54 protein-coding genes (1 of these 54 running past the window's edge) are annotated in these 54,947 nt (G+C 72.8%); 10 read left to right on the forward strand and 44 right to left on the reverse strand.

Annotated features, from left to right (window positions below):
* Positions 1–673: 673 nt before the first annotated feature.
* From AB0O09_RS06015 to AB0O09_RS06030, 4 genes are all read right to left on the reverse strand, one after another.
* Positions 674–2,458 (reverse strand): GMC family oxidoreductase, encoded by a 1,785-nt coding sequence (locus AB0O09_RS06015; RefSeq protein WP_363540422.1) that lies wholly within the window; start codon positions 2,456–2,458, stop codon positions 674–676.
* Between the two features lie 55 nt (positions 2,459–2,513).
* Entirely contained in the window at positions 2,514–4,148 is a 1,635-nt protein-coding gene (locus tag AB0O09_RS06020; RefSeq protein ID WP_363540423.1) for a succinic semialdehyde dehydrogenase, read from the reverse strand.
* Between the two features lie 87 nt (positions 4,149–4,235).
* Positions 4,236–5,981 carry a serine/threonine-protein kinase gene (locus tag AB0O09_RS06025; protein WP_363540424.1) on the reverse strand — a complete coding sequence of 582 codons (1,746 nt, stop codon included), beginning with the start codon at positions 5,979–5,981 and terminating at the stop codon, positions 4,236–4,238.
* Between the two features lie 143 nt (positions 5,982–6,124).
* Positions 6,125–7,207, reverse strand: coding sequence for a hypothetical protein (locus tag AB0O09_RS06030; protein ID WP_363540425.1), 1,083 nt, complete (start codon positions 7,205–7,207; stop codon positions 6,125–6,127).
* A 56-nt stretch (positions 7,208–7,263) separates the two neighbouring features.
* Here AB0O09_RS06030 and AB0O09_RS06035 point away from each other — a divergent pair, with 56 nt between their 5' ends.
* Positions 7,264–7,794 carry an SHOCT domain-containing protein gene (locus tag AB0O09_RS06035; RefSeq protein ID WP_363540426.1) on the forward strand — a complete coding sequence of 177 codons (531 nt, stop codon included), beginning with the start codon at positions 7,264–7,266 and terminating at the stop codon, positions 7,792–7,794.
* 33 nt (positions 7,795–7,827) lie between these two features.
* Here the strand turns inward: AB0O09_RS06035 and AB0O09_RS06040 are convergent, their stop codons facing one another.
* The 5 genes from AB0O09_RS06040 to AB0O09_RS06060 all read right to left on the reverse strand — a co-directional run bounded on the left by AB0O09_RS06040 (position 7,828) and on the right by AB0O09_RS06060 (position 14,793).
* A complete protein-coding gene (locus tag AB0O09_RS06040; protein WP_363540427.1) occupies positions 7,828–9,786 on the reverse strand; it encodes a protein kinase in 1,959 nt (652 codons plus the stop codon).
* Positions 9,787–10,163: 377 nt separating this feature from the next.
* A complete protein-coding gene (locus tag AB0O09_RS06045; RefSeq protein WP_363540428.1) occupies positions 10,164–11,288 on the reverse strand; it encodes a GuaB3 family IMP dehydrogenase-related protein in 1,125 nt (374 codons plus the stop codon).
* 168 nt (positions 11,289–11,456) lie between these two features.
* Positions 11,457–12,959, reverse strand: coding sequence for an IMP dehydrogenase (gene guaB / locus AB0O09_RS06050; RefSeq protein ID WP_363540429.1), 1,503 nt, complete (start codon positions 12,957–12,959; stop codon positions 11,457–11,459).
* A gap of 280 nt (positions 12,960–13,239) precedes the next feature.
* Positions 13,240–13,932, reverse strand: coding sequence for an RNA polymerase sigma factor ShbA (shbA, locus tag AB0O09_RS06055; RefSeq protein ID WP_363540430.1), 693 nt, complete (start codon positions 13,930–13,932; stop codon positions 13,240–13,242).
* 249 nt (positions 13,933–14,181) lie between these two features.
* A complete protein-coding gene (locus AB0O09_RS06060; protein ID WP_014136228.1) occupies positions 14,182–14,793 on the reverse strand; it encodes a response regulator transcription factor in 612 nt (203 codons plus the stop codon).
* A gap of 578 nt (positions 14,794–15,371) precedes the next feature.
* Between AB0O09_RS06060 and AB0O09_RS06065 the strand changes: the two genes are divergently transcribed.
* Positions 15,372–15,701 carry a WhiB family transcriptional regulator gene (locus AB0O09_RS06065; protein WP_030263366.1) on the forward strand — a complete coding sequence of 110 codons (330 nt, stop codon included), beginning with the start codon at positions 15,372–15,374 and terminating at the stop codon, positions 15,699–15,701.
* Positions 15,702–15,792: 91 nt separating this feature from the next.
* Here AB0O09_RS06065 and AB0O09_RS06070 read toward each other — a convergent pair whose 3' ends face one another.
* The 3 genes from AB0O09_RS06070 to groES all read right to left on the reverse strand — a co-directional run bounded on the left by AB0O09_RS06070 (position 15,793) and on the right by groES (position 19,145).
* The gene (locus AB0O09_RS06070) at positions 15,793–16,794 is read right to left on the reverse strand and encodes a LysR family transcriptional regulator (RefSeq protein ID WP_363540431.1); all 1,002 of its coding nucleotides are present in this window, start codon (positions 16,792–16,794) and stop codon (positions 15,793–15,795) included.
* 321 nt (positions 16,795–17,115) lie between these two features.
* Positions 17,116–18,747 (reverse strand): chaperonin GroEL, encoded by a 1,632-nt coding sequence (groL, locus tag AB0O09_RS06075; RefSeq protein WP_263104981.1) that lies wholly within the window; start codon positions 18,745–18,747, stop codon positions 17,116–17,118.
* A 92-nt stretch (positions 18,748–18,839) separates the two neighbouring features.
* A complete protein-coding gene (gene groES, locus AB0O09_RS06080) occupies positions 18,840–19,145 on the reverse strand; it encodes a co-chaperone GroES (RefSeq protein ID WP_014136232.1) in 306 nt (101 codons plus the stop codon).
* A gap of 248 nt (positions 19,146–19,393) precedes the next feature.
* Here groES and AB0O09_RS06085 point away from each other — a divergent pair, with 248 nt between their 5' ends.
* Together AB0O09_RS06085 and AB0O09_RS06090 are read left to right on the forward strand one after the other, a co-directional pair.
* A complete protein-coding gene (locus AB0O09_RS06085; RefSeq protein ID WP_363540432.1) occupies positions 19,394–19,696 on the forward strand; it encodes a hypothetical protein in 303 nt (100 codons plus the stop codon).
* A 78-nt stretch (positions 19,697–19,774) separates the two neighbouring features.
* Entirely contained in the window at positions 19,775–20,944 is a 1,170-nt protein-coding gene (locus AB0O09_RS06090) for a class I SAM-dependent methyltransferase (RefSeq protein ID WP_363540433.1), read from the forward strand.
* On the opposite strand, the gene AB0O09_RS06095 is transcribed toward AB0O09_RS06090, so the two are convergent.
* The 5 genes from AB0O09_RS06095 to tsaB form a co-directional block, all read right to left on the reverse strand.
* On the reverse strand, positions 20,926–21,774 hold the full coding sequence (locus tag AB0O09_RS06095; protein ID WP_363540434.1) for a polysaccharide deacetylase family protein: 849 nt from the start codon (positions 21,772–21,774) through the stop codon (positions 20,926–20,928). The two genes, AB0O09_RS06090 and AB0O09_RS06095, sit on opposite strands and share 19 nt — an antisense overlap.
* Positions 21,775–21,856: 82 nt before the next feature.
* Complete coding sequence (locus AB0O09_RS06100) at positions 21,857–22,114, reverse strand: hypothetical protein (protein ID WP_363540435.1); 258 nt, start codon at positions 22,112–22,114, stop codon at positions 21,857–21,859.
* Entirely contained in the window at positions 22,111–23,190 is a 1,080-nt protein-coding gene (tsaD, locus tag AB0O09_RS06105) for a tRNA (adenosine(37)-N6)-threonylcarbamoyltransferase complex transferase subunit TsaD (protein WP_363540436.1), read from the reverse strand. The genes AB0O09_RS06100 and tsaD overlap by 4 nt, the downstream gene beginning before the upstream one ends.
* Positions 23,183–23,674: a ribosomal protein S18-alanine N-acetyltransferase gene (gene rimI, locus AB0O09_RS06110; protein ID WP_344621502.1), complete on the reverse strand. Its 492-nt coding sequence runs from the start codon at positions 23,672–23,674 to the stop codon at positions 23,183–23,185. Before rimI ends, tsaD begins: the two co-directional genes overlap by 8 nt.
* Before the next feature lie 31 nt (positions 23,675–23,705).
* The gene (gene tsaB / locus AB0O09_RS06115; protein ID WP_363540437.1) at positions 23,706–24,359 is read right to left on the reverse strand and encodes a tRNA (adenosine(37)-N6)-threonylcarbamoyltransferase complex dimerization subunit type 1 TsaB; all 654 of its coding nucleotides are present in this window, start codon (positions 24,357–24,359) and stop codon (positions 23,706–23,708) included.
* Positions 24,360–24,534: 175 nt separating this feature from the next.
* Here tsaB and AB0O09_RS06120 point away from each other — a divergent pair, with 175 nt between their 5' ends.
* Entirely contained in the window at positions 24,535–25,098 is a 564-nt protein-coding gene (locus tag AB0O09_RS06120; RefSeq protein WP_363540438.1) for a hypothetical protein, read from the forward strand.
* A 140-nt stretch (positions 25,099–25,238) separates the two neighbouring features.
* Here the strand turns inward: AB0O09_RS06120 and AB0O09_RS06125 are convergent, their stop codons facing one another.
* The 6 genes from AB0O09_RS06125 to AB0O09_RS06150 form a co-directional block, all read right to left on the reverse strand.
* Positions 25,239–25,436: a hypothetical protein gene (locus AB0O09_RS06125; RefSeq protein ID WP_363540439.1), complete on the reverse strand. Its 198-nt coding sequence runs from the start codon at positions 25,434–25,436 to the stop codon at positions 25,239–25,241.
* A gap of 143 nt (positions 25,437–25,579) precedes the next feature.
* On the reverse strand, positions 25,580–26,086 hold the full coding sequence (tsaE, locus tag AB0O09_RS06130) for a tRNA (adenosine(37)-N6)-threonylcarbamoyltransferase complex ATPase subunit type 1 TsaE (protein WP_344621498.1): 507 nt from the start codon (positions 26,084–26,086) through the stop codon (positions 25,580–25,582).
* A gap of 40 nt (positions 26,087–26,126) precedes the next feature.
* Entirely contained in the window at positions 26,127–27,485 is a 1,359-nt protein-coding gene (locus AB0O09_RS06135) for an alpha/beta hydrolase (protein WP_363540440.1), read from the reverse strand.
* Positions 27,485–28,675: an alanine racemase gene (alr, locus tag AB0O09_RS06140; protein ID WP_344621496.1), complete on the reverse strand. Its 1,191-nt coding sequence runs from the start codon at positions 28,673–28,675 to the stop codon at positions 27,485–27,487. Before alr ends, AB0O09_RS06135 begins: the two co-directional genes overlap by 1 nt.
* A gap of 143 nt (positions 28,676–28,818) precedes the next feature.
* On the reverse strand, positions 28,819–30,276 hold the full coding sequence (locus tag AB0O09_RS06145; protein WP_363540441.1) for an NAD(P)H-hydrate dehydratase: 1,458 nt from the start codon (positions 30,274–30,276) through the stop codon (positions 28,819–28,821).
* A gap of 43 nt (positions 30,277–30,319) precedes the next feature.
* The gene (locus AB0O09_RS06150) at positions 30,320–30,688 is read right to left on the reverse strand and encodes a holo-ACP synthase (RefSeq protein ID WP_363540442.1); all 369 of its coding nucleotides are present in this window, start codon (positions 30,686–30,688) and stop codon (positions 30,320–30,322) included.
* Between the two features lie 142 nt (positions 30,689–30,830).
* Here AB0O09_RS06150 and AB0O09_RS06155 point away from each other — a divergent pair, with 142 nt between their 5' ends.
* Positions 30,831–31,388, forward strand: a complete 558-nt coding sequence (locus tag AB0O09_RS06155; RefSeq protein ID WP_363540443.1) for a Uma2 family endonuclease — start codon at positions 30,831–30,833, stop codon at positions 31,386–31,388.
* Positions 31,389–31,427: 39 nt separating this feature from the next.
* Here the strand turns inward: AB0O09_RS06155 and glmS are convergent, their stop codons facing one another.
* Positions 31,428–33,284, reverse strand: coding sequence for a glutamine--fructose-6-phosphate transaminase (isomerizing) (glmS, locus tag AB0O09_RS06160; RefSeq protein ID WP_359980063.1), 1,857 nt, complete (start codon positions 33,282–33,284; stop codon positions 31,428–31,430).
* A 130-nt stretch (positions 33,285–33,414) separates the two neighbouring features.
* Here glmS and coaA point away from each other — a divergent pair, with 130 nt between their 5' ends.
* The 4 genes from coaA (at position 33,415) to AB0O09_RS06180 (ending at position 38,665) form a co-directional block, all read left to right on the forward strand.
* Positions 33,415–34,398 carry a type I pantothenate kinase gene (gene coaA, locus AB0O09_RS06165; protein ID WP_363540444.1) on the forward strand — a complete coding sequence of 328 codons (984 nt, stop codon included), beginning with the start codon at positions 33,415–33,417 and terminating at the stop codon, positions 34,396–34,398.
* Between the two features lie 178 nt (positions 34,399–34,576).
* The gene (locus AB0O09_RS06170; protein ID WP_344621490.1) at positions 34,577–35,896 is read left to right on the forward strand and encodes a glycosyltransferase family 2 protein; all 1,320 of its coding nucleotides are present in this window, start codon (positions 34,577–34,579) and stop codon (positions 35,894–35,896) included.
* Positions 35,889–37,022: a glycosyl hydrolase gene (locus tag AB0O09_RS06175; protein ID WP_363540445.1), complete on the forward strand. Its 1,134-nt coding sequence runs from the start codon at positions 35,889–35,891 to the stop codon at positions 37,020–37,022. Before AB0O09_RS06170 ends, AB0O09_RS06175 begins: the two co-directional genes overlap by 8 nt.
* A 35-nt stretch (positions 37,023–37,057) precedes the next feature.
* The gene (locus AB0O09_RS06180; RefSeq protein ID WP_363540446.1) at positions 37,058–38,665 is read left to right on the forward strand and encodes a glycosyltransferase family 39 protein; all 1,608 of its coding nucleotides are present in this window, start codon (positions 37,058–37,060) and stop codon (positions 38,663–38,665) included.
* A gap of 35 nt (positions 38,666–38,700) precedes the next feature.
* Here the strand turns inward: AB0O09_RS06180 and AB0O09_RS06185 are convergent, their stop codons facing one another.
* From AB0O09_RS06185 to rpsE, 20 genes are all read right to left on the reverse strand, one after another.
* Positions 38,701–39,822, reverse strand: a complete 1,122-nt coding sequence (locus tag AB0O09_RS06185; RefSeq protein ID WP_363540447.1) for a glycosyl hydrolase — start codon at positions 39,820–39,822, stop codon at positions 38,701–38,703.
* Positions 39,823–39,845: 23 nt separating this feature from the next.
* On the reverse strand, positions 39,846–40,907 hold the full coding sequence (locus AB0O09_RS06190) for a hypothetical protein (protein WP_363540448.1): 1,062 nt from the start codon (positions 40,905–40,907) through the stop codon (positions 39,846–39,848).
* Between the two features lie 144 nt (positions 40,908–41,051).
* On the reverse strand, positions 41,052–42,419 hold the full coding sequence (glmM, locus tag AB0O09_RS06195; protein ID WP_344621485.1) for a phosphoglucosamine mutase: 1,368 nt from the start codon (positions 42,417–42,419) through the stop codon (positions 41,052–41,054).
* Positions 42,420–42,576: 157 nt separating this feature from the next.
* Complete coding sequence (rpsI, locus tag AB0O09_RS06200; RefSeq protein ID WP_263104963.1) at positions 42,577–43,080, reverse strand: 30S ribosomal protein S9; 504 nt, start codon at positions 43,078–43,080, stop codon at positions 42,577–42,579.
* A 48-nt stretch (positions 43,081–43,128) separates the two neighbouring features.
* On the reverse strand, positions 43,129–43,572 hold the full coding sequence (rplM, locus tag AB0O09_RS06205) for a 50S ribosomal protein L13 (RefSeq protein WP_030263432.1): 444 nt from the start codon (positions 43,570–43,572) through the stop codon (positions 43,129–43,131).
* Positions 43,573–43,781: 209 nt separating this feature from the next.
* Positions 43,782–45,440 carry an ATP-binding cassette domain-containing protein gene (locus AB0O09_RS06210; protein WP_363540449.1) on the reverse strand — a complete coding sequence of 553 codons (1,659 nt, stop codon included), beginning with the start codon at positions 45,438–45,440 and terminating at the stop codon, positions 43,782–43,784.
* 83 nt (positions 45,441–45,523) lie between these two features.
* On the reverse strand, positions 45,524–46,423 hold the full coding sequence (truA, locus tag AB0O09_RS06215) for a tRNA pseudouridine(38-40) synthase TruA (RefSeq protein WP_363540450.1): 900 nt from the start codon (positions 46,421–46,423) through the stop codon (positions 45,524–45,526).
* 92 nt (positions 46,424–46,515) lie between these two features.
* Positions 46,516–47,001: a 50S ribosomal protein L17 gene (rplQ, locus tag AB0O09_RS06220; protein WP_263104959.1), complete on the reverse strand. Its 486-nt coding sequence runs from the start codon at positions 46,999–47,001 to the stop codon at positions 46,516–46,518.
* Between the two features lie 129 nt (positions 47,002–47,130).
* Entirely contained in the window at positions 47,131–48,153 is a 1,023-nt protein-coding gene (locus tag AB0O09_RS06225) for a DNA-directed RNA polymerase subunit alpha (protein WP_030263446.1), read from the reverse strand.
* Positions 48,154–48,296: 143 nt separating this feature from the next.
* Positions 48,297–48,704 (reverse strand): 30S ribosomal protein S11, encoded by a 408-nt coding sequence (rpsK, locus tag AB0O09_RS06230; RefSeq protein WP_014136257.1) that lies wholly within the window; start codon positions 48,702–48,704, stop codon positions 48,297–48,299.
* 72 nt (positions 48,705–48,776) lie between these two features.
* The gene (gene rpsM / locus AB0O09_RS06235) at positions 48,777–49,157 is read right to left on the reverse strand and encodes a 30S ribosomal protein S13 (protein ID WP_030263448.1); all 381 of its coding nucleotides are present in this window, start codon (positions 49,155–49,157) and stop codon (positions 48,777–48,779) included.
* A 177-nt stretch (positions 49,158–49,334) separates the two neighbouring features.
* Positions 49,335–49,448 carry a 50S ribosomal protein L36 gene (rpmJ, locus tag AB0O09_RS06240; RefSeq protein WP_003956441.1) on the reverse strand — a complete coding sequence of 38 codons (114 nt, stop codon included), beginning with the start codon at positions 49,446–49,448 and terminating at the stop codon, positions 49,335–49,337.
* A gap of 35 nt (positions 49,449–49,483) precedes the next feature.
* Positions 49,484–49,705: a translation initiation factor IF-1 gene (gene infA, locus AB0O09_RS06245; RefSeq protein WP_003956442.1), complete on the reverse strand. Its 222-nt coding sequence runs from the start codon at positions 49,703–49,705 to the stop codon at positions 49,484–49,486.
* Between the two features lie 197 nt (positions 49,706–49,902).
* On the reverse strand, positions 49,903–50,337 hold the full coding sequence (gene mscL / locus AB0O09_RS06250; RefSeq protein WP_363540451.1) for a large conductance mechanosensitive channel protein MscL: 435 nt from the start codon (positions 50,335–50,337) through the stop codon (positions 49,903–49,905).
* Between the two features lie 97 nt (positions 50,338–50,434).
* Positions 50,435–51,271, reverse strand: coding sequence for a type I methionyl aminopeptidase (gene map / locus AB0O09_RS06255; protein ID WP_344621481.1), 837 nt, complete (start codon positions 51,269–51,271; stop codon positions 50,435–50,437).
* 128 nt (positions 51,272–51,399) lie between these two features.
* Complete coding sequence (locus AB0O09_RS06260; protein ID WP_363540452.1) at positions 51,400–52,059, reverse strand: adenylate kinase; 660 nt, start codon at positions 52,057–52,059, stop codon at positions 51,400–51,402.
* Positions 52,059–53,369, reverse strand: a complete 1,311-nt coding sequence (gene secY, locus AB0O09_RS06265) for a preprotein translocase subunit SecY (RefSeq protein WP_030263457.1) — start codon at positions 53,367–53,369, stop codon at positions 52,059–52,061. Before secY ends, AB0O09_RS06260 begins: the two co-directional genes overlap by 1 nt.
* Before the next feature lie 325 nt (positions 53,370–53,694).
* A complete protein-coding gene (gene rplO, locus AB0O09_RS06270) occupies positions 53,695–54,147 on the reverse strand; it encodes a 50S ribosomal protein L15 (protein WP_095874457.1) in 453 nt (150 codons plus the stop codon).
* A 1-nt stretch (position 54,148) separates the two neighbouring features.
* Positions 54,149–54,331 (reverse strand): 50S ribosomal protein L30, encoded by a 183-nt coding sequence (gene rpmD, locus AB0O09_RS06275; RefSeq protein WP_014136270.1) that lies wholly within the window; start codon positions 54,329–54,331, stop codon positions 54,149–54,151.
* Positions 54,331–54,947, reverse strand: the 3' portion of a protein-coding gene (gene rpsE / locus AB0O09_RS06280; RefSeq protein ID WP_263104954.1) for a 30S ribosomal protein S5. 4 nt of this gene lie beyond the right edge of the window; only the last 617 of its 621 coding nucleotides appear in the window; its start codon lies beyond the right edge, outside the window; its stop codon occupies positions 54,331–54,333. Before rpsE ends, rpmD begins: the two co-directional genes overlap by 1 nt.

The raw sequence follows: 54,947 nt of genomic DNA on the forward strand, positions 1-54,947 counted from the left end.
GCACCGCGCCCCGGGCCGCGCCGGGCGGCCGGGTGGGGGGGGGGGGGGGGGCGCCGCCCCCCCCGCCCCCCGGCCGTACCGCACACCCGGGCACCCGCGCCCACGGGCCCGTTCCACTCCTCGGCCGCCCCCGTCCCACCCTTCGGCCGCCCCGCGCACTCCCCCGCGCGCCCCTGCTTGCAACTACTACGCTGAGTAGTCGACACCGGCGGCCGTTCCCCCGGCCGACCGGAGTCGCACCGTCCCCGCAGAGCCGTGAACGGAGGGATCACCACCGGGAAACGGACTGTGCCGAACTGCGCCGAATCGGTTGCACAGGACGGCTGCCGTCCATCACGATGCTGGTTGTGGGGGTTGGCCGACCGCCCGGTGGGGGCGGCGCGGACCGGCGGCGCGGAGTGTCCGCGGGCCGGTGGCGACAACGGTTATCACCTCACGCTCCGTGAGGGCCGACCCGGCCCGTGCACGCGACGGGGCCCGGACACCCACGGGCGACCCGCCGCCCCGAACCATTCCGAACGACGGCGCACTTCCCCCGGTGCCGTCACCCCAGCACCCGGCGCTGCCCTGACGCCGCGTGCTGAACGACAAAGGGCCCCGTTCCCCCGCGGGGCCCTTTGCCCTGTCCGCCGCCGGCACACCCGCCCCCGGCGCGCACCCGCCGTCGGCGGGCTCAGTCCTGCGGCTCGCGGGCGGGCACCACCGGCACGGGCAGCAGCGGCAGCCGCAGGGCGCCGAAGGCCCCCGCGGGCACCGCCGGCTGCTTCGGCTCGACCGCGGCGATCCGCCGGTAGCCCTCGCCCTGCGCGGGCCGCGGGTCCGCCTCGCCCTTGTTCGGCCACAGCGACATCGCCCGCTCGGCCTGCGCGGTGATCGTCAGCGACGGGTTGACGCCCAGGTTGGCGGAGACGGCGGCGCCGTCCACCACGTGGATGCCCGGGTGCCCGTACAGCCGGTGGTACGGGTCGATGACGCCGTGCTCGGCGTCCTCGCCGATCGGGCAGCCGCCGAGGAAGTGCGCCGTCATCGGCATCCGCATCAGCTCGCCCACGTTGGTGCCGGCGAAGCCGTTGATCTCGTCGGCGAGGATCCGCGCGGCCTCCTCGCCCTCGGGGATGTGCTCCGGGTTGGGCGCGCCGTGGCCCTGCCGCGCGGTGAGCAGGCCCCGGCCGATCCCCTTCGGCTTGCGGAAGGTGGTCAGCGAGTTGTCCAGCGACTGCATGACCAGGCCGATGATCGTCCGCTCCGACCAGCGGTACTTGGAGACGTTCCGGGCCGACAGCACCGGGTGGCGCACCGTGGTGGCCAGGTACGAGAGCAGGTTGGAGCGGCGGTGCGGGAACTGCAGGATGGTCATCAGGCCCATCGCGTTCGAGCCCTTGCCGTACCGGACCGGCTCGATGTGGGTGTTGTCGTTCGGGTGGATCGAGGACGTGATCGCCACACCGCGGCTGAAGTCCGCCCGGGGCGCACCGGTCTTGCGCCGGTAGCGGCGGTTGTCGGTGAGCGCGCCGACCAGCGACTCCGAGTTGGTGCGGGTGAGGAAGCCCAGCTTGGCGGAGATCCTCGGCAGGGCGCCCTCGTCCCGCATGGTGTGCAGCAGCGTCTGGGTGCCGTAGGTGCCGGCCGCGACGACCACCTGGCGGGCCTTCAGCACCGTGCGCGGGCCCTTGCGGCGCCGGTCGGTGGGCACCGTGGTGACGGCGTAGCCGCCGTCCGCCTCCTCGGCGAGGCCGACCACGGTGGTCAGCGGCCGCACCTCGGCGCCGGCCTGCTCGGCCAGGTAGAGGTAGTTCTCGACGAGCATGTTCTTGGCGCCGTGCCGGCAGCCGGTCATGCACTCGCCGCACTCGGTGCAGGCGCGGCGGGCCGGGCCCGCGCCGCCGAAGTACGGGTCGGGGACCTCGCTGCCGGGCGCGCCCTTCGCCGTGCCGTCGGCGTCCTTGCCGTCGCCGAAGAACACGCCGACCGGGGCCAGGTGGAAGGTGTCGCCGACGCCCATCCGCTCGGCGGTGGCCTTCAGGTGGGTGTCGGCGGCGGTCACCGTCGGGTTGAGCCGCACGCCGAGCATCCGCTGCGCCTGGTCGTAGTACGGGGCGAGCTCCTCCTGCCAGTCGGTGATGCCGCCCCACTGGCGGTCCTCGAAGAAGGCCTTCGGCGGCACGTACAGGGTGTTGGCGTAGTTGAGCGAGCCGCCGCCGACGCCCGCGCCGGCCAGCACCAGCACGTTGCTCAGCAGGTGGATGCGCTGGATGCCGTACAGGCCGAGGGCGGGCGCCCACAGGTAGTTGCGCAGGTCCCAGGAGTTCTTCGGCAGGCTGTCGGCCGACCAGCGGCGGCCGGCCTCCAGGACGGCGACCCGGTAGCCCTTCTCGGTGAGGCGCAGGGCGGAGACCGAGCCGCCGAAGCCCGAGCCGATCACCACCACGTCGTAGTCGAATCCGCCGTTGTCCGCCATGGTGCCGCTGCTCCTTCGAGGGTGGGGGTGGCCGCGGGGGCGACCGGGTGCGGGCCTACCGGAAGCCGAGGGCCTTCATCGCCCGGAGTCCGGTGGTCAGCAGCGCCGCGAAGCGCTCGTCGTCCAGCCCGTGCGAGGGGCCGATCGGCAGCAGCCGCTGGGTGGCGACGGTCTGCGCCTCGGTGAAGCGCAGGATGCCCTCGGCGCCGTGCCGCCGGCCCAGGCCGGAGTCGCCCATGCCGCCCATCGGGGAGGCGACCGAGCCGTAGGCGGCGGCGTACGCCTCGTTGACGTTGACGGTGCCGGTGTGCAGCCGGGCGGCGACGGCGCGGCCGCGGCGGGAGTCCTTCGTCCACACGCTGGAGTTCAGGCCGTAGGGGGTCGAGTTGGCGATCTCGACGGCCTCGTCCTCGCTGTCGAAGCGGTAGACGGAGACGACCGGGCCGAAGGTCTCCTCGGTGCAGACCGCCATGCCGGGGGTGACGCCGTCGAGGACGGTGGGCTCGTAGAAGAGCGGGCCGAGGTCGGGGCGGGGGCGGCCGCCGGCCAGCACGGTGGCGCCGGCCTTGACGGCCTCGTCGACGTGCCGGGTGACGGTCTCCAGCTGCCGGTCGGAGACCAGCGAGCCCATGTCGGCGCCGTAGGCGAGGCCGCCGCCGAGGCGCAGCGCCTTCGTCCGGGCGGTGAAGCGGGCGAGGAACTCGTCGGCGACCGAGCGGTGCACCAGCAGCCGCTCGATGGAGATGCACAGCTGGCCGGCCGAGGAGAAGCAGGCCCGCACGGCGCCCTCGGCGGCCCGGTCGAGGTCGGCGTCGGCGAGGACGAGCAGGGCGTTCTTGCCGCCGAGTTCGAGGGAGGCACCGACCAGCCGGCCGGCGGCCTGCTGGGCGACCTGCCGTCCGGTGCGGGTGGAGCCGGTGAAGGAGACGTAGTCGGCGTGCTCGACCACGGCCGGGCCGACCACCGGGCCGTCGCCGACCACGATCTGCCAGGCGTCGGCGGGCAGGCCGGCCTCGACGAGCAGCTCCCGGGCCCACAGCGCGGTGAGCGCGGTCTGCGTGTCCGGCTTGTTGACCACGGCGTTGCCGGCCGCGAAGGCGGGCAACGCGTCGCTGACGGACAGCTCCAGCGGGTAGTTCCAGGGCGAGATCTGGCCGATCACGCCCTTGGGGCGACGGCCCTCCAGGGTGTGGGTGAGCACCGGCAGGGCGCCGCCGCGGCGGCGGTCGCGCAGGTAGGAGGCGGCCTTGCGGCCGTAGTGCCGGGCGGCGGAGGCGGCGGCCAGCACCTCCTCGAAGGCGTGCAGGCGGGTCTTGCCGGTCTCGGCCTGGATCAGGTCGAGCACCTCGTCCTGCCGGGCCAGCAGCAGGTCGTGGAAGCGCAGCAGGACGGCGGCGCGGCGGCGGACGGGCAGCGCGGCCCAGGCCTGCTGGGCGCGGCGGGCCCGGCGGTAGGCCTCCTCGACGTCGGCCGGGGTGGACTGCGGCAGGCTCGCCAGCGGCTCGCCGGTGAGCGGGGCCGCGGTGACCACCGGTTCGGCGCCCTCGCCTGCGGTGATGCCGCGGGCGAGCCGTTCGACCAGGGCGGGCGTGACGGCCGAGGCGACCGTGCGGGCGCCGCCCGGGGCCGCGGGGTTGCGTCCGGCCTCGTCGGTGGCCGGGGCCTGTGCGTCTGCCGTGGTGTCCGTCATGCAGCGCAGCCTAGGCGTTCGCGGCCCGGATGTGTACCCGCCGGTAACACCCAATTTCCGTGACCGGGCGGACGCTCCCGGTGACGGTCAGCCCTCCACGGAGAAGTTGTTCAGCACGACGGTGAAGCGGCGCAGCGCGTCCTGCCAGTCCTTCTCGGGGGAGGCCACCAGCACGTCGTAGGAGGTGCCGTCCTCGGTGCGGAACTCCACCTCCTTGAGGTGGCGCCGGCCGGTGCCGTCCAGCGACTGGTAGCTGAACTCCCAGACCGCCGCCTCCTGGCCGTTCACCTTGATCCCGGCGAGGCTCTCCCGGCGGTAGGCCGGACGGTTCTTGGTGATGCTCTCCTCCATCTGCTCGAAGTGCTGGAGCGGAGTGAGCGGCTGACCGACCGTCACGGCGAACTGCAGGTAGTGCACCTTGTTGTCGGGGCTGTAGTAGATCTCGTTGTTGTCGGTGGTGCGCACCCACGCCTTGCCGCCGGTGGCGGCCGGCATCGGGAAGCGGAAGCCGGCCGGGTCCTGCTTCCAGCTGTAGCCGCTGGGTGCGGGGCCGGGGGTGTCGGACGGGCGGGTGGTCGGCACGGTGATCGGCGCCGTGCCGCTGGCGACGGGGTCCGGCTCCTCGCCGCCCCCGGGGTCGGAGTGCGTCTGCAGCACGTACGCGGTGACGGCCGCGGCGGCCAGCAGCAGGGCCAGACCGGCCAGCAGCAGCGGGCGCAGCCGTCGCGGGCGGGCGGGCGCGGCCGGCGCGGCGGGCAGCGGCTCGGCGGCGGACGCGGCCGGCCGGTGCGCGGTCGGGGCCGGAGCGTGCGGGGCCGGGGCCTGCGGCAGCGGGCCGTGCGGCGCGGGCTCGGGGACGGGCAGGGTGGGCGCGGTCGGCGGGTGCTCGGCGGTGCGCGCGGGCTTGTCGGTGCGGTCGACCACCGGCACGTGCTGGGTCGGCACCCGGTGCGCCGAGGCGGCCGGCCGGGCCTTCATGCCGAGGGTGTGCCCGGCGGTGACCTCGCGCAGCATCCGGGCGGCCTCGTCGGCGGTGGGCCGCTCGGCCGCGTCCTTGGCCATCAGCGCGGCCAGCACCGGGCCGAGCGCGCCGGCCCGGCGGGGCTCCGGCAGCGGGTCGCCGACCACCGCGGCCAGCGTGGTGAGCGGGGAGGTGCGGCGGAACGGCGACTCGCCCTCCACCGCGGCGTACAGCGTGGCCCCGAGGCCCCACAGGTCGGAGGCCGGGCCGGGGCGTTCGCCCTGGGCCCGCTCGGGCGCGAGGTAGTCCGGCGAGCCGACCAGGTCGCCGGGGCGGGTGAGTTCGGTGGAGCCCTCGAAGGTGGCGATGCCGAAGTCGAGCAGGACGACGCGGCCGGTGCCCTTCTCCAGCAGCACGTTGGCGGGCTTGACGTCGCGGTGCAGCACGCCGAGCTGGTGGCCGCGGTGCAGGGCGGCCAGCACCTGCAGGCCGACCTCGGCGGCCTCGCGCGGCGCGAGGGTGCCGTCCTGGCTGATCACGTCGGCCAGCGACCGGCCGTCGACCAGCTCCATCACGATCCAGGGGCGGCCGTCGTCCTCCAGCACGTCGTGGATGGTGATGACGCCGGGGTGCTTGATCCTGGCGGCGGCCCTGGCCTCCCGCTTCATGCGGGACTGCAGGATCTCCAGCTCCTCCTCGGGGAGGTGGTTGACGGTCAGCTCCTTGACCGCGACCTCGCGGTCGAGCATCTCGTCGCGGGCCCGCCAGACCGTGCCCATGCCGCCTCGGCCGAGCCGGTCCCCCAGGACGTACCGTCCGGCCAGTACCCGGCCGGTGTCCATGCCTTCCGACGACCGGTCCTGCACGCCCATGGCGACCGTTCCCCCATCCTCAGTCCACCGTCACCGTGACGGAGGTATCGGTGCACCGCAGACTCACCGCACGGACATCTTCTCAACCACACCGGGCCGGGTTGCGCCGGGGCCCGAAATGCACCGCTGCGCGCCCGGCACGGTCAGCCCGCCGCCAGGACGACCGCGGCGAGGGCCGCGACCAGCGCCAGCAGCACCCCGCCGACCAGCAGCGGGCCGAGCAGCGCGGGAGGCACCCGGGAGGGACCGCGGGGCACCGGCAGGTGTCCGCCGCCGTGCCGCCGCCCGCGCGGGTGCGGCACCACCGGGCCGGCCGGCCGCACCACCGGCAGCAGCGGCGCCTCCTCCTCGCCGGGGCCGAACGGCTCGGGCGCGCCGGCGAGCAGGGCGCGCACCCTGCGCTGGACGTCCTCGGCGGTGGGGCGCGCGGCCGGGCCGAGGTCGAGCAGTTCCTCGACGAGGCCGCGCAGCGGACCGCAGCCGTCGGCGGGGTAGCGCCGGCCGTCGCGGACGGCGGCGAGCAGCGTCGGCAGGTCGTCCTCGGGGTAGGGGCCGTGGCCGGTGAGCAGCCGGTAGAGCAGGACGCCGAGGGCCCAGCAGTCGCCGGGCGGGCCGGCGTCGGCGGGCCAGCGTTCGGCCAGCGGGCCGAGCAGGTCGGCGCGGGCCTCGTAGCGGCGGCGCGGCACCGACCCGGCGAGCTGGGCGCAGACCGCCTCCTGGGCGGCGCCGAGGAGCAGTCCGCCGAGCAGCGCGGCACCGTCCTCGCAGACCAGCACCGCCCCGGCGGTGACGTTGCCGTGGACCAGTCCGGCGCCGTGCAGGGCGCGCAGCGCCCCGGCGAGGTCGGCGGCCAGTTCGGCCACCCGGTACGGCGGCACCGGGCCGGTGTCGGCGAGTTCGTCGAGCGGTGCGCCGGCGACGCGCTCGGCGGCTACCCACAGCAGGTCGCCCTCGGCGGCCGCGCCGGTCTCGACGAGCAGCCGCGGGTGGCGCGGCGCGCGGTCGGCCAGCGCGGCGACGGGTCCGGCGAGCCGGTCGCCGCGGTGGTGGTCGGGTTCCTCGTACAGGTCGCCCGGTTCGCCGGCGACGAGCAGTTCGGGCAGGTCGAGGGCGTGCAGCAGGACCGGCGCGCCCGTGTGCACGTCCTGCGCGGGCAGGCCGGCTCCCGTCGGACGGTCCGTCACCCGGTACCGTCCGGCCACCAGCTGACCGGGGGCCGCTCGCATGTCCGACTTCCTCTCGCCCCGGCCAGGGTACGTCGCCGCGGCCGTAGGCTCGCGGTATGGACTGGACGGATCTGATCGATGTGGCCTTCGACGTGCTCGGCGGCGGCAACGGCCGGGAGGCCAGGAACGCCGCCGTGCGCACCGTGGAGGCCGTCGCGGTGCCCGGCGAGGAGCCGGTGGCGGCGACCGCCGGACGGCACCCGGACCACTTCCGCAGGGGCGCGCTGGTGCTGACCAGCCATCGGCTGCTCTTCCTCAAGGACGGCAAGCCGCCGCTGCCGGTTGCGCTGGGCGCGGTGACGGACGTGACGGTCGTCCGGACCCGGATCAACGGCGAGGTCCTGAAGGTGGTCGCGCTGACCGGGGCGCACCGCTTCGAGGACGTGGTGAAGGCGGAGCCGTTCGCCGAGCGGATCCGTGCCGTGGCGGTGGAGGCCCGCCGGCGGGAGGCCGGGGCGGCCGCGCCCGCCGCGGCGCCGCCCCCGGCGGACCTGCTGGACCAGCTGGAGCGGCTGGCGGCGCTGCACGGCGCGGGCGCCCTGACCGACGAGGAGTTCGCCCGGGCCAAGCGGCGGCTGATCGGCTGAACGCCCGGGCGTGGCGCGTCAGGGCGGGGTGCGTCAGGGCGCGGGCTGGAAGGTGGCGAAGCCGATGCTGCGGGCCGCCGAGTTCGCCGCCGAGTTCCAGTCCGCGTCGGTGCTCGTCCAGTAGAGGGCGTAGCCGTACTTGCCGCCGCCGGTGACGAAGCCGCGGTTGAGCGAGTGGTAGGGGGTGCCGCTGCCGAAGGTCCACTCCCAGTCGGCGGCGTTGGTCCAGTCCCGGTAGGTGACGGCCTTCAGCTGGATGCGCCGGTAGTTGCGGAAGGTCTGGTCGCGCTCGCTCTCCTGCCAGTCGGCGAGGGCGCTGTCGCCCGCGCCGACCTTCCAGTCGACCATCAGCTTGAGCCCGTTGCCCTGGAACTGTCGGCTGGTCTCGTCGTAGTCCTGGCCCTTGTCGGCCATCCAGTCGGGCAGCACGATCGAGAAGCCGGAGGCGTCGTGGACGGTCCGGTAGCCGGCCGGGACGGCGCCGTCCTTGCCGCCGGGCTCCGGGGCGCCGGGGACCGGGTTCCCCGGGGCGGGGGTGTTCGAGGGCTGGGTGCTCGGGGCGGCGGACGGCGTGCCCGGGGACGCCGACGCGGCGGCGGACGGCGTGCCGGCGGCGGGCGAGCCCTTGCCGCCGAGGGCGGGCGCGGCGGCGGAGGCCGCGGAGTCGAGGGACTTCCCGGTGTGCTTGCCGGCGTTCTTGCCGGACTCGCCGCCGCCGTCCTGCAGCAGCGCGATCGCGCCGACCAGAACGAGCACCAGCAGCAGCGCTCCGCCGGCCAGCAGCGCGGTGCGCGGGTTGCGCCGCTCGCGGGGCACGACCGGGAGGGCCTCGGTGGGCGGCGCCGGCGGCAGCGCGGACGCGGCCGCGGCCGTCGCCGCTGCGGTGCCGGCCCCGGCGGGTATCGCCTCGGCCGAACGGCTGCCGACCCGGACGGTGCCGACCCCGCCGCGCTGCGGCGGCGCGGACCGGTCGGCGCCACCCGCCGCGGCCGCACCGGCGGGTGCGGAGGCCGGCGGGGCGGTGGGCTCGGCGGTGGGCTTCCCGGACGGCTTCGCGGTGCCGGCCGCGGCAGCCGCGGCAGCGGCCGCCGGCGCCGCCGTGGTGCGCTCGGCACCGGCCAGCGGGACGGCCTGCTGGGTGGTGGCCTCGGCCCGGGCGGTGGACTCGGCGACGATCCGCCGCAGCTGGGCGCGGGTCGCCGAGGCGTCCAGGCGCCGGTCCGGGTCCTTCTCCAGCAGCCCCTCGATGACCGGCCGCAGCGGGCCGGCGTTGAGCGGCGGGGCGAGGTCCTCGGTCATCACGGCGGTGAGCGTGGCGAGCGCCGATCCGCGGTCGTACGGGGGCTTGCCCTCGACCATGGAGTAGAGCGTGCCGCCGAGCGACCACATGTCGGCCGGCGGGCCGGGCTTCCTGCCCTTGGCCCGCTCCGGCGAGATGTACGAGGGGGCGCCGACCAGCATGCCGGTGGAGGTGACGGAAGTGTCGCCCTCGACGCTCGCGATGCCGAAGTCGGTGAGCACCACCCGGCCGTCGTCGCCGATCAGCACGTTGGACGGCTTGACGTCGCGGTGCAGGATGCCGTGCTCGTGGGCGGCGCAGAGCACGCCCAGCACGTCGAGGGCGATCGCGGCGGCGCGGGCGGGCTCCAGCGGGCCGTCGTCCTTGATGACGTCGGCGAGGGAGCGGGACTCGACCAGCTCCATGACGATCCAGGGCCGCTCGTCCTCCTCGACCACGTCGAAGACGGTGACGGCGGCGGTGTGCCGGATCCGCGCGGTGGCCTTGGCCTCGCGCAGGGTCCGGACGATCAGGCGGTGCTTCTCGTCCTCGTCGACGGCGTCGGTCATCCGCAGTTCCTTGACCGCGACGATCCGGCCGAGCATCTCGTCCTCGGCCCGCCAGACCGTGCCCATCCCGCCACGGCCGAGGACGTCGTTCAAGCGGTACCGGCCGGCGAGCAGACGGCCGGTGGGCTCCTGCGGCTGCGTCATCGGTGCGCTCCCCCATGTGTTGCTGGCCGTGTGGTCATGACGGCGCGTCCGGCCGCAGCGGGCGGCGCACCCGGGGCTCAGAACGCCAAGTGCCCATCATCCCCTGTCGCTTCGGCCCGGGACCAATCGGCCCCACGCCCTTCGGACGGTCCGCGGCCGGCCCGCGTCCCGTTCGTGGCCGAAAAAGCACTGGCGCACGCGGATCGATCGTCCCAACGGCTCGCACGCGTTCACGAATTCTCCCACTCCGGTGCACGATCACTCCACGCGGGATACCGTGCTGACACACCGTCACCACGCTCCGGCGGCCGCCGGCCGGCACGCCGGAGCCCCCGGCCGGGACGGCCGGGGGCTCCGGGGGCAGCAGCAGCGGCGGATCAGCCGTGCAGCGCCGGGTTGACGGTGACCTCGACCCGCTGGAACTCCTTGAGCTCCGAGTAGCCGGTGGTGGCCATGGCCCGGCGCAGCGCGCCGAAGAGGTTCATGGTGCCGTCCGGGGTGTGCGACGGGCCGGTGAGGATCTCCGCGGTGGTGCCCACGGTGCCCAGGTCGACCTTCTTGCCGCGCGGGACGTCGTCGTGCACGGCCTCCATGCCCCAGTGGTGGCCCTTGCCGGGCGCGTCGGTGGCACGGGCCAGCGCCGCGCCGATCATCACCGCGTCCGCGCCGCAGGCGACGGCCTTGGCGATGTCGCCGCTGTAGCCGACGCCGCCGTCCGCGATGACGTGCACGTAGCGGCCGCCGGACTCGTCCATGTAGTCGCGGCGGGCCGCCGCCACGTCGGCGACCGCGGTGGCCATGGGCACCTGGATGCCCAGCACGTTGCGGGTGGTGTGGGCGGCGCCGCCGCCGAAGCCGACCAGCACGCCGGCCGCGCCGGTGCGCATCAGGTGCAGCGCCGCGGTGTAGGTGGCGCAGCCGCCGACGATGACCGGCACGTCGAGCTCGTAGATGAACTGCTTGAGGTTGAGCGGCTCGGCGGCCGAGGAGACGTGCTCGGCGGAGACGGTCGTGCCGCGGATCACGAACACGTCCACGCCGGCGTCGACGACGGCCTTGGAGAACTCGGCGGTGCGCTGCGGCGAGAGGGCGGCGGCGGTGACCACGCCGGAGTCGCGGACCTCCTTGATCCGCTGCCCGATCAGCTCGGCCTTGATCGGCTCGGCGTAGATCTCCTGCAGGCGGCGGGTGGCGTCGGCCTCGTCGGAGATGCCGGCGATCTCCTCCAGCAGCGGCTGCGGGTCCTCGTAACGGGTCCAGAGGCCTTCGAGGTTGAGCACGCCGAGGCCGCCGAGCTTGCCGATGGCGATGGCCTGCTGCGGCGAGACCACGCTGTCCATCGGGGCCGCCAGGAAGGGCAGCTCGAAGCGGTAGGCGTCGATCTGCCAGGCGATCGAGACCTCCTTCGGGTCCCGCGTACGGCGGCTGGGGACGACGGCGATGTCGTCGAAGGCGTACGCCCGGCGGCCGCGCTTGCCTCGCCCGATCTCGATCTCAGTCACTTCGAGCCCTTCTGCTGCTGTGCATCTGCCGGCCGGGTCACCCCGGCCGCCCCCCAGTATCCCGCACCGGTCCCGGCGGCCGCCCCACCGTCCGCGACACGGGCATGCGCGAGGGGCGCGCGGGGAGACCTCCCCGCGCGCCCCTGGGGGTGCGGCCGTGCCGGTCGCTCAGCGGCTGCTGTAGTTCGGCGCCTCGACGGTCATCTGGATGTCGTGCGGGTGGCTCTCCTTGAGGCCGGCCGCGGTGATCCGGACGAACCGGCCCTTGCTCTCCATCTCGGCGACGGTGGCCGCGCCGACGTAGCCCATGGTCTGCCGCAGGCCGCCGACCAGCTGGTGCAGCACCGCGGACAGCGGGCCGCGGTAGGGCACCTGGCCCTCGATGCCCTCGGGCACGAGCTTGTCGTCCGAGGCGACCTCGGCCTGGAAGTAGCGGTCCTTGGAGTAGGAGCGGCCCTGGCCGCGGGACTGCATCGCGCCGAGCGAGCCCATGCCGCGGTAGGACTTGTACTGCTTGCCGTTGATGAACTGCAGCTCGCCGGGCGACTCCTCGCAGCCGGCCAGCAGCGAGCCGAGCATCACGGTGTCGGCGCCGGCGGCGAGCGCCTTGCCGATGTCGCCGGAGTACTGCAGGCCGCCGTCGCCGATCACCGGCACGCCGGCCGCGCGGCAGGCGAGGGCGGCCTCGTAGATGGCGGTGATCTGCGGCACGCCGATGCCGGCGACCACGCGGGTGGTGCAGATGGAGCCGGGGCCGACGCCGACCTTGACGCCGTCGACACCGGCGTCGATCAGCGCCTGGGCGCCGTCGCGGGTGGCGACGTTGCCGCCGATGACGTCGACCTTGACCGCGGCCTTGATCTTGGCGATCCAGGCGAGGGCGTTGTGGCTGTGGCCGTGCGAGGTGTCGACGACCAGGAAGTCGACGCCGGCGCCGACCAGGGCCTGGGCGCGGTCGAAGGCCTCGGCGGAGGCGCCGACGGCGGCGCCGACCAGCAGGCGGCCCTCGGAGTCCTTGGCGGCGTTCGGGTACTGCTCGGCCTTGACGAAGTCCTTGACCGTGATGAGGCCCTTGATCCGGCCGTCCTCGTCGACCAGGGGCAGCTTCTCGATCTTGTGGCGGCGGAGCAGCGCCATGGCGTCCTCGCCGGAGATGCCGACCTTGCCGGTGATCAGCGGCATCGGGGTCATGATCTCGCGGACCTGGCGGGTGCGGTCCGACTCGAAGGCCATGTCGCGGTTGGTGACGATGCCCAGCAGGCGGCCCTCGGGGTCGGCCACCGGCACGCCGCTGATCCGGAACCGCGCGCAGAGGGCGTCGGCCTCGGCGAGGGTGGCCTCCGGGCCGACGGTGATCGGGTCGGCGACCATGCCGGACTCGGAGCGCTTGACGAGGTCGACCTGGCCGACCTGGTCCTCGATCGACAGGTTGCGGTGCAGCACGCCGACGCCGCCCTGGCGGGCCATGGCGATGGCCATCCGGGACTCGGTGACCTTGTCCATCGCCGCCGAGAGCAGCGGGATGTTCACCCGGACGTTGCGGGAGACCCGCGAGGAGGTGTCGACCTGGTTCGGCAGCACCTCGGAGGCCCCGGGCAGCAGCAGGACGTCGTCGTACGTGAGTCCGAGCATCGCGAACTTCTCGGGTACGCCTGCGGCGTTGTAAGACATTGTGTGGGGACCTTCCGTGGCGGCCGTTGATCTGATCGCTTCCGGCTGAGGGTGTCCGGAGCATTGGTCTCAGGAGGGCGGGGCGTCGGCCTGGGTCAGGACCGTCGCCGCACCCGCGCGCACCGGCACGGGCGGACCGCCAAGACGCCGCAATGCTTGGAGGTTCCTCCAAGGGAACCCCGGTCGCACCCACGAAACTTTGGCGACCTGCCCAGGCGCCGATACCTCATGGTACTGGTGTCCGGAGTGTCGGTTGGCGCTCTCCTTGACAACGCAGAAGTCAGGAGGACTCTTCCGCGAGCGCGCGAAGTCGGCTGAGCGCGCGGTGCTGGGCGACCCGGACGGCGCCCGGGGACATCCCGAGCACCTCGCCGGTCTCCTCCGCGGACAGTCCGGCGGCCACCCTCAGCAGCACGAGTTCGCGCTGGCGGGCCGGCAGGTTGGAGAGCAGTTCCTTGATCCAGGCGGCGTCGCTGCTGAGCAGGGCGCGCTCCTCCGGGCCGAGCGACTCGTCCGGGGTCTCCGGCAGGTCGTCGGGCGGGATCACGGTGGAACCGGGGCCGCGCATCGCGGCCCGCTGCAGGTCGGCGATCTTGTGCGCGGCGATGCCGTACACGAAGGCCTCGAACGGCCGGCCCTCGTCGCGGTAGCGCGGCAGTGCGCAGAGCACCGCCACGCAGACCTCCTGCACCACGTCGTCCACGTGGTGCCGGGCGCCGCCGGGCAGCCGGACGAGCCGGCCCCGGCAGTAGCGCAGCGCCAGCGGGTGGACGTAGGCGAGCAGGGCGTCCACGGCCGGGCCCTCGCCGGCGACGGCGGCCGCCACGACCTCGTTCAGCTGGGGCGACGCCCCGCCGCCGAGCACGGGTCGGCGCGGTGCGCCGGTGTCCGCGTACGACGCATCGCCCGGACCGCCGGGCGGAGCCGGGTCGGGCCGGGCCTCGCCGGGGGCTGCGGCCTCGTCGTCACGCATCGGTCCATGGTGCCTGGTCGTTCCGGCGAACGCGGCACCGCGTCCGGAGTTGTGCATCGGAACGTTATGCGTGATCGCCGTACCCACCGCACCGCCTCCCGCCCCTGTGCCCGTCGTTCCTGCTGCGGCTGCACTCGTCTCCGCAGTACCCGTCCGCTGGTTCCCGAGGTGCTCCACTCCTCCATGGTGCAGCCTCGGGACCACGACGTCACACGTCCGGGCCCGGGGAGCCGCGGCGCGGCCGCCCCGTCAGCGGACCAGGCCCCAGCGGAAGCCGAGCGCCACGGCGTGCGCGCGGTCCGACGCGCCGAGCTTCTTGAACAGGCGCCGGGCGTGCGTCTTGACCGTGTCCTCGGAGAGGAACAGCTCGCGCCCGATCTCCGCGTTGCTCCGGCCGTGGCTCATGCCCTCCAGCACCTGGATCTCACGGGCCGTCAGCGTCGGCGCCGCCCCCATGTCGGGGCTGCGCAGCCGGCGCGGCGCGAGCCGCCACGTCGGGTCCGCGAGCGCCTGGGTGACGGTGGCCCGCAGTTCGGCGCGCGAGGCGTCCTTGTGCAGGTAGCCGCGGGCGCCGGCGGCGACCGCGAGCGCCACGCCGTCCAGGTCCTCGGCGACGGTGAGCATGATGATGCGGGCGCCCGGGTCGGCGGACAGCAGCCGCCTGACCGTCTCCACCCCGCCGAGGCCGGGCATCCGGACGTCCATCAGAACGAGATCGGAGCGGTCGGCCACCCAGCGGCGGAGGACCTCCTCACCGTTCGTCGCAGTGGTCACCCGGTCGACGCCGGGCACGGTCGCGACCGCTCGGCGAAGCGCCTCCCGGGCGAGCGGGGAATCGTCGCAGACGAGTACGGATGTCATGACCGTCCTCCGCAGCTGATCCGCGTCACGTTGAGCCTCCTGGCTGGTACGAAACCTCTCCGACACGGCCGACTGGCGACGGACCCCGTTCTGATCGCCGATGCCACCGCGATCGTTCCCGACGTCCAGCGCTTGCTAACCGCCTCCGTACATCCAACGACCGTCACTCGAATGAGTTACGGCCTTCGGGGCCATCACCACCACTGTACGTGGCCGACCCATCACGGATCATGCGCCTCGCGGTGCACGCGCCGCAGATTCGTGCAGCGGACGCGCGGTCCGCGTGGTGCGCACCCGGCGCCCCGGGCCCGCACCCGGGGACGGCCGGCGCACTGCCACCCGATTGCCACGCGGAGCCTGACCACCACCATGCCCTGTTTGTCCGTTTTTATAGCTTCTATACGGTCATTGACTGTTGTGTCGGTGTGTGGGTGACTTGTCCTGTTGGGAGCCGTAAGTCATATTTCCAGGTGTCCGTACCGGCCCCGAGCAGCCTCGCCGCAGCGGGCGGGCCCCGAGACCTTTTTGCAACCGCGTCGATCCGAGCCCGAGTCCTGAGTCATTGAAGGGAATGAGCCATGGCAGATTTCTCCCGCCTCCCCGGCCCCAACGCAGACCTCTGGGACTGGCAGCTCTCCGCCGCCTGCCGCGGCGTCGACAGTTCTCTCTTCTTCCACCCCGAGGGCGAGCGCGGGGCCGCGCGCAGCTCGCGCGAGGCCAGTGCCAAGGAGGTCTGCATGCGGTGCCCCGTGCGGGCCGAGTGCGCGGCACACGCCCTGGCCGTCCGGGAGCCGTACGGCGTGTGGGGCGGACTGACCGAGGACGAGCGCGAGGAGCTGCTGGGCCGCTCGCGGAACAGGCAGCTGGCCGAGGTGCCGCTGGCGATGCCGGCGAACGTCCGGCAGTGACGCGCGGCCAGGGCTCGGCGCAGCGGGATCCGGCCGGACCGGCCATGAAGAAACGTTTCAGCGGCGACCAGGACGGACGGCTGCCGACCGATCAGCGGGCGGCGGCCGCTGCCGCCAGCTGATCCAACATCAGCCCCACCGCGGGCACCCCCGCCAGGTCCGGCAGGGTCAGCGCGACCACCTCCCGGCGCACCGGCTCGCCCGCGGCCGTCTCCAGCGGCACCACCGCCACCCCGTCGCGCCGCACCGCGTCCAGCGCCATGCCCGGCAGCACCGCCACCCCCAGTCCGGCCGCCACCAGGCCCACCACCGCGGGGTAGTCGTCGGTCGCGAAGTCGATCCGGGGCTGGAAGCCGGCACCCGCGCACAGCTCCACCAGGTGGCCCCGGCACTGCGGACAGCCCGCGATCCACTGCTCGTCCGCCAGCTCGCCCACCCCCACCGGGACGCCGTCCCGGCCCGCGAGCCGGTGCCCGGCCGGCACCAGCACCACCATCGGGTCGTCCAGCAGCGGCTGCACCACCAGGTCGGACCAGTCGGTCGCGGCCGCGGACGCCGCGGCCTCCAGCGTTGCCTCGGCCCTGGCCTCGCGGGCCGAGGCGTGCGGGGACGGCACCACCGCAGCACCGCCCTGCGAGTCCGGGTAGCGGAACGCCAGCGCCACCTCGCACTCCCCCGCCCGCACCATCGCCGGGGACTCCGGCGGCTCGGCCTCGACCAGCGACACGCGCATGCCCGGGCGCGCCGCCCGGAGCTGGGCCACCGCCTTCGGCACCAGCGTGGAGCTCGCCGTCGGGAAGGACACCAGGCGCACCCGGCCCGAGCGGAGGCCGGCGATCGCCGCGACCTCCTCCTCCGCGGCGGACAGGCCCGCCAGGATGCCGGAGGCGTGCTTCAGCAGCACCTCGCCGGCCTCGCTGAGTTGCATGCCCTTGCCGGAGCGGACCACCAGCGGGGTGGCCACCGACTTCTCCAGGGCCTTCATCTGCTGGCTCACGGCGGGCTGGGTGCAGCCCAGCTCGCGCGCGGCGGCGGAGAAGGAACCGGTGCGGGCGACAGCGCGGAGCACTCGGAGGTGGCGGGCCTCGATCATGGCTCAGTTATAAGCCACCCTTTGACCCGGCCGGAACCGGATGCCGCGGTCCGAACCCGCCCGGGCAACCGCAGCAGGGCGCGGGGAACCGCGCGGAGCGGAAGGGCGGCACCGTTGCCGGCCTTCCCGTGCGGTGCCACGGCCCTCGGCGAGGACGTCCGGGCAAGGGTCCTCCCGTTTCGCGCAGTTCCCCGCGCCCCGCACCCCGCACCCCGCACCCCGCACCCCGGTGCAGCTTCCCCGCGGTTCCGCGGAACGCCGGAGGCCCGGCTCCTCCCGCCCACCCGGCGGGAGGAGCCGGGCCTCCGGGAGCGACTCGCGTCAGTGGGAGTGGCCGTGGCCGCCGTGCGAGTGGCCGTGACCGTTGTCGGCCTCCTCCTCCTTCTTCTCCACCACGAGGGTCTCGGTGGTGAGGAGCAGGGAGGCGATGGAGGCGGCGTTCTCCAGGGCCGAGCGGGTGACCTTGACCGGGTCGATGACGCCGGCCTTCACCAGGTCGCCGTACTCGCCGGTGGCGGCGTTGTAGCCGTGGCCGGTCTCCAGGTCGGCGACCTTGGAGGTGATGACGTAGCCCTCCAGGCCGGCGTTCTGGGCGATCCAGCGCAGCGGCTCGGCCAGCGCCTTGCGGACGACCGCGACACCGGTGGCCTCGTCGCCGGACAGGCCGAGGCCGCCGTCGAGGACCTTGGCGGCGTGCACGAGGGAGGCGCCGCCACCGGCGACGATGCCCTCCTCGACCGCGGCGCGGGTCGCCGAGATGGCGTCCTCGAGGCGGTGCTTGCGCTCCTTCAGCTCCACCTCGGTGGCGGCGCCGACCTTGATGACGCAGACGCCGCCGGCCAGCTTGGCCAGGCGCTCCTGCAGCTTCTCGCGGTCCCAGTCGGAGTCGGTGGAGGCGATCTCGGCCTTGATCTGGCCGACGCGGCCGGCCACGGCCTCGGAGTCGCCGGCACCGTCGACGAGGATGGTCTCGTCCTTGGTGACGGTGATGCGGCGGGCGGTGCCGAGCACGTCCAGGCCGGCCTGGTCGAGCTTGAGGCCGACCTCCTCGGAGATGACGGTCGCGCCGGTGAGGACGGCGATGTCGCCGAGGATCGCCTTGCGGCGGTCGCCGAAGCCGGGGGCCTTGACGGCCACCGCGTTGAAGGTGCCGCGGATCTTGTTGACCACCAGGGTGGACAGCGCCTCGCCGTCGACGTCCTCGGCGATGATCAACAGCGGGCGGGAGCCGCCCTGCAGGATCTTCTCCAGCAGCGGCAGGAGCTCCTGGATGGAGGAGATCTTGCCCTGGTTGATCAGGATGTACGGGTCGTCGAGGACCGCCTCCTGGCGCTCCGCGTCGGTCACGAAGTACGGCGACAGGTAGCCCTTGTCGAACTGCATGCCCTCGGTGAACTCGAGCTCGACGCCGAAGGTGTTGGACTCCTCGACGGTGATGACACCGTCCTTGCCGACCTTGTCGATCGCCTCGGCGATGAGCTCGCCGACCTGGGTGTCCTGGGCGGAGAGGGACGCGACGGCGGCGACGTCGTCCTTGCCCTCGATCTCGCGGGCCACCGAGAGCAGGTGCTCGGAGACGGCGGCGACGGCCTTGTCGATGCCCTTCTTCAGGGCGGCCGGGCCGGCGCCGGCGGCGACGTTGCGCAGGCCCTCGTTGACCAGGGCCTGGGCGAGCACGGTGGCGGTGGTGGTGCCGTCGCCCGCGACGTCGTTGGTCTTGGTGGCGACCTCCTTGACCAGCTGCGCGCCGAGGTTCTCGTACGGGTCGTCGAGCTCGACCTCGCGGGCGATGGTCACACCGTCGTTGGTGATGGTGGGGGCGCCGAACTTCTTGTCGATGACGACGTTGCGGCCCTTGGGGCCGATGGTCACCTTGACCGTGTCGGCCAGCTTGTTGACACCGCGCTCCAGCGAGCGGCGGGCGTCCTCGTCGAACTGCAGGATCTTCGCCATGTTCCCGTTTCCTCAGGGTCTTACGGATGGACCAACAAGCACGCCCCGGCCCGGGTCAGTGCTGACGCGGTTCCGGGGCGGGCCGTTACGGCTTACTTCTCGATGATGGCGAGAACGTCGCGGGCCGAGAGGACGAGGTACTCCTCGCCCTGGTACTTGACCTCGGTGCCGCCGTACTTGGAGTACAGGACGATGTCACCGACGGCGACGTCGAGCGGCAGGCGCTGGCCGTCCTCGAAGCGGCCCGGGCCGACGGCCAGGACGACGCCCTCCTGGGGCTTCTCCTTGGCGGTGTCCGGGATAACCAGGCCGGAGGCCGTGGTGGTCTCGGCGTCGAGCGGCTGGACCACGATGCGGTCCTCGAGCGGCTTGATGGCAACCTTGCTGCTGGTGGTCACGTCCGAGCTCCCCTTCGGAGATTACGGGGTTGTCTAACAGGGAAGGGCGATGTCCGCAGGCCTGCCGTCGCGGGGGTCAGGCGCGCTCCGTCGCGTTGGCACTCCCCTGGGGGGAGTGCCAGGAACGACCATAGGCCGCCGTTAGCACTCAGTCAACCAGAGTGCCAACGCCAGTCGCCCGGTGTCCCCGGGTGCGGGTGAGTAGCCGTACTCATGTGCGACGCCGGCGCGGCCGGGACGATGGCTGCATGACCGCGACCCGACCCTCCGTCACCCGGGACCTCCTGCACACCGCCTGGCTGCTCGCCGTCGAGACGGCGCTCGGCACCGGAGCGGTGTACGCCCTGATCGTCCTGCTGTTCGCGCTGGCCACCCCGGGCAGCGGCATCGGCGTGGTGGCGGCGTGCATCGGCGTGTTGGTCGCCGCGGTGGCCGTGCCGCTCACCGCGGTCGCGGTGAGCGTGCGCCGCGGGTACCGGATCGCACCGGTGGCCCTGGTGGTCGTCGGACCGGCGCTGGTCTCCGGCGCGCTGTCCGTGCTCGGCCGCTGAGCGGCGGCCGCGCCCCGGACCCGGGGAGACCCGGGGAGACCTGGGGAGACCTGGGGAGACCCGGGAGAGAATGGCCGGGTGGAGATCGAATCGTTCCGGGCGCTGCTGACCGACGAGGGGCGGGCGCTGCTCGCCGAACTGCGGGAGTTCACCCCCGACCGGGAGCTGGCGCTGGCCACCCGGCTGCGCCGGGACCACCCGGCGGAGCTGGTGCGGGCCGCCTTCGAACAGGCGCGGCTGCGGCAGCGTGCGCGGGCCAAGTTCGGCGCGGACGCCGACCTCATGTTCTTCACCCCGAACGGCGTCGAGCAGGCGACCCGGCGCAGCGTCGCCGAGTGGCGGGCGGCCCGGTTCGCGGGTCTGGGCGTGCGGCGGCTGGCGGACCTGTGCTGCGGCATCGGCGGTGACGCGATCGCGCTGGCCCGGGCCGGGGTGTCGGTGCTGGCGGTGGACCGGGACCCGCTGACCTGCGCGGTGGCCGCGGCCAACGCGGCGGCGCTCGGCCTCGCCGGGCTGGTGGAGGTGCGCTGCGCGGACGTCACGGAGGTGGACACCGACGGCTTCGACGCGGTGTTCACCGATCCGGCGCGGCGCACCGCGCGCGGGCGGGTCTTCGACCCGGAGGCCTACTCGCCGCCGCTGTCCTGGGCTCTGGAGGCGGCACGGCGGACGCCGTTCGGTGCGCTGAAGGTCGCCCCGGGGATCCCGCACGAGCTGGTGCCGGAGGGCGCGGAGGCGGAGTGGGTCTCCGACCACGGCGAGGTGAAGGAGGCGGTGATCTGGTTCGGCACCGCGGCGGCGGCGCCGTACCGGGCGACGGTGCTGCCGGGCGGCGGCAGCCTCTCGGGCACCGGCGACCGGGCCGGGGCCGGCCCGGTCGGCCGCTACCTGTACGAGCCGGACGGCGCGGTGATCCGGGCCGGCCTGGTGGCGGACGTGGCACGCAGCGTGGGCGGCCGGCTGGTCGACCCGCAGATCGCGTACGTGACGGCGGACGAGCTGGTGCCGACCCCCTTCGCCCACGCGTACGAGATCGGCGAGGTGCAGCCGTACAACGTGAAGCGGCTGAAGGCGCTGCTGCGCGAGCGCGGCGCCGGCACGGTCGTGATCAAGAAGCGCGGGATCGCCGTCACCCCGGAGGAGCTGCGCCGGCAGTTGAAGCCGAGCGGCCCGCACGAGGTGACGGTGATCCTCAGCCGGACGGACGACGGCCCGCTGATGATGCTGGGTCAGCCGGCCGCGATGTAGTCCTCCAGGCGGCCGACGGCGAAGCCCTGCTCCTGGATGCGGGCCAGCAGTTCGCCGAACATCGTGGTCATCGTCTCGCCCTTGAGGTCCTTGGGGCCGCGGAAGTGGGCGAGGATGATGTCGCCGGGGCGGAGCTTCTTGTCGGCGGCCTGGTACTGCATGTCGTGGATCTGCATGGACTCGCGCCAGAGCACCACGGCGCGCGGCCCGCAGGCGCGGACGGCGGCGCCCAGCGACGGGGTGTGCGCGCCGTCGCCGTACGGCGGGCGGAAGAGCGTCGGGGCGGTGCCGTACTGCTCGGTGAGCGCGGTCTGGGCCTCGCAGACCTCGGACTTCTGCCGCTCGGGCGAGAGCCGGCTCATCGCGGGGTGGTCGACGGAGTGGTTGTGGATGCGGTTGCCGAGGGCCTGCAGCGGCTTGAAGTAGCCGTAGTCGCCGCGGACGATGTCCCGGGTCAGGAACATCGAGAACGGCACCTTGAGGTCGGTGGCCATCTCGACGAACTTCGGGTCCTTCTCGGCGCCGTCGTCGATGGTGATGAAGACGACCTTGTCGGTGGTCCGCACCTCGCTGAAGACCGGGACTGGCCCGGTGGCGGTCAGCTTGACCGGCTTGTCGGCGGGGGCGGCCGGGGCCGCGGGCAGCGGCTTGAGGCCCCACTTGGCCCACGCGGCCGGCCGGTCCTGGGCGGCGGGCGCGGCCGCCGCGGTGGTGCCGGGTGCGGAGGAGGCGGGCCGTGAGGGCGGCGCCTGGGCCCCCCGGTGCCGTGCGCCGCTGCCGCAGGCGGTGAGTGCCACCAGCAGGACGGCCGCCCCCGCGGCACAGGACATGGACCTCTTCGGCAACGTGCGCTCCCCCCACCCGGCCCGGCGGCGGTGCGCGCCGGGTCCAGCGTTCTCTCAGGAGGGCACGCTACTCGACGTGCGCACGGGTGAACGACCAGCGGTGGACGGGTCGCGCGGTCAACCCGTCCGGCGGATCGGGGAGGTGCGCCGGCTCGCCCGTCCACCAGGTGACGAGCAGCACCCGGTCGCCCTCCGCGGTGAGCAGTTCGAGGCGCTCGGGGGCGGCGGCGCGCAGGCCGGGCAGCACCTCCTCGCGCACCCACCGCTCCAGTTCGGCGGCCCGCCCCTCGGCGGCGCGGGCCTCCCACATGAGGGCGCGGGTCACCGCAGCGACTCGTGCGCGTGTGCGTGGAACTCGGTGTGCGGGACGTGCACCTCGGTGACCGGCAGCGAGGAATCCGCGGACAGGTCGAAGGCGGAGGGGGTGCGGCCCCGGCGGACCATCTCGGAGCCGAGCGCGGCGACCATGGCGCCGTTGTCGGTGCACAGGCCCGGGCGGGGCACCCGGAGCACGATGCCGGCCCGGTCGCAGCGCTGCTGGGCCATCTCCCGCAGCCGGGAGTTGGCGGCGACGCCGCCGCCGATCATGAGGTGGTCGACGCCGTTGTCCTTGCAGGCGCGGACGGCCTTGCGGGTGAGCACGTCGGTGACGGCCTCCTGGAAGGACGCGGCGACGTCGGCGACCGGGACCTCCTCGCCGGCCCGGCGCTTGGCCTCGACCCAGCGGGCGACGGCGGTCTTCAGACCGGAGAAGGAGAAGTCGTAGGCGGGGTCGTTCGAGGCGCTGAGGCCGCGGGGGAAGGCGATGGCCTTCCCGTCGCCGTCGCGGGCGGTGCGGTCGACGTGCGGGCCGCCGGGGAAGCCGAGGCCGAGCACCCTGGCGACCTTGTCGAAGGCCTCGCCGGCGGCGTCGTCGATGGTGGCGCCGAGCGGGCGGACGTCGCTGGTGATGTCGGAGGAGAGCAGCAGCGAGGAGTGGCCGCCGGAGACCAGCAGCGCCATGGTCGGCTCGGGCAGCCGGCCGTGCTCCAGCTGGTCCACGCAGATGTGCGAGGCGAGGTGGTTGACGCCGTACAGCGGCTTGTCGAGGGCCCAGGCGTAGGCCTTGGCGGCGGAGACGCCGACGAGCAGGGCGCCGGCGAGGCCGGGGCCGGCGGTGACGGCGATGCCGTCGAGGTCGGTGGCCTTGACCCCGGCGGTGTCGAGGGCCCGCTGGATGGTCGGGACCATCGCCTCCAGGTGCGCGCGGCTGGCGATCTCGGGGACGACGCCGCCGTAGCGGGCGTGGTCGTTGACGCTGGAGGCGACCGCGTCGGCGAGCAGGGTGGTGCCGTGGACGATGCCGACGCCGGTCTCGTCGCAGGAGGTCTCGATGCCGAGGACGAGCGGTTCGTCAGCCATTCTTCGGGTCCTTCGAATCGTGCGTGGGATGGTCGAGGCGCATGACGAGCGCGTCGACGTTCGCGGGCTGGTAGTAGCCGCGGCGGACGCCGACCGGCTGGAAGCCGAACCGCTCGTACAGCCGCTGGGCGCGCAGGTTGTCGACCCGGACCTCCAGCAGCAGTTCGGCGCAGCCGCGGCGGGCGGACTCCTCGACGAGGTCGGTGAGCAGCGCGGTGCCGAGGCCGGCGCCCTGCAGGCGCTCGTCGACGGCGATGGTCTGGACGTCGCCCTCGGTGCCGACGGCCATCAGGCCGGCGTAGCCGACGATGCGGTCGTCCTCGGTGGTGGCGACGGTGTAGTGGCGGGTGCCGCCGGGGTGGGCCTCGGCCAGTTCGGACCAGTACATGGCGGGCGACCAGGCGTCCTCGGGGAACAGCCGCAGTTCGAGGTCCATGACCGGTTCGATGTCCCACCACCGCATCGGGCGGAGGATCACGTCCATCCAGCGCCCCTCTCCGCGGCGGGCCGGCGGGTCATGCGGGGAGCACCGCCTTGTACCCGGCCGGGACCTGGGCGTCGGGGCGGCGCAGGTAGAGCGGGGCGTTGGGCAGCAGGTCGCGGCCGGCGGCGAGTTCGGTGGCGGCGAAGTCGGCGAGGGCGCCGGCCGAGACGTGCTCGGGGCCGGTCGCGCCGGGGAAGGTGTCGGGGTAGAGCAGGGCGCCGGCGCCGACCGAGCACTGCGGCGGGGCCAGGTCGCCGGGACGGTCGACGGCGGGGCCCTGTGTCCGGGTGCCGTCCTCGTCGTAGGCGGCCCAGTAGACCTCCTTGCGGCGGGCGTCGGTGGCGGCGGTGAACGGGCCGGTCAGCCCCTCGCGGCGGGCCTGGTGGGCGATCGCGTCGAGGGTGCAGACGCCGTGCACGGGCAGGCCGAGCGCGTGGCCGAGGGCGGCGGCGGTGACCAGGCCGACCCGCAGGCCGGTGTACGGGCCGGGGCCCACGCCGACCGCGATCGCGGTGAGCTCGCGCTTGTCGACGCCGGCGGTGCGCAGGACGTCGCCGATGGTGGGCAGGAGCAGCTCGCCGTGCCGTCTGGCGTCGACCTCGTAGGACTCGGCGAGGACGGTCGTGCCGTCGTGGACGGCGGCGGTGACGGCGGGGGTTGCGGTGTCGAACGCGAGCAGCAGCACGGCATCAAGGTTAGAGGGTCGGCGGGGGCCCTCGCCCCTGCGGTGCGGGGTGGACGACCGCGGCGGCGGCTGCGGCGGTGTCCGGGGGTGGGAACACACCATCGGATCGCGCCATCGGGCGGGCGCGGACCTGGCACGATGGGGCGGACACGGGCAGCGAGCGGTGGGAGCGTGCGTGGTGAGGACGGTTCCGGGCGTGGTGGTCGCCGGGCTGACGGCGGGGGCCGTGGCGGTGGTGGCACTCCTGGCCGTCCAGGCGGAGGGGGCTCAGTCGCGGGCCGAGGAGGCCCGGACGGCGGTCGGCGCGACCGCCGGCCCGTCGCCGACCGCGCCGGCTCCGACCGCGTCGATGCCGGCGCTGCCCGCCTCGTCGGGGACGGGCTACCGGGTGGTGTACTCGGTCTCGCAGCACCGGGTGTGGCTGGTCGACCCGCGGAAGGACCCGCAGCTGCAGGCCTCGTTCGCGGTGACGCCGGGCTCGGTGGAGCCCACCCCGGGCAGCTACAGCGTGTACAGCCGGACGGCGACCGGGAAGGGCACCGACCACCGGCAGATCGAGCACGTGGTGCGGTTCACCGAGCAGGGCGGGGTGGTGTTCGGCTTCGGTTCGGCGGTGGACGGCTCGACGGCGCCGCCGGACGCGGGCCTGCGCACCGGCGGGATCCGCTCGTCCCGGGCGGACGGGCAGGTGCTGTGGGACTTCGCGCCGACCGGTACCCGGGTCTTCGTCGCGGAGTAGCAGCCCTCACGGAGTAGCAGCCCTCACGGAGTAGCAGCCCTCACGGAGCAGCGGCCCTCGCCGAGCAGCCGCTGCCGGGGGAGCCCCGGCCCGGGCCGGGGCTCCGGCCGGTGCCGTTCCGCGCGGGCCGCGGTGCGGTGTCAGGCCGCGCGCGGCGGCGCGGTGGGCTCCGGGTGGTCCTGCACCGCGGGCTGCGGGCGCGCGGGCGGGGTGGAGACGGCGGCGGCGGACGCGCAGGAGGCCAGCAGGGCGCGCATCGGGACCTCGCCGGGCCGGGCCGCGGTGTCGTCGGGACGGTCCTGCGGCGTGGGTGCCGCAGCGGGGGTGGTGCTCGCCATCGGGGCGCCTCCCTAGTTAGGCAGACCTAACCGCAGTTCCCATCCCATCACGAGGGCAGGCCGGGCCGCAACACCTTCCCGACGCCGTGTCGGGAAGTGTCGGAGTGTCGCGGGCGGGGAGGTGCCGGGGCGTGCCGGCGGGATCAGCCCCGGTCGAGGACGGCGAGGTCGACGCCGTCCCAGCGGCCGCCGAGGCCGGTCACGGTGACCCGGCGCGGGTCGAGGTCGTCGGCCTCCTCCGCGGCGCCGCCGATCGCCCGGTGGATCCGGACCTCCAGGCGGTCCTCGCTGAGCTGCTCGACCTTGCCCTCGCCCCACTCGACGACGACCACCGACTCGGGCAGCGACACGTCCAGGTCGAGGTCCTCCATCTCGTCCAGGCCGCCGCCGAGCCGGTAGGCGTCCACGTGGACGAGGGCCGGGCCGCCGCCGAGCGGCGGGTGGACGCGGGCGATCACGAAGGTCGGCGAGGTGACCGCGCCGCGCACGCCGAGGCCCTCGCCGAGGCCCCGGGTGAGCGTGGTCTTGCCCGCGCCGAGCTCCCCGTGCAGCAGTACCAGGTCGCCGGGGCGCAGCAGCGCGGCGAGGCCCTTCCCGAGCCGGCCCATCCGCTCGGGGGTGGCGACGGTGAGGGTGAGCTGGTTGCCCATGGGGGTGTCGGTGTCCTTCCGGGTGGCGGCGGGGCCGCGGTCAGGGGTGGGGGCTCGGGTCGGGCGGGGCGGGGACGCCGGCGTGTCCGGCGGCGCGCCGCAGCAGCCCGGCCAGGTACCGGTCGACCTCGGCGGGCCGTTCCAGCATCAGCAGGTGTCCGGTCTCGGGGAGGACGACCAGCTCGGCGCCGGGCAGTGCCCGGGCGATCTCCTCGCTGTGCGCGGGCGGGGTGAGCAGGTCCTCCGTCCCGGCCAGGACGAGGACGGGGACGCCGTCGAGGGCGGCCAGCGCGGCCTTCTTGTCGTGCAGGCCGAAGGCCGGGTAGAACTCGGCGACCACGTCGATCGGGGTGGCGTCGAGGAGCTGTTCGGCGAACCGGACGACCTGCGGGTCGACGTCCTTGGAGCCGAAGGAGAAGCGGCGGTAGAAGACCGCGGCGACGTCGGCGCCGATCCGGCGGGTGGCCTCGACGAGTTCGACCTGGCGGCCGAGCAGCCGGACGGTGGCGGGGGCGAGCTTGCGCAGCAGCCGGGCGCCGGCCGCGGGCAGGCCGAGGGTGACGGAGTTCCAGTCGCCGGCCAGGGTGCCGACCAGGCCGACCCCGGCGACCCGTTCGCGGAACAGCTCCGGGTGCTGGTCGGCGAGGGCCATCACGGTCATGCCGCCCATGGAGTGGCCGACCAGCACGACCGGGCCCTCGGGGGCGACGGCGTCGAGGACGGCCTTGAGGTCGCCGCCGAGCTGGTCGATGGAGGCGGGCTCGCCGGCCAGGTAGGAGCGGGAGCGCTCGGAGCGGCCGTGGCTGCGCTGGTCCCAGAAGACCAGCCGCAGGCCCTCGCGGAACGCGGCGCGCTGGAAGTGCCAGCTGTCCTGGTTGAGGCAGTAGCCGTGGCAGAAGACGACGGTCAGCGGTGTCGGGGTGTCGGCGGGGGCCGCCTCGGCGGGCCGGCCGGCCCGGGCCAGGGCGCCGGTGCCGCCGAGCAGGCCGGGCAGTCCGGTGCGGTCGACGCCGGCGGTGCCGCGGCGCCGGGTGAACCAGGCGCGGCGGCGCTGGCCCTCGTCCTCGGGCTGCTCGGGCCGCCCGGCCGGTCCGGGCACCGCCTCGTCCCAGCCGGTGCCGTCGAGCTCGACGTACAGCTCGGTGCCGTCGGGGGCGGTGACGGTGCGCGGGCGGCCGCGCAGCGAGCCATACGGGGCGGCGGCGTCCAGCTCCTCGCGGGCGCGGCGGCGCATCGAGCGGCCGACGGTGAGGCGCTCGACGGCGACGCCGGCGGCGGCACCGGCCGCGACCACGCCGAGCGATATGCCGATCAGGCCGGCCCTGCTCACGCCGCCGGAGGCCGCCCCGGCGGCCTTGGCCACCACGGCGACCGGATTCCCGTCGGCGCCCTCCGCCATCAGAGGCCCGACCCGTCCCCCGCGCCCACGTAGCGGCGCGGCACCCGGGAGCCGATCCGGGTGACGATCTCGTACGAGAGGGTGCCGCAGGCGCGGCCCCAGTCCTCGGCGGTGGGCTCGCCCCGCTCGCCGCTGCCGAAGAGCAGGACCTCCTCGCCGACCGGCGGGGTGTCGCCGCCGAGGTCGACGACGAACTGGTCCATCGCGACCCGGCCCGCGACGGTGTGCCACTTGCCGGAGATCTGGACGGGGCCGGTGTTGGAGGCGTGCCGCGGGATGCCGTCCGCGTAGCCGACCGGGACGAGGCCGAGGGTGGTGTCGCCGGGCGTCGTGTAGTGGTGGCCGTAGCTGACCCCGTGCCCGCCGGGGACGGTCTTGACCAGGGCGAGCCGGGCCGTGAGCGACATCACGGGGCGCAGCCCGAAGTCGGCGGGGGTGCCGATGTCCGGCACCGGGGAGAGGCCGTACATGGCGAGGCCGGGCCGGACGAGGTCGTAGTGCGACTGCGGCAGCAGCAGGGTGGCCGGCGAGTTCGCCAGGTGCCGGACCTCGGGCCGCACGCCCTGCGCCTCGGCGTGCGCGACGGCGGAGGCGAAGCCGTCCAGCTGGACCTGGACGGAGGGGTGGCCGGGCTCGTCGGCGGCGGCGAAGTGCGACCAGAGGCCGACGACCTCGATCAGGCCCTCGGCCTGGGCGCGCAGGGCGGCGGCGACCAGCTCGGGCCAGTCGTGCGGCTGGCAGCCGTTGCGGCCGAGGCCGGTGTCGGCCTTGAGGTGGACGCGGCCGGGCACGCCCGTCTCGCGGACGGCGGCGAGCAGTTCGTCGAGCGCCCAGCGGCCGCTGACGGAGACGTCGACGTGCGAGCGCAGCGCCTGGGCCCAGGGGCCGCCCGGGGTCCACAGCCAGCACAGGATGCGGGCCTGCTCGGGGCGGATGCCCGCGGCGCGCAGGGCGAGCGCCTCCTCGGGGGTGGCGGTGCCCAGCCAGCGCACGCCCGCGGCGACCGCCTCGCGGGCGCACGGCAGCGCGCCGTGGCCGTAGGCGTCCGCCTTGACCACGGCCATCAGCGCGGCATCGGTGCGGGCCCCCAGCGCGGCGAGGTTCTCCCGCAGGGCGGCCAGGTCGATGGCCGCCTCGGCGCGGACCCCGTGGGTGAGGGCGGGAGTTCCGGTCGTCTTCGCAGTTGTCATCGCCTATCAGTCTCCCAGACCGGCGCCGCTGCCCGGCTCACGACCCCGGCCGGGCCCGGCGGTCGTCAGTGGGAGACGCGTGAAACGGAGCATTTGGTTCCGCGGAACGGTACCCTCCCGCCGCCCGGGCGGCGCGGCCGGTGTCAGCGCCCGGCGGCCGCCGAACGCACCGTCCGCCAGGCTTCGGGCAGCGCCTCCGCGACGTCCAGCGCGGCGGCCGGGGCCCCCGCGGCGGCCGTCCGGCCGGCCAGCCCGTGCAGGTGGGCGGCGACGGCGCCGGCGTCCAGCGGGCCGAGGCCGGCGGCCATGAGCGATCCCGCGAGACCGGACAGCACGTCGCCGCTGCCCGCCGTGGCCAGCCAGGACGTGCCGGTCGGATTCACCCGGACGGCGCCGTCCGGCCCGGCGACCACCGTAGTGGAGCCCTTGAGCAGCACCGTCGCCCGGTAGGCCGCGGCGAGCCGCCGCGCGGTCGCCAGCCGGGCCGCCGCGAGGCCGTCCGCGGCGGGCGGCGCACCGCCCTCCGCGCCAGCCAGCAGCCGGGCCGCCTCCCCGGTGTGCGGGGTGAGCAGGGTGGGCGCGGACCGGCCGGCCAGCGCGTCCGGGCCGAGCCGGGCGAGCTCGGTCAGCCCGTCCGCGTCGACCAGCACCGGCACGTCCGCCGCCAGCACCTCGGGCAGCAGCTCCCGCACGCCCTCGCCGGAGCCGGGGCCGACCACCCAGGCCTGCACCCGGCCGGCCTCCGCGGGCCCGCCGGCGGTCACCAGCGCCTCCGGGAAGCGCCGCACCACCTCGGCCGCGGCCGTCCCCGCGTAGCGGACGGCGCCCGCCCCGCCGCGCAGCGCCCCGGCCACGGCCAGCACCGCCGCCCCCGGGTAGCGCGCCGAGCCGGCCGCGACGCCGACCACGCCGCGCCGGTACTTGTCGCTCTCCGCGCCGGGCAGCGGCAGCAGCGCCGCCGCGTCCGCGTGCTGCAGCACGGCGACCGGCGCCGGCGGCAGCTCCAGGCCGATCCCGACCAGCTGCAGCACCCCCGCGTACGACGCGCCGGGGTCGATCAGCAGCCCGGGCTTGTAGGTGCCGAAGCAGACCGTCACGTCCGCCCGCAGCGCCGTGCCGGGCACCTCGCCGGTGTCCGGGTCGACGCCGCTCGGCACGTCCACCGCGACCACCCGGCCGCGCCGCGGCAGCGCCGCGTACGGCTGCGCCTCGGGCCGCAGCCCGCCGCGGCCGCCGATCCCGACGATGCCGTCCAGCACCAGGTCGGCCCGCTCGAACTCGCCCTGATCCGCCGTCACCCGGCCGCCGGCGGCGAGCAGCGCGGCGAGACCGGCGGCGTGCGCCTTCTCCGGCGAGAGCAGCACCGCGGACACCCGGGCGCCGCGGCGGGCCAGCCGGGCCGCGGCGTACAGGGCGTCACCACCGTTGTCCCCGCTGCCCGCCAGCACCAGCACCCGGCTGCCGTACACCCGCGGGAGCAGCCGCGCGCAGGTCGCGGCGAGGCCGGCGGCGGCGCGCTGCATCAGCGTGCCCTCCGGAAGCCGGGCCATCAGGTCGGCCTCGGCGGACCTGACCTGTTCGACGGTGTGTGCGCGGCGCATCGGCGGCCTCCCGTGGCGTTGGGGCGTCCCGGGGCCGCTCGCGCTAGCCCTCGGCGATCACCACCGCCGACGCTACGCCCGCGTCGTGGCTCAGCGACACGTGCCACGACCGGACGCCGAGGGCGGCGGCCCGCTCGGCGACCGTGCCGGTGACCTTCAGCACCGGCCGGCCGGAGTCCTCGGTGTGCACCTCGGCGTCCGTCCAGCGCAGCCCGGGCGGCGCGCCCAGCGCCTTGGCCAGCGCCTCCTTGGCGGCGAACCGCGCCGCGAGCGAGGCGGTGCCCCGGCGCGCCCCGGACGGCAGCGTCAGCTCGGCCCCGGTGAAGAGCCGGTCCGCGAGGTGCGGGGTGCGTTCCAGCGACTCCCCGAACCGCGCGATCTCCGCGACGTCGATCCCGACCCCGATGATCACCCGTGGACTCCTTCTCCGACACCGGCCGCTGCCGGGGACTGTACGGCACACTTTCGAGTGAGAACCGCTTCGAGCCCCCTCCGGTACCGATCCGTACGCCTACCGTGTGCCCCGGCGCCGATCGGCAGGAGGGAGAAGGGCCATGGCTGCCATGCCGGCTGTCGAGCACCCGCCGCCCGCGGACGACCTGCTCCGGACGTTCCTGGAGCTGGAGACCCCGCCGGGTTACAAGGCCGAGCTCATCGAGGGGGAGATCGTCGTGACACCGCCACCGGACGGGTCCCACGAAACCGTGTTCGCCCTGCTCGTCAGGCAGTTCATCCGTAAAGCCGCGGTCGACGTGGACCTGGCCGGGACGAAGGGTCTGATCACACCCGGCGGCCGGTTCATCCCGGACGGCACCATCAGCCCGGTGGGGCACTTCGAGGACGCCGACCCCTGGGCACCGCCGGCAGGGGTCCTGCTGGTGTTCGAGATCACCTCCAGCAACCCGGCCAAGGACCGCGAGGCCAAGCGCCGCGGCTACGCGGCTTCCGGCATCCCTTGCTACCTGCTGATCGACCGCAGCTACCGAAGCGCCACCCTGTTCACCGACCCCGCGGACGGGGACTACACCGTCCACACCCAGGCGGCCTTCGGCAAGCCCCTCGACCTGCCCGCCCCGTTCTCCTTCGCCCTCGACACGGAGCCCCTGCGGTAGCGCACGCCACCGCAGGGGCTCCGGGCGGAGCGGGTCCGGCTACTCGACGGTGACCGACTTCGCCAGGTTGCGCGGCTGGTCGACCTCGTGGCCCTTGGCGGTGGCCAGCTCGCAGGCGAAGACCTGCAGCGGGACGGTGGAGACCAGCGGCTGCAGCAGCGTCGGGGTCGCCGGGATGCGGATCAGGTGGTCCGCGTACGGGACGACGGCCTCGTCGCCCTCCTCGGCGATGACGATGGTGCGGGCGCCGCGGGCGCGGATCTCCTGGATGTTGGAGACGATCTTGTCGTGCAGGATCGACCGGCCGCGCGGCGACGGGACGACCACGACGACCGGCAGGCCCTCCTCGATCAGGGCGATCGGGCCGTGCTTGAGCTCGCCGGCGGCGAAGCCCTCGGCGTGCATGTACGCCAGCTCCTTGAGCTTCAGCGCGCCCTCCAGGGCGACCGGGAAGCCCACGTGGCGGCCGAGGAAGAGCACCGAGCGGGCGTCGGCCAGCGAACGGGCCAGCTCGCGGACGGGCTCCATGGTCTCCAGCACCTGCTCCACCTGCTTCGGCGCGTCGCCGAGCTCGCGGATGATGGTGAAGATCTCGTCGCCCCACTTGGTGCCGCGGACCTGGCCGAGGTACAGCGCGACCAGGTAGCAGGCGACCAGCTGGGTCAGGAACGCCTTGGTCGAGGCGACCGCGACCTCCGGGCCGGCGTGGGTGTACAGCACCGCGTCGGACTCGCGCGGGATGGTGGAGCCGTTGGTGTTGCAGATCGCCAGCACCTTGGCGCCCTGCTCGCGGGCGTGCCGCAGCGCCATCAGGGTGTCCATGGTCTCGCCGGACTGCGAGATGGCGATGACCAGGGTGCGGTCGTCCATGATCGGGTCGCGGTAGCGGAACTCCGAGGCGACCTCGACCTCGCAGGGGATGCGGGTCCAGTGCTCGATCGCGTACTTGGCGATCATGCCGGCGTGGAAGGCGGTGCCGCAGGCCACGATGACGACCTTGTCGACCTCGCGCAGCACCTGGTCGGGGATGCGCAGCTCGTCGAGGGTCAGCCGGCCGTCGGTGCCGATCCGGCCGAGGAGGGTGTCGGCGACGGCCTTCGGCTGCTCGGCGATCTCCTTGAGCATGAAGTAGTCGTAGCCGCCCTTCTCGGCGGCGGAGGCGTCCCAGTCCACGTGGTACTCGCGGACCTCGGCCGGGTTGCCGTGGAAGTCGGTCACCGTGACGCCGTCGCGGCGCAGCTCGACGACCTGGTCCTGGCCGAGCTCGATCGCCTCGCGGGTGTGCGCGATGAAGGCGGCGACGTCGGAGGCAAGGAAGTTCTCGCCCTCGCCGCGGCCGACGACCAGCGGGGAGTTCCGGCGGGCGCCGACCACCACGTCGGGGGCGTCGGCGTGGGTGGCGACGAGGGTGAAGGCGCCGTCCAGCTGCCGGCAGACCGTCCGCATGGCCTCGGCGAGGTCGCCCTGGTAGGCCTCGCCGAGGAGGTGGGCGACGACCTCGGTGTCGGTCTCGGAGCGCAGGGTGTGGCCGCGCTCGGCGATCTCGGCCCGCAGGGTCGCGAAGTTCTCGATGATGCCGTTGTGGACGACGGCGACCTTGCGGTCGTCGTCGAGGTGGGGGTGGGCATTGGCGTCCGTGGGGCCGCCGTGGGTGGCCCACCGGGTGTGGCCGATGCCGGTGGTGCCCGCCGGCAGCGGGGTCTCGGCAAGGGACTTCTGGAGGTTGGCGAGCTTGCCGGCCCGCTTGTCGGTGGCGAGGCTCCACTGCCCGTCGAGCCCCTGGGTCTGCACGGCCACACCGGCGGAGTCGTACCCCCGGTACTCCAGCCGCTGCAGGCCTGCGATCACTACGTCCAGGGCCGACTGGGACCCCACATATCCAACGATTCCGCACATGCGTGCCAGCATATGCGGCGTTTCGTTCACCCAGGTCACGCTCACCGCTCACCCCGGTCACGCCTTGCCGACACCGCGCGTGACCGATGCCACAGCATCCCGCCGCGCCCGGACGGACCACAATGGGGATGTGCTGACCGAACTCTGTACGAGGGGCGCCGCCCAGGCGCCCACCCCCTCCCCGTACGTGGATCTGGACCGGGCCGAGTGGAGCGCGCTGCGCGAGCGCACCCCGCTGCCCCTGACCGCCGACGAGGTCGAGCGACTGCGCGGCCTGGGCACCGCACTGGACCTGGACGAGGTCAGGGACGTCTACCTGCCGCTGTCCCGGCTGCTGAACCTCTACATCCACGCGACGCACGAGCTGCGCGGCGCGGTGGGCACCTTCCTGGACACGCCGGACACCGAGCGCACCCGGACCCCGTTCGTCATCGGCGTGGCCGGCTCGGTCGCGGTCGGCAAGTCGACGACCGCCCGGCTGCTGCAGGCGCTGCTGGCCCGCTGGCCCGAGCACCCGCGGGTCGAACTGGTCACCACCGACGGCTTCCTGCTGCCCAACGCCGAACTGCGCCGGCGCGGCCTGATGGCCCGCAAGGGCTTCCCCGAGTCGTACGACCGGCGGGCGCTGATGCGGTTCGTCGCCGACGTGAAGGCGGGCAAGGACAGGGTCACCGCCCCGGTCTACTCGCACCTGGTGTACGACATCGTGCCGGACGAGCGGCTGACGGTGGAACGCCCGGACATCCTCATCGTGGAGGGCCTGAACGTCCTTCAGCCGGCCCTCCCCGGTACCGACGGCCGCACCCGGCTGGCCGTCGCCGACTACTTCGACTTCTCCATCTACGTCGACGCGCGCACCGACGACATCGAACGCTGGTACCTCGACCGCTTCCGCAAGCTCCGCGAAACGGCCTTCCAGGACCCGAACTCCTACTTCCGGCGCTTCACCGAGGTCCCCGAGGAGGAGGCGATGGACTACGGCCGCCAGGTCTGGCGCACCATCAACAAGCCCAACCTGCTGGAGAACGTGCTGCCGACCCGCGGCCGGGCCACCCTGATCCTCCAGAAGGGCCAGGACCACAAGGTCCGCCGGGCCCGGCTCCGCAAGCTCTGAGCCCGTTCGATCCGCTCGGAGCGGTCCGGCGTCACGAATGTGTCGCGATTGGTGGGAGATCTGACGCACCTGCATCCGTTAGCTGGCGATATGCCGGGAATGGCGACTTCTGGCTGCCCGTAGTATCAAGGCGCCCTGTTCCACGCCTGCGCCCGATCGGACACGGAACCGTCCTCAGATGCTCGCCTTCCTACTAGAGATCCGGCAGTGGTGGACCGTCCGAGCGGTCTATCCGTTCGCCGTCTTCATGGCAGTGGTCTGGCTGCTGTGGCTCACCCGGCTGATATTGACCCGTCGTTACCAGCCCTGGCTGAGGCCCCACACCACGACCACCTCGGTGATCATCCCGGTGGTGGACGAGCCGGCCGACCTCTTCTACTCGGTGCTCGACCGCATCATCGAACAGCAGCCGACCGAGATGGTCGTGGTGATCAACGGGAAGCGCAACGAAACGCTCGAAAAGGTCTGTGACGAGCTCGGCGTCTACTGGCGCTGGACCGAGACCCCCGGGAAGCGGAACGCGCTGCGGGTCGGCCTGGAGGTCTGCACCGGCGAGATCGCCGTGCTCGTCGACTCCGACACCGTCTGGACGCCCACCACGCTCAGCGAGCTGGTCAAGCCGTTCCGCGACCCGGAGGTCGGCGGCGTGACCACGCGCCAGCGCATACTCGACCCGGGCCGGTCCCTGCTCACCCGCTGGGCCGACTGGCTGGAGAGCGTGCGCTGCCAGTACTCGCTGCCCGCCATGAGCGTCCTGGGCACCGTCGGCTGCCTCCCCGGGCGCACCATCGCCTTCCGGCGGCAGATCCTCCTCGACTGCATGGACGACTTCCTCGGCGAGAAGTTCCTCGGTGTGTTCCTGGAGGTGAGCGACGACCGGACGCTCACCAACTACACGCTCAAGCAGGGGTACCGGACCGTCTACCAGTCGACCTCGCTGGTGTACACCGACGCCCCGCTGGAACTCCGCAAGCTCGCCAAGCAGCAGTACCGCTGGGCCCGGGGCTCGCAGTACAACACGCTGCGGATGCTGCCGTGGATGCTGCGGCGCGCCCGGATGCTCGCCCTCTTCTACCTGGTGGACATCCTGATCCCCTTCGTCCTGCTCGGCAGCTTCTCGTCCTGGGCGGTCGCCGCCTGGCACCGCAGCGGCCCGAGCCTCTACAACGACCTGCCCCTGCCGGTGGAGCAGTGGAAGTCCACACTGCTCGTCCTCGTCCTCGCCGCGCTGCTCTCCGCGGTGTCGCTGGCCGTCCGGTTCGGCCGGCACTTCGCCTACCGGTCCAAGGACATGCTGTACCTTCCGGCCTTCATGCTGATCAACACCTTCGTGCTGCTTCCGGTCCGTCTCCTCGGGTTCTTCCGCATGGGGCACAACGCCTCGTGGGGCACCCGCGACGACAGCTTCGCCGGCGAGCGCGCCCGCAGCCCCAAGGTCGCGATCCCCTATCTCCTGGGCAGTGCCATGCTCGTGGGCGCGGTGATGATGAGTGTCTAAGCGGGCCGCCACTCGTCGCAGGAAGCCCCGCTGGTGGCAGCGCGGCTCCGGCATCCGCCTCCGCGTGTGGATGGCGGGCAACCTCGCCCTGCTCTGCGTGCTCACCTACGGCGTGATGTCCGCCCTCGCGGCGCAGGCCGAGGGGCCGCGCTACGCGGGTCTCGGACAGAGCGCCGGCGTGCCGGCACTCGAGGAGCTGCTGCGGCCGGAGAAGAAGGCGCACCCGATGCCGGACCGCGCCGTCTTCGCCAAGCCGAACGGCAAGTACTTCGGCGTCAGCACCGTGGAATCCCCCTGGTCCGGGGCCGAGCTGCAGCGGATCAAGCAGTCCTCCGGCGCCTGGCCGACCATGTCCGAGTACTTCGTGCGGTGGAACGCGGACTTCGACCCGGCCGCCGTGAAGGCCGCCTACGACCACGGCACCCTGCCCGTCCTCGCGTGGGAGCCCTGGGCCGGTGAGGAGGCGGGCGGCGACGACCAGCCCGAGTACCGCCTCTCCACGATCGTCGACGGCACCCACGACGCGTACATCCACGCGTTCGCCCGGGGCGTCGCCCAGCAGCGCTGGCCCCTCGCCATCCGGTTCGCGCACGAGATGAACGGCACCTGGTACCCCTGGTCCGAGCAGAAGAACGGCAACCGGCGCGGCCAGTACGTGCAGGCCTGGCGGCACGTCCACGACATCTTCGCCCAGGAGGGCGCCACCAACGTCATCTGGGTGTGGAGCCCGAACATCCTCCGTCCGGTGCCCGACGTCGACCTCGCCGCGCTCTACCCGGGCGACGACTACGTGGACTGGGCCGGGATGGTGGGCTACGGGACGAACTCCGAGCGCACCGCGGACGAGACGTTCGGCCCGACCCTCGACGTCCTGCGCGGCGTCACCAAGAAGCCCGTCCTCATCACCGAGACCGGCCGCGAGACCAGCAGCGCCTACAAACCCGCCTGGACGAGCGACTTCTTCGCCTGGCTGGCGAAGCAGCCGGACGTCATCGGCTTCATCTGGTTCCAGCGCAACGCCGACCAGGGTGCCAAGGCCAACTGGCGTTTCGACGAGACCACCGCGGCCCTGCGGGCCTTCTCCAACGGCATCCGCCAGATCAAACTCGCCGACGGACTCGACTGACCCGGCGTCACCCGCCACGGACCCAAGGAACGACAGTGAGCACGCAACCTCACCAGCTCCGGACGGCCCTCCGGCCCGCGGAGAGGCCGCTACCGCCCTCCGGGCCGGAGCGGCCCGCCGCCACGGCCGACGAGGAGACCGGGCCGTCGGGCCGGGGACATCGCGCGGCGGGCGTCCTCGCGGTCCTCCTCCCCGCGCTCGTCGCGTCCTACCGCTGCCTCGACGGCATCGGCGCGCGGCAGATGTGGCGCGACGAGCACGCCAGCTGGTGGGCCGCCACCCTGAACACGGCGGACTTCCGCGCCCTGCTCAGCAACATCGACGCGGTGATCGCGCCCTACTACCTGCTGCTGCGGGCGTGGACACCGGCGTTCGGCGACTCCCCCGCCTCGCTGCGCACGCCGTCCGCCATCGCGATCGCGGTCTCGGCCTCGCTCGTCGCGCTGCTCGCCCGACGGGTCCACCGGGCGGCCGGCGGCTCCGACCTCTCCGCCTCGCTCACCGGCGCGGGTGCGGGCACCGCCTTCGCGCTGCTGCCCGCGGTCGCCCGCTACGGCCAGGAGGCCCGGCCCTACGCCTTCGCCGTCCTGCTCTCCCTGCTGGCCGGCGTCCTGCTGCTGCGCTGCCTCGACGGCAGGTCGGGGGCCGCATGGGCCTGGTACGGCGTCACCCTGACCCTCGCCGGTGCCGCCCACCTGGTCTGTCTGCTCGTCCTGCCGGCCCACGCAGCGGCCGTCCTCACCTCCTGGATCCGCAGTCGGCGGGCAGCGGTCGCACTGAACTGGCTGCTCGCCACCCTCCTCGGCCTGGCCGGCATCAGCGTCCTGGTCCTGCGCGGCAACAGCCAGAGCAAGCAGATCGCCTGGAACAACCCCACCCGCGACGACCTCGTGCAGCTTCCGAGGGACCTGCTCGGCTCCTGGCCGGCGGCGGCCGTCGTCCTGGCCCTCGCCCTGCTCGGTCTCTGGGCCGCGCGGCGCCACGTCGGGCTGCTGGCCGTCTGGGCGCTGCTGCCGCCGCTGCTGACCTTCGCCACCGCCGACCGGCTGCACCTGTTCCTCGACCGCTACCTGCTCTTCACCGCCGCCCCCGTCGTGGTCCTGGCGGCGGCCGGCACGGCCTGGATCCTCTCCCCGCTGCGCCGCAACACCGCCCTCGGCGGTGTCGCCGTCGTCCTGGCGGCCACCCTGCTGGCCGGCATCACCGTCCTCGACCGCTCGGCCATGGCGGCGATCCGGAACAACCCGGTCGCCGAGCCCGACTACCGCGGTGCGGCGGCGCTGCTCACCGCCGAGGCGAAGCCCGGCGACGGCATGGTCTTCAACAGCCAGCTCAACGCCCGACGGGCCTTCGCCTACGAGCTCCGCGACCGTCCCGCCCCCACCGACGTGATGCTGCAGTACTACCCGGAGGACCTGGGGCGCTTCCAGGGCACCGAGTGCGACGACCCGTCGGAGTGCGCGCGCTACTCGGACCGGCTCTGGCTGGTCAGCACCGCCGCGGGGCCGAACCCGTTCGCCCAGATGGCGGCCGGTACCAGGACCGTCCTGCAGGAGCAGTTCAAGGTCAGCAGCACCCAGGAGCTCCACAAGATCAAGGTCCTGCTGCTGGAGCGCGTCCAGCCCGCTCCGAGCAACGACTGAGCGGCGCGCGGGCGGCCCCGGCCGCCCGCGCGGCCTCAGCGCATCGGCCAGGGCACCAGCCGCTGGTCGGCGAGGCCGTCCTGGAACGCCTTGACGCTTCCGGGCGAGGTGGTGAACCGCCAGTCGTAGCGGCCGCCCTCCTCGTCGCTGTGCTGGAACCAGGAGAAGCCGACGACCCGCGGGTGGGCCTTGATCCAGCGGAAGAAGTCGACCGTCCACAGGGCCTTGTTGACGTTGGGCCGGACGCCGGTCTCGCCGATGAAGATCGGCTTCTGCGAGAGGGACACCAGGTCGGCGTAGGTCTCGTCGAAGACGTCGTCGGCGCGCTTCTCGCTCTCGCTGTACCCGTCCATGCCGATCCAGTCCACGTACTGGTCGCCGGGGAAGTAGCGGGCGAGTTCGTGCTTGTCCGTGCCGCGGTGGATGTTCGGGCACCAGAACCAGAGGACGTTGGTGACCCCCCGGGACGCGAAGACGTCGTGGACGTGGCGCCAGGCGGCGACGTAGTCGCCCTGGCGGTTCCCGCTGCGCTGCTCGGCCCAGGGGTACCAGTCGGCGTTCATCTCGTGCGCGAAGCGGATGACGACGGGCTGGCGGACCTCCCGCACGGCGTCCGCGAACCGCCGCACGTAGCCGTCGTGGGCACCCGAGGCGATCCTGCGGAGCGCGTAGGCGGGCTGGTCGTCACCCTGGTCCTTGCCCGCCGACGGCTGCCAGGTGAGCAGCGGGACCGCGCCGAGGTGGTACGAGGAGGTCACCCGGTCCGCCGAGAACTCCTCGTCCCAGTTGACGAAGTACTCCTGGACGGTGGGCCGGCGGCCGGCCGAGGCGGAGACGTTCTCGGTCTCCGGCTCGTTCGGCGAGCCCGGGGTGCTCACGCCGAAGTGCAGCCCGTCGGGCTTGCGCAGCCCCTCCATCGTGGCGGGCGTCCCGTAGCCCGTGGCGCCCGCCCCGTCCGCCGCGGTCGGCAGCGGGCCGACCCCGACGGAACCGGAGGCGGCCGCGGACCGGTCCTCGCCGCGCAGGAGCAACCCGAGGACCACGGCCAGCGCCAGCACCACCGCACCGGCGGCCAGCAGCCTCCGCCGGGTCGGCGGCGCCACCCCGCGCAGTCGATCGACGACGGCCTCGACGGCCGTCCGCCTCCCCCACTCCATCGAATACTCCGTCAGCCGGGGCTTCAGCCGGCCTTCTTGGCGGCCTCGGCACCGCGGGCGAGCAGGGTGGCCCGGAGCGAGGAGGTCACGTCCGCGCCGGCCTGCTTGGCGTCCTTGTCGGTGCCCGAGACGGGGCTGCCGTCCTTGCTTCCGGTGATCGTGGTGTACAGGTAGCGCCCGAGCGAGTCATGGGTGATCGCACAGGCTCCCGCGTCCGAGCAGAACTTCGGGGTCTGGTCCTTGACCAGCGGCTGCACGTTGCCCTTGAACGCGCCGTCGAGCTTGCTCGCCTGCACCTTGTCGTCGAAGACCGCGACACCGATGGTCACGACCGACTTGTCGGAGGTGTAGGTGGCCCGGTAGAGACCGCGGCACAGCTGGTCCCGCAGCAGCGGACCGAGGCCGTTGGTCGTCACGTCGCCGCACGCCCCGCTGAAGTCCACCGCGCTGCGGGTGTACGACCGGCCCTGCACCGTGACGGTGGCGCTCGGGAAGAGCGTCTCGACGGTGAGCGGAGCCTTGTCCGTGCTGCCCTTGCCGAGCACGTCCTCGGGCTTGGCCGCGCGCTTGGTGCTCTGCCCGGCGGACGGGCTGGCCTTGTCCGAGGCGCTGGAGGACACCGAGGGCGAGGCCGACGGATCGGCCTCCACCCTCGCCGACCCGTCGGTCAGGTAGAGCGAGGCGGCCACGATGCCGCCCACCACGAGCACCGCGGCCGAGCCGCCGCCGATCGCGAACATCCGCTTGCGGCGACGGCGCTGCTCCGCCTCGTTCTGCTCAGCCAGCGCCGACCAGTCCGGCTCGTCTATGTCGGAGGACCGGAAGGTGCTCGGCCCGTACCGCCCCTGCGGCTGTCCCGGCTGGGCGAACGTCGGGAACTGCCCGTAGCCCGGGCCGCCCTGACGGGGCGGCGGAGTGGCGGCGGGGCCGGGGACTCCGGGAGCCCCCTGCTGCTGCGGGAAGGGCACGGCACCCGGCTGGGCCGGTGGGTAGCCGTAGCCCGGGGCCGAACTGCCGGGCTGCGGTACAGGCTGGCCCGTCTGCGGCGCACCCGCCACATGTGCCTGCTGTTCCCCATCGGTCATCTGAGCCTCCGCCCCTTTCCACTCGTGCGAGCAGATGATATCGGCAACGTGATCGGACACCACGACTGAGCCGGTGCCAGATCAAGCATTTGTCATACCGGAACCCAACCGTGGCCGTTCGCTTGCCGGATCGGGACGGCCCGGTCAGCCCAGGTGGGTCTTCACCACCGCGGCGAGCCGCTCGGCGACGGCCTTCGCGCGGGCCTCGTCGGCGGCCTCGACCATGACGCGGACGAGCGGCTCGGTGCCGGACGGGCGCAGCAGCACCCGGCCGGTGGTGCCGAGTTCGGCCTCGGCCTCGGCGACCGCGGCGGTCAGCTCGGCGCAGCTGGCGACCCGGCTGCGGTCGACGCCCTTGACGTTGATCAGGACCTGCGGCAGACGGGTCATCACGGTGGCGAGGTCGGCCAGCGGCTGCTTGGTGGCGGCCAGTCGCGCGCCCAGCATCAGGCCGGTGAGGGTGCCGTCGCCGGTGGTGGCGTGGTCGAGCAGGATGACGTGGCCGGACTGCTCGCCGCCGAGCGCGAAGCCGTGCTGCTTCATCGCCTCCAGCACGTAGCGGTCGCCGACCGCGGTCTGCACCAGGTCGATGCCCTCGCGCTCCATGGCCAGCTTGAAGCCCAGGTTGGACATCACCGTGACGACGGCGGTGTTGCCGCGCAGCGTGCCCGCCTCCTTCATGGCGACGGCCAGGACGGCGATGATCTGGTCGCCGTCGACCTCGTTGCCGTCCGCGTCGGCGGCCAGGCAGCGGTCGGCGTCGCCGTCCAGGGCGATGCCGAGGTCGGCGCGGTGCTCCTTCATGGCGGCACGGAGCTTGTCCAGGTGGGTGGAGCCGACGCCGTCGTTGATGTTCAGGCCGTCGGGCTCGGCGCCCAGGGTGTAGACGACCTCGGCGCCGGCGCGGGCGAAGGCCTCGGGGGCGACCCGGGCGGCCGCGCCGTGGGCGCCGTCGATCACCACGCGGACGCCGTCGAGCCGGTTCGGGAGGACGGCGACGAGGTGGGCGACGTACTTGTCGAAGCCCTCGGTGTACCGGCGGACGCGGCCGACGGCGGCGCCGGTGGGGCGCTTCCAGTCCTCGCTGCCGCCGACGCCGTAGCGGCGGTAGTGCTCCTCGATGGCGTCCTCGATGGCGTCGTCCAGCTTGTGGCCGCCGCGGGCGAGGAACTTGATGCCGTTGTCGGGCATGGCGTTGTGGCTGGCGGACAGCATGACGCCGAAGTCCGCGCCGAGCGCGCCGGTGAGGTAGGCGACGGCCGGGGTCGGCAGCACGCCGACCCGCAGCACGTCCACGCCGGCGCTGGCCAGGCCCGCGATGACGGCGGCCTCCAGGAACTCTCCGGAGGCGCGCGGGTCGCGCCCGACCACGGCCACCGGCCGGTGCCCCTCGAAGGCGCCGGCGTCGCCGAGCACGTGTGCCGCAGCGACCGACAGGCCGAGGGCCAGTTCGGCGGTCAGGCCCTCGTTGGCCACGCCGCGTACCCCGTCCGTACCGAAGAGTCGTCCCACTGTTCCCGTCCTTTTCGCCCTGCTCGTTGTTTCTTCACCCTCCGCCGTCCGCACCGGGCGGGAGAGCACGACGCCCCGGAGTACACGAGGTACTCCGGGGCGTACGGGTTGCACCGGGGTGCGCACCACCGGAGCGGCACGCACCCCCGGGGTGCAATTAGCGCTTGCTGTACTGCGGCGCCTTGCGGGCCTTCTTGAGACCGGCCTTCTTGCGCTCGACGGCGCGGGCGTCACGGGTCAGGAAGCCGGCCTTCTTGAGCGGGCCGCGGTTGTTGTCCACGTCCGCCTCGTTGAGGGCACGGGCCACGCCGAGGCGCAGCGCGTAGGCCTGACCGGAGACGCCGCCACCCGCGATGCGGGCCACGACGTCGTAGCGGCCGTCGAGCTCGAGGAGCTTGAACGGCTCGTTGACGGTCTGCTGGTGCACCTTGTTGGGGAAGTAGTTCTCCAGGGTGCGACCGTTGATCTTCCACTGGCCGGTGCCCGGGACGATGCGCACGCGGGCGATCGCCTCCTTGCGGCGGCCGAGGCCGGCGCCGGGGGTGGCCTCGCCGAAGCGGCCGGCCAGCGACTCGGTGGTGTACTCGGTCTCCGAGGTGTACTCCTCGACGTTCTCGTCGAAGTCGACCTCGAGGGTGTTCTCGATGGCAGTCTCGGCCACGGTGTTCCTCAGCTCTCGCTACTCAGTGATGGGGTCTGTCGGCCGGAATTACTGCGCGACCTGGGTGATCTCGAACGGCACCGGCTGCTGGGCAGCGTGCGGGTGCTGGTCGCCCGAGTAGACCTTGAGCTTCGAGAGCATCTGACGGCCGAGACTGTTCTTCGGGATCATGCCCTTGATGGCCTTCTCGACGGCCTTCTCCGGGTTCTTGTCCAGGAGGTCGTCGTAGCGCACCGAGCGGAGACCGCCCGGGAAGCCGCTGTGGCGGTAGGCCATCTTCTGGGTCTTCTTGTTGCCCGACAGGTGCACCTTGTCGGCGTTGATGATGATGACGAAGTCACCAGTGTCAACGTGCGGCGCGTAGATCGCCTTGTGCTTGCCCCGCAGGAGGTTGGCGGCCTGGGAGGCCAGGCGGCCGAGCACGACGTCGGTCGCGTCGATGACGTGCCACTGACGCTGGACGTCGCCGGGCTTGGGGCTGTACGTACGCACGGTCGTAGCCTTCGCTTTTCAGTGAGTGGGTCCTGACAGGAGCACCGGACGATGAGAACAGCTCGACCCACCTTGGACGCAATTCAAGGGGAGCCGCTGATCGTCGGCCAGATGTCTCCGGCGTACCGACCTCTCACGTGAGATAGAGCGAGCCAATACGCACAACAAGTCGCCAGCTTACCGGGCGCCCCGCGGGGGGTCAAAACGCCTCAGCGGTCGCGCACCACCCGGGTCTCGTCCCAGACCGGCTCCGGCGACTCGTAGACCCGGCCGTCCGAGCCGAACACCAGGTAGCGGTCGAAGCTGCGGGCGAACCAGCGGTCGTGCGTGACGCACAGCACGGTGCCGTCGAACGCCTCCAGGCCCTGCTGCAGCGCCTCGGCGCTCTCCAGGTCCAGGTTGTCGGTGGGCTCGTCGAGCAGCAGCGCCGTCACGCCGGACAGCTCCAGCTTGAGGATCATCAGCCGGGCCTGCTGGCCACCGGAGAGCGACTCGAACTTCTGCTCCTCCTGGCGGTCGAGCTCGTAGCGGCGCAGCGCGGCCATCGCGGCGCCGCGGCCGAGGGCGTGCTCCTCCTCCAGGACGGTGCGGATCGTGCGGCCGAACAGCTCCGGGTGGGCGTGGGTCTGCCGGAAGTGGCCGGGCACCACACGGGCGCCGAGCTTCCAGTCGCCCTCGTGCTTCACCGTGCCGTCGCCGGCCAGCAGCCGCAGGAAGTGCGACTTGCCGGAGCCGTTCGAGCCGAGCACCGCGACCCGCTCGCCGTAGAAGACCTCCAGGTCGAAGGGCTTCATCAGGCCGCTGAGCTCCAGGCCCTTCACGGTGAAGGCGCGCACGCCGGTGCGGCCGCCCTTGAGGCGCATGGTGATCGACTGCTCGCGCGGCGGCGCCTCCGGCGGGCCGGCCTCCTCGAACTTCTTGAGCCTGGTCTGCGCCGCGGCGTACCTGGAGGCCATCTCGTGGCTGACCGCGGCCGCCTGGCGCAGGGTGACGACGAGCTTCTTGAGCTTGGCGTGCTCCTCGTCCCAGCGGCGGCGGAGCTCCTCGAAGCGCTCGAAACGGGCGCGGCGGGCGTCGTGGAAGGAGTCGAAGCCGCCGCCGTGCACCCAGACGCTGCTGCCGGCCGCGCCGGTCTCGACGCTGATGATCTTCTCGGCGGTGCGGGAGAGCAGCTCGCGGTCGTGCGAGATGAAGAGCACGGTCTTGTTGGTGGCCTTGATGGCCTCCTCCAGCCAGCGCTTGCCGGGCACGTCGAGGTAGTTGTCCGGCTCGTCGAGCAGCAGGACCTCCTCGGGGCCGCGGAGCAGCGCCTCCAGGACGAGCCGCTTCTGCTCGCCGCCGGAGAGGGTGTTCAGGCCACGGAACTGGGCGCGGTCGAAGGGCATGCCGAGGGCGGCGGTGGTGCAGACGTCCCAGACCGTCTCGTAGTCGTAGCCGTCGGCGTCCGCCCAGTCGGCGAGCGCCTGGGCGTAGCGCATCTGGGTCTTCTCGTCGTCCTGGGCGAGCATGGCGAGCTCGGCGGCGTCCACCGCGCGGGCGGCGGTGGCGATCCGCTCGGGGGCGACGGAGACCAGCAGGTCGCGGACGGAGGCGTCGGCGGGCAGGGCGCCGGGGGTCTCGCGGTGGTCCTCGCGGCCGGTGGTGCCGACGAACTGGCGCATCACGCCGAGGCCGCCGGTGACGGTGACGGTGCCGCCGTGCGGCTGCACGTCGCCGGCGATCATGCGGAGCAGGGTGGTCTTGCCTGCGCCGTTGGCGCCGACCAGCGCGACCGCGGCGCCCTCGCCGACCCGGAAGGACGCGTCGTCGAACAGCACCCGCCCGTCCGGCAGGTAGTACTCAAGGTGCGAAATCTCGACGTGTCCCATGCGTCGGATTGTGCCAAGCGGGCGCGCCGGGCCCCAAACCGTTTTACCGCCGGGCCGGCGTGACGTTCACCGCCGCACCGGCGTCACGCCTGGCCGGGCAGGGTCCGCATCCGGCGGGCGAGGCGGTTGCGTTCGGCGAGCTCGCCGTCGGCGGGGTAGCCGACCTCCTCCAGGGTGAGGCCGTGCGGGCGGACGACGTTGACCGCGGAGTTGCGGACCCGGCCGGCGAGCACCTGGCCGGGGAAGTCGACCGGCCGGTGGCCGTCGCCGACCAGCAGCATCGCGCCGACCAGCGAGCGGACCATGTTGTGGCAGAAGGCGTCGGCGCGCACCGTCGCCACGGCGAGGCTGCCCTCCTGGGCGGCGTAGGTGTCGATCGGCACCCGCTCCCAGTGCAGTTCGAGCAGGGTGCGGATGGTGGTGGCGCCCACGCGCTTCTTGCAGTACGCGGCGAAGTCGTGCTCGCCGAGCAGCAGCCGGGCGGCCTCGTTCATCCTCTCGACGTCGACCGGGCGGTCGTGCCACAGGACGTGGCCGCGCAGCAGCGGGTCGACGCCGCCGGGGTGGTCGGCGACCCGGTAGGCGTAGCGGCGCCAGACCGCGGCGAAGCGGGCGTCGAAGCCGTGCGGGGCCTCGGAGATCCGGTAGACGCGGACGTCGGCGGGGAGCCGGCCGGCGAGGCGGCGGAGCAGCTTCTCGCCGTGCTCGGCCCACAGCTGTTCGGGGAGGTCGACGTGGGCGACCTGGCCGCGGGCGTGCACACCGGCGTCGGTGCGGCCGGCCACGGTCAGCGGGAAGCCGATGGCGCTGCGGGTGACGATCTGCAGGGCGTTCTCGATCTCCTCCTGGACGGTGCGCCGCCCCCGCTGGCGGGCCCAGCCGGAGAAGTCCGCGCCGTGGTAGGCGAGGTCGAGCCGGATCCGGCGGAAGCCCTCGGCCGGGCCGTCCTTGACGGGGGGCTGCTCGGCACAGTCGTTGGCCACTTCGTTCTCCTGGGAGGGCTGCCTGCGGGAAGTGCTCGGGCCCGCCCTCCCCACGGATGGGGAGGGCGGGCCCGGGTGACACCTTGGGGGCGTCAGGCCTCGGTGGTCTCCGCGGCCTCGGCCTCGTCGGCCTTGGTCTCCTCGACCTTGGCCTCCTCGGCCTCCTTGACCGCGCGCTTGGCGGCGGCCTCGGCCTCGGCGACGGTGGCCTTGGTGGCGATCTCGCCCTCGACCAGCTCGATCACGGCCATCGGGGCGTTGTCGCCGCGACGGGTGCCGATCTTGGTGATGCGGGTGTAACCGCCGGGACGGTTCTCGAAGCGCGGCGCGATCTCGGTGAAGAGGGTGTGCAGCACCGAGACGTCGGTGATGGTCTTGCGCACCAGGCGACGGTTGTGGATGTCGCCCTTCTTCGCCTTGGTGATCAGCTTCTCCGCCAGCGGGCGCAGGCGGCGGGCCTTGGCCTCGGTGGTGGTGATGCGGCCGTACTGGAACAGCTCACGGGCCAGACCGGCGAGCAGCAGGGGCTCGTGGTGCGGGCCGCCGCCGAGGCGGGCACCCTTGGTGGGACGCGGCATGGAATGACTCCTCGTATCTCCGACTGCGGCCGTACCAGGTACCGCAGCGGGCGTACGGGCACCGTGCCCGTACGACTTGCACGGTGGCGGGGGCGGTCCGCGAAGGGCCGCCCCCGTCCCGAATTCTTCTTAGTACTGCTCGGTCTCCGCGTAGCCCTGGTCGTCCAGGTCGTCGGCGCCGAAGGCGTCGGCGGCGGCGGTCGGGTCGAACCCGGGCGGGCTGTCCTTGAGGGCCAGGCCCATGCCGGCCAGCTTCGCCTTGACCTCGTCGATCGACTTCGCACCGAAGTTGCGGATGTCGAGCAGGTCGGCCTCCGAGCGGGCGACGAGCTCACCCACGGTGTGGATGCCCTCGCGCTTGAGGCAGTTGTAGGAGCGGACGGTGAGCTCCAGCTCCTCGATCGGCAGCGCCAGGTCGGCGGCCAGGGCGGCGTCCGTCGGGGACGGGCCCATGTCGATGCCCTCGGCGTCGATGTTCAGCTCGCGGGCGAGGCCGAACAGCTCCACCAGGGTCTTGCCGGCCGAGGCCATGGCGTCGCGGGGACGCATGGCGGGCTTGGTCTCGACGTCGACGATGAGCTTGTCGAAGTCGGTCCGCTGCTCGACTCGGGTGGCCTCGACCTTGTAGGTGACCTTCAGCACGGGGCTGTAGATCGAGTCGACCGGGATGCGGCCGATCTCCTGGCCGGAGGCCTTGTTCTGGACGGCGGAGACGTAGCCGCGACCGCGCTCGACGGTCAGCTCCATCTCCAGCTTGCCCTTGCCGTTGAGCGTGGCGAGGACGAGCTCGGGGTTGTGCACCTCGACACCCGCCGGCGGGGCGATGTCGGCGGCGGTGACCACACCCGGGCCCTGCTTGCGCAGGTACATCACGACCGGCTCGTCGTGCTCCGAGGAGACGACCAGCTGCTTGATGTTGAGGATGAGGTCGGTCACGTCCTCCTTGACGCCCGGCACGGTGGTGAACTCGTGCAGGACGCCGTCGATCCGGATGCTGGTGACAGCGGCACCGGGGATCGAGGAGAGGAGGGTGCGGCGGAGCGAGTTGCCGAGGGTGTAGCCGAAGCCCGGCTCCAGCGGCTCGATCACGAACCGCGAGCGGAATTCGTCGACGACCTCTTCGGTCAGCGAGGGACGCTGAGCGATCAGCATGAGAGGTGTTCCTCCAGTTGTCTTCGGCACCCACTATTTGATGCCGATGGACTCAAGCGTACGGCCTCCCGCACCAGGCGGGAGGCCGACGCACGTACTACTGCGGACCCGTGCGGGGCCGCCGGGGGCCCGAAGGCGCAGCGTCAGACGCGGCGGCGCTTCGGCGGACGGCAGCCGTTGTGCGGGGTGGGGGTGACGTCCTGGATCGAGCCGACCTCGAGGCCGGTGGCCTGGAGGGAGCGGATCGCGGTCTCACGGCCGGAGCCCGGACCCTTGACGAAGACGTCGACCTTGCGCATGCCGTGCTCCTGCGCACGACGCGCGGCGGCCTCGGCGGCCATCTGCGCGGCGAACGGGGTGGACTTGCGCGAGCCCTTGAAGCCGACGTGGCCGGCAGAGGCCCAGGAAATCACGTTGCCCGAGGGGTCGGTGATCGAAACGATGGTGTTGTTGAACGTGCTCTTGATGTGGGCGTGCCCGTGAGCGACGTTCTTCTTCTCCTTGCGGCGGATCTTCTTCGCGCCGGCAGCCTGACGACCCTTGGGGGGCATAAGTCTGTTCTCCTGATGAGGTGGTCGGTCCGCTAACCCGCGGGCCGGAGGGATGTCCGGTTACGGGACGGACTACTTCTTGCCCGGCTTCTTCTTGCCGGCAATCGCGCGACGCGGGCCCTTGCGGGTACGCGCGTTGGTGTGGGTGCGCTGGCCGCGGACGGGCAGACCGCGGCGGTGGCGCAGGCCCTCGTAGCAGCCGATCTCGACCTTGCGGCGGATGTCGGCGGCGACCTCACGGCGGAGGTCACCCTCCACCTTGTAGTTGGCGTCGATGTACTCGCGCAGCTTGATGAGGTCTTCCTCAGAGATGTCGCGAACCCGGACGTCGGGGCTCACGCCGGTCTCGGCGAGGGTCTGCTGGGCGCGGGTGCGGCCGATGCCGTACACGTACGTGAGGGCGATCTCGATCCGCTTCTCGCGGGGGAGATCAACGCCGGCGAGGCGTGCCATTCATGGCTCCTGTGGTTCTTCAGAGGTCTTGCGTGCCGCCTACTCCGTCGCCTCTCGGCGAGGGAGCCCCGGCCTCTGACCGGGGGTGGCAGTCCGTCCCTCGGGGGGTCGGATCGGGCAGCCCGCGTATGACGTTGTGCGCGTCGCGCGAAGTACTACGAGAAATGCTGGGAGAGATCAGCCCTGGCGCTGCTTGTGGCGCAGGTTGTCGCAGATCACCATGACCCGGCCGTGGCGGCGGATCACCTTGCACTTGTCGCAGATCTTCTTGACGCTCGGCTTGACCTTCATGTTCAGGTTCTCCGGGTCTAGATCTGACGGTTTGCTTACTTGTAGCGGTAGACGATCCGACCACGCGTCAGGTCGTAGGGGCTCAGCTCCACCACGACCCGGTCGTCCGGGAGGATACGGATGTAGTGCATCCGCATCTTGCCGCTGATGTGCGCGAGGACCTTGTGACCGTTCTGCAGCTCGACCTTGAACATGGCGTTCGGAAGAGACTCGATCACGGTGCCCTCGATCTCAATGGCGCCTTGCTTCTTTGCCATGAACTGCGAGATCCACCTTCCGGGGCCGGCTACCGCATGCGGCACGCTCGTGCGAGCCTGGGTCCACCCCACCCCTGCCTGGAAAGAGCCCTCGCGGGATTCCTGCTTGGGAAGAGGGCGTGCCGAAGCACGCTACGAGTGAGCCGACGCATCAGTCTACGACAGGCTCCAAGCGGACGCCAAAACGGCCCGGCCGGTCACGCTCGGTACTGGGCGGGCACCGGGACGACCGGCTGGACCACCGCGGTGCAGGCCGCGCAGCGGCGGGCGGCCTCGGGGATCTCGGTCAGGCACTCGGGGCAGGGGCGCTTCGGGGTCTTCGGCTTCTTCGGCATGTAGCGGGCGGTGGCCTTGGTCACCGGCAGCACGACGCAGAAGTACAGCACGGCGGCGGTCAGCACGAAGGCGATCAGGACGTTGAGGAACTGCCCGTACGGGAAGGTCACGCCGCCGATGTGCGCGCTGTAGCTGGCGAAGTCGCCCGCGGCGCCGACCACCACGCCCACCAGCGGGGTGAGGAACGCCGTGACGAAACCGGTCACGACGGCGGTGAACGCCGCACCGATGACCACACCGACGGCCATGTCGACGACGTTCCCGCGCATCATGAAGTCACGGAAGCCCTTGAGCACTGTTCTCTCTTCTCCTCGTACGGCTGTCAGCAGACAAAAATAGGGCGAAGGACCCGGAGGGCGAAACCTCCGGGTCCTTCGCTCCTGTCCGTCCGGGTCAGGCCAGCGGGTCCGGGGCCGCGGTGACACCCAGCTTGGCCAGCTCCGCGCGGCCGCCGTCGAAGGCGGTGAGCACCAGCGGGCCCTGCTCGGTGACGGCCACCGAGTGCTCCCAGTGCGAGGCCCAGCTCTTGTCGGTGGTGACGACCGTCCAGTCGTCCTCCAGCACGGCGGAGTGCGGGGTGCCGAGCGTCACCATCGGCTCGATCGCCAGCACGGTGCCCGGGATCAGCTTCGGGCCCTTGCCGCGGCCGGCCACGTAGTTCAGCACGTGCGGCTCCATGTGCATCGCGGTGCCGATGCCGTGGCCGCCGTAGCCCTCGACGATGCCCCACTTGCCCTTGGGGGGCAGCGGCTGGCGGCGGATGAACGACTCGATCGAGCGGGAGACGTCGACCAGCCGGTTGCCCTTCTTCATCTGGGCGATGCCGGCCCACATCGAGCCCTCGGTGACCCGGCTCAGCTGGAGGTGCTCCGCCGCGGTCTCGCCGACCGCCACGGTGATCGCCGCGTCGCCGTGCCAGCCGTCGAGGATGGCGCCGCAGTCGATGGAGATCAGGTCGCCCTCCTGCAGCACCCGCTCCCCCGGGATGCCGTGGACGATCTCGTCGTTGACCGAGGCGCAGATCACACCGGGGAACCAGAGGCCGCCGTGGTGGGCGCGGAAGTTGGAGGTCGCGCCGTGGTCGGTGATGACCTTGTCGGCGATGTCGTTCAGCTCCTGGGTGGTGATGCCCGGGGCGACCGCCTCCCGGCAGGCCTTGAGCGCCTCGGCGACGACCAGCCCGGCCGCCCGCATCTTCGCGATCTGCTCGGGGGTCTTGATCTCCACCATCTGGTCACGCCTTCCACTGTCGGACGCCGCCCGGTCCTTGCCGGGCGGCCGTGCACTCGTTACCACCGTACGACGCCGCAACGGCCGGGAAGCCCCGTCGGGGGGCTTCCCGGCCGTTGCGGGCCGTCTCAGGCGGACTTCTTCTGCTCCAGGGCGCCGATCGCGCGCTCCGTCACCTCGTTCACCTTGCCGAGGGCGGAGATGGTGACCAGCAGGCCCTGGTCGGCGTAGTAGCCGATGATCGGCTCCGTCTTGGAGTGGTACTCCTCCAGGCGGACCCGGACGGCCTCCTCGGTGTCGTCCGAGCGCTGGTACAGCTCGCCGCCGCACTCGTCGCAGACACCCTCGGCCTTCGGCGGGTTGTACACCACGTGGAACACGTGGCTGCCGTCGTTGCGGCACAGCCGGCGACCGGCGATGCGCTTGACGACCTCGCCCTCGGGGACCTCCAGGTCGAGCACGCCGTTGAGGACGATGCCCTCCTCGGCGAGGATCTCGTCCAGGGCCTTGGCCTGGCCCAGGTTGCGCGGGAAGCCGTCGAGCAGGAAGCCGCCCGCGGCGTCCGGCTGCAGCATCCGGTCCTTGGCCATGCCGATGGTGACCTCGTCCGGCACCAGCCGACCCGCGTCCATGTACGCCTTGGCCTCGAGCCCCAGCGGGGTGCCCTGGCTGATGTTGGCGCGGAACAGGTCGCCAGTGGAGATGTGCGGGATGGACAGGGTCTTGGCGAGCACGTGCGCCTGAGTACCCTTCCCGGCCCCGGGAGGTCCGACGAGGACGATACGCATCAGCGGAGGAACCCTTCGTAATTGCGCTGCTGGAGCTGGCTCTCGATCTGCTTCACAGTTTCGAGTCCGACGCCGACGACGATGAGCACGCTGGTGCCGCCGAACGGGAAGTTCTGGTTCGCGTTGAAGGCAACCAGGGCGATCATCGGGATCAGCGCGATAAGGCCCAGGTAGAACGATCCCGGCCACGTGATGCGGGTGAGCACGTAGTTCAGGTACTCGGCCGTCGGTCGGCCCGCCCGGATGCCCGGGATGAACCCACCATACTTCTTCATGTTGTCCGCAACTTCTTCGGGGTTGAAGGAGATGGCCACGTAGAAGAACGCGAAGAAGACAATCAGGACGAAGTAGGTCGCCATGTAGATCGGGTGGTCGCCCTTGACGAAGTGGCCACTGATCCAGTTCGCCCATCCGGCCTTGCTGTTGGTGAGCTGCACCACCAGCGCGGGGATGTAGAGCAGCGACGAGGCGAAGATGACCGGGATCACACCGGCCTGGTTGACCTTGAGCGGGATGTAGGTCGAGGTGCCGCCGAAGGCGCGGCGGCCGATCATGCGCTTGGCGTACTGCACCGGGATCCGGCGCTGGGCCTGCTCGACGAAGATGACCAGGCAGACCACCACGATGCCGATCGCGATGACGCTGAAGAACTCGACCCAGCCGCCGCCGATCTTGCCGGACTGCTTGATCGCCCACATCGAGCCGGGGAAGCCGGCCGCGATGGAGGTGAAGATCAGGATCGACATGCCGTTGCCGATGCCGCGGTCGGTGATGAGCTCGCCGAGCCACATGATCACCGTGGTGCCGGCGGTCATGGTGATGACCATCACGGCCACCCGGAAGACGCTGGTGTCCGGCACGACCTGGTTGGCGACCGAGCAGCCGGAGAACAGCGCACCGCTGGAGGCCGTCGCGACGATGCCGGTGCCCTGGAGCACGGCGAGCGCGATGGTCAGGTAGCGGGTGTACTGCGTGATCTTCGCCGTACCCGCCTGGCCCTCCTTCTTCAGCGCCTCGAGCCGCGGGATCACGACGGTGAGGAGCTGGAGGATGATGCTGGCCGTGATGTACGGCATGATGCCGAGCGCGAAGATCGTCAGCTGCAGCAGCGCATTGCCGCTGAACAGGTTCACCAGGCCGAAGATGCCACTGGACGAGGTGTCCTTGATGCACTGGTTGACGGCGACGAAGTTGACGCCCGGGATCGGGACGTGTGCGCCCAGCCGGAACAGCACCATGATGCCCAGCGTGAACAGCAGCTTCTTGCGCAGGTCGGGCGTCTGGAACGCCCGCGCGAACGCACTGAGCACGGTGCCTCCTGCGCCTCCCGCGCGTTGACGGCGGGAGGGTCGGTCCTGATGGGGGGGTGTGGGGCTCTTGTCGGCTGCCGGACGACTGCACAGGCACGCCTGACCCGCAGCCTACAAGGGAACCCAACGGACTCTAACAGTGTGCGGCAACGGTCGAGAAGCGAGTCCCGGCGCCGGTACCGGCCGACCGGCCGGGATGCCCGGTTTTGGCCGGTGTTGAGCACACGTCAGATCCACGCCGACCCGGCGGGTCGACGGACGAACGGGGAAAAGCAGTGGGCCCGCACCTCCCGAGAGAGGTACGGGCCCACTTAGGTCAACGAGTTCAGAGGAGCTCGGTGACGGAGCCGCCGGCGGCGGCGATCTTCTCGGCGGCCGAGCCGGAGACGGCGTCGACCGTCACCTGCAGCGCGACCGAGACCTCGCCCTGGCCGAGGACCTTGACGAGCTCGTTCTTGCGAACGGCACCCTTGGCGACCAGGTCGGCCACGGTGACCTCGCCACCCTGCGGGTAGAGCTCGGCCAGCTTGTCCAGGTTCACGACCTGGAACTGCTTGTGGGCCGGGTTCTTGAAGCCCTTCAGCTTCGGCAGGCGCATGTGGAGGGGCATCTGGCCACCCTCGAAGCGCTGCGGAACCTGGTAACGGGCCTTGGTGCCCTTGGTACCACGACCGGCGGTCTTGCCCTTGGAACCCTCACCGCGACCCACACGGGTCTTCTCGGTCTTGGCGCCGGGGGCGGGCCGCAGGTTGTGGATCTTGATCGGCGAGTCCGCCATGTCAGTCCACCTCCTCGACCGTGACGAGGTGACGAACGGTGTGGACCATGCCGCGGATCTCCGGGCGGTCCTCCTTCACCACGGTGTCGTTCAGCCGCTTGAGGCCGAGCGAACGCAGGGTGTCACGGTGGTTCTGCTTGCTACCGATGTACGACTTGGTCTGGGTGACCTTGAGGCGAGCCATCAGGCGCTCACCCCAGCCGCACGGGCCCGGAGCAGAGCAGCCGGAGCCACGTCCTCCAGGGGCAGGCCACGACGGGCGGCGATCTCCTCGGGGCGCACGAGGCCCTTCAGAGCGGCCACGGTGGCGTGCACGATGTTGATCGCGTTGTCCGAGCCGAGCGACTTCGACAGGATGTCGTGAACGCCGGCGCACTCCAGGACGGCACGCACCGGGCCACCGGCGATGACACCGGTACCGGGGGACGCCGGCTTCAGCAGCACGACGCCGGCGGCCTTCTCGCCCTGGACGGGGTGCGGGATGGTGCCCTGGATACGGGGGACCTTGAAGAAGTTCTTCTTGGCCTCCTCAACGCCCTTGGCGATGGCGGCCGGAACCTCCTTCGCCTTGCCGTAACCGACACCCACGGTGCCGTCACCGTCGCCCACCACGACCAGCGCGGTGAAGCTGAAGCGACGACCACCCTTGACAACCTTGGCGACACGGTTGATCGCGACGACGCGCTCGACGTAAGCGGTCTTCTCGACGGCGGGGGCGTTGCCCCGGTCGTCACGCTTACGGTCACGCCGCTCGCCGCCGGTGCCGCCGCCGGCGCCGCTGCCGCGGCGCTGGGGTCCAG

It is taken from the genome of Kitasatospora sp. NPDC093679, from assembly GCF_040683455.1.
Taxonomy (GTDB): domain Bacteria; phylum Actinomycetota; class Actinomycetes; order Streptomycetales; family Streptomycetaceae; genus Kitasatospora; species Kitasatospora arboriphila.

What these genes read in the sequence shown, in the direction of transcription:
- AB0O09_RS06015 (WP_363540422.1), bottom strand. Translation starts at nt 2,458, where the DNA reads ATGGCGGACAACGGCGGATTCGACTACGACGTGGTGGTGATCGGCTCG.
- AB0O09_RS06020 (WP_363540423.1), bottom strand. Translation starts at nt 4,148, where the DNA reads ATGACGGACACCACGGCAGACGCACAGGCCCCGGCCACCGACGAGGCC.
- AB0O09_RS06025 (WP_363540424.1), bottom strand. Translation starts at nt 5,981, where the DNA reads ATGGGCGTGCAGGACCGGTCGTCGGAAGGCATGGACACCGGCCGGGTA.
- AB0O09_RS06030 (WP_363540425.1), bottom strand. Translation starts at nt 7,207, where the DNA reads ATGCGAGCGGCCCCCGGTCAGCTGGTGGCCGGACGGTACCGGGTGACG.
- AB0O09_RS06035 (WP_363540426.1), top strand. Translation starts at nt 7,264, where the DNA reads ATGGACTGGACGGATCTGATCGATGTGGCCTTCGACGTGCTCGGCGGC.
- AB0O09_RS06040 (WP_363540427.1), bottom strand. Translation starts at nt 9,786, where the DNA reads ATGACGCAGCCGCAGGAGCCCACCGGCCGTCTGCTCGCCGGCCGGTAC.
- guaB (WP_363540429.1), bottom strand. Translation starts at nt 12,959, where the DNA reads ATGTCTTACAACGCCGCAGGCGTACCCGAGAAGTTCGCGATGCTCGGA.
- shbA (WP_363540430.1), bottom strand. Translation starts at nt 13,932, where the DNA reads ATGCGTGACGACGAGGCCGCAGCCCCCGGCGAGGCCCGGCCCGACCCG.
- AB0O09_RS06060 (WP_014136228.1), bottom strand. Translation starts at nt 14,793, where the DNA reads ATGACATCCGTACTCGTCTGCGACGATTCCCCGCTCGCCCGGGAGGCG.
- AB0O09_RS06065 (WP_030263366.1), top strand. Translation starts at nt 15,372, where the DNA reads ATGGCAGATTTCTCCCGCCTCCCCGGCCCCAACGCAGACCTCTGGGAC.
- AB0O09_RS06070 (WP_363540431.1), bottom strand. Translation starts at nt 16,794, where the DNA reads ATGATCGAGGCCCGCCACCTCCGAGTGCTCCGCGCTGTCGCCCGCACC.
- groL (WP_263104981.1), bottom strand. Translation starts at nt 18,747, where the DNA reads ATGGCGAAGATCCTGCAGTTCGACGAGGACGCCCGCCGCTCGCTGGAG.
- AB0O09_RS06085 (WP_363540432.1), top strand. Translation starts at nt 19,394, where the DNA reads ATGACCGCGACCCGACCCTCCGTCACCCGGGACCTCCTGCACACCGCC.
- AB0O09_RS06095 (WP_363540434.1), bottom strand. Translation starts at nt 21,774, where the DNA reads ATGTCCTGTGCCGCGGGGGCGGCCGTCCTGCTGGTGGCACTCACCGCC.
- tsaD (WP_363540436.1), bottom strand. Translation starts at nt 23,190, where the DNA reads ATGGCTGACGAACCGCTCGTCCTCGGCATCGAGACCTCCTGCGACGAG.
- rimI (WP_344621502.1), bottom strand. Translation starts at nt 23,674, where the DNA reads ATGGACGTGATCCTCCGCCCGATGCGGTGGTGGGACATCGAACCGGTC.
- AB0O09_RS06125 (WP_363540439.1), bottom strand. Translation starts at nt 25,436, where the DNA reads ATGGCGAGCACCACCCCCGCTGCGGCACCCACGCCGCAGGACCGTCCC.
- tsaE (WP_344621498.1), bottom strand. Translation starts at nt 26,086, where the DNA reads ATGGGCAACCAGCTCACCCTCACCGTCGCCACCCCCGAGCGGATGGGC.
- AB0O09_RS06135 (WP_363540440.1), bottom strand. Translation starts at nt 27,485, where the DNA reads ATGGCGGAGGGCGCCGACGGGAATCCGGTCGCCGTGGTGGCCAAGGCC.
- alr (WP_344621496.1), bottom strand. Translation starts at nt 28,675, where the DNA reads ATGACAACTGCGAAGACGACCGGAACTCCCGCCCTCACCCACGGGGTC.
- AB0O09_RS06145 (WP_363540441.1), bottom strand. Translation starts at nt 30,276, where the DNA reads ATGCGCCGCGCACACACCGTCGAACAGGTCAGGTCCGCCGAGGCCGAC.
- AB0O09_RS06155 (WP_363540443.1), top strand. Translation starts at nt 30,831, where the DNA reads ATGGCTGCCATGCCGGCTGTCGAGCACCCGCCGCCCGCGGACGACCTG.
- glmS (WP_359980063.1), bottom strand. Translation starts at nt 33,284, where the DNA reads ATGTGCGGAATCGTTGGATATGTGGGGTCCCAGTCGGCCCTGGACGTA.
- AB0O09_RS06170 (WP_344621490.1), top strand. Translation starts at nt 34,577, where the DNA reads ATGCTCGCCTTCCTACTAGAGATCCGGCAGTGGTGGACCGTCCGAGCG.
- AB0O09_RS06185 (WP_363540447.1), bottom strand. Translation starts at nt 39,822, where the DNA reads ATGGAGTGGGGGAGGCGGACGGCCGTCGAGGCCGTCGTCGATCGACTG.
- AB0O09_RS06190 (WP_363540448.1), bottom strand. Translation starts at nt 40,907, where the DNA reads ATGACCGATGGGGAACAGCAGGCACATGTGGCGGGTGCGCCGCAGACG.
- AB0O09_RS06210 (WP_363540449.1), bottom strand. Translation starts at nt 45,440, where the DNA reads ATGGGACACGTCGAGATTTCGCACCTTGAGTACTACCTGCCGGACGGG.
- rplQ (WP_263104959.1), bottom strand. Translation starts at nt 47,001, where the DNA reads ATGCCGCGTCCCACCAAGGGTGCCCGCCTCGGCGGCGGCCCGCACCAC.
- AB0O09_RS06225 (WP_030263446.1), bottom strand. Translation starts at nt 48,153, where the DNA reads ATGCTGATCGCTCAGCGTCCCTCGCTGACCGAAGAGGTCGTCGACGAA.
- rpsK (WP_014136257.1), bottom strand. Translation starts at nt 48,704, where the DNA reads ATGCCCCCCAAGGGTCGTCAGGCTGCCGGCGCGAAGAAGATCCGCCGC.
- rpsM (WP_030263448.1), bottom strand. Translation starts at nt 49,157, where the DNA reads ATGGCACGCCTCGCCGGCGTTGATCTCCCCCGCGAGAAGCGGATCGAG.
- rpmJ (WP_003956441.1), bottom strand. Translation starts at nt 49,448, where the DNA reads ATGAAGGTCAAGCCGAGCGTCAAGAAGATCTGCGACAAGTGCAAGGTG.
- infA (WP_003956442.1), bottom strand. Translation starts at nt 49,705, where the DNA reads ATGGCAAAGAAGCAAGGCGCCATTGAGATCGAGGGCACCGTGATCGAG.
- map (WP_344621481.1), bottom strand. Translation starts at nt 51,271, where the DNA reads ATGGTGGAGATCAAGACCCCCGAGCAGATCGCGAAGATGCGGGCGGCC.
- AB0O09_RS06260 (WP_363540452.1), bottom strand. Translation starts at nt 52,059, where the DNA reads ATGCGTATCGTCCTCGTCGGACCTCCCGGGGCCGGGAAGGGTACTCAG.
- rplO (WP_095874457.1), bottom strand. Translation starts at nt 54,147, where the DNA reads ATGGCGGACTCGCCGATCAAGATCCACAACCTGCGGCCCGCCCCCGGC.
- rpmD (WP_014136270.1), bottom strand. Translation starts at nt 54,331, where the DNA reads ATGGCTCGCCTCAAGGTCACCCAGACCAAGTCGTACATCGGTAGCAAG.